The following is a 52,815-nucleotide window of genomic DNA, read 5'->3' on the forward strand; positions in this document are numbered from 1 at the left end:
TTAAGCTATCCCCGTGGACTGGCCCCGCTTCGGCCGCGTGGTCCTCAAGCCCTTTTCCGCGGGGCTTTCCGAAGCGGAGTGGAAGGCCCTCTACGAGACCTTCCGCGACCCCGAGGTGGCGGAGTGGAACGGCTCAAGCCCTCTCCGCTCCCCCTTTTGGCTCTTCAAGCGCCTGGTTCTGGCGGAGGCCCGGAGAAAGGACCGCCAGGCCTTCGTCATCCTGGACGAGCGGGGGGAGTACCTCGGCACCCTGGAGCTTTACGACCTCACCCCGGAGGAGGCCACCTTGGGCATCCTCATCGGGAGGAAGGAGCGCTGGGGGCGGGGCTACGGCACCGAGGCGGTGCGGGCGGCCTTGGACTACGCCTTTCGCGTCCTGGGCCTGAGGCGGGTGAAGCTCAGGACCTTCGCCCACAACCTCCGCGCCAGGCGGGCCTTCCAGAAGGCGGGCTTCCGCGAGGTGGGCGTGGTCCCGGGCCCCAGGGGGAGGGAGGACGTGCACATGGAGGTGCGCCGTGAGGATCTTGGCCCCGAGGCTTAGGGAGGAGGTCTTCGCCCTCCTGCCCGAGGGGGTGGAGGTGCGCTTTCTGGACGAGCCCTGGCCCAAGGCGGCGGACCTCTTCATTCCCCCTTACGGCCAGGAGGAGGTGGTGCGGAAGGTGTTGGCGGAGGTGGAGGTCAAGGTGGTCCAGACCCTCTCCGCCGGGGTGGACTGGATCCTTCCCCTCGTTCCCGAGGGGGTGGTCCTCTGCGACGGCTCCGGCATCCACGACACCCCCGTGGCCGAGTGGGTGGTCCTGGCCCTCCTCGCCCTCCTCAAGGACCTCCCCGGTTTCCTCGAGGCCCAAAGGGAAGGGCGCTGGGCCCCGAGGCGGCTTTCCGACCTGGAGGGGAAGAGGGTCCTCCTTTTGGGCTTTGGGTCCATCGGGAAGGCGGTGGCGGAGCGGCTTAGGCCTTTTGGGGTGGAGCTTCTTCCCGTGGCCCGCCGCCCCCGCCCCGGGGTCTACGCCCGGGAGGACCTGCCCCACCTCCTCCCCCAGGCGGACGCCGTGGTCCTCCTCCTCCCCCTCACCCCCGAGACCCGAAGGCTCGTGGACCGGGACTTCCTCGCCCGGATGAAGGAGGGGGCCCTCCTGGTGAACGCGGGAAGAGGCGCTCTTGTGGACACGGAAGCCCTCCTGGAGGCCCTGGAGGCGGGGCGGGTGCGGGCCTTCTTGGACGTCACCGACCCCGAGCCCCTTCCCCAGGGCCACCCCCTCTGGCGGGCCCAGGGGGCGGTGATCACCCCCCACGTGGCCGGGCTTTCCGAGGGGTTTTCCCGCCGGGCGGCCCGCTTCCTCTCCGAGCAGGTGGGGCGGTACCTCCGGGGGGAGCCCCTCCTCAACGTGGTGCGGGAGGGGTATTAGGGTGGAAGTCATCCTTCACGGCGACCTCCGCCGCTTCGGCGAGCGGTTCCAGGTGGAGGCCAGGACCCCGAGGGAGGCCCTAAAGAAGCTGGGGATCCCCCTGGAGGAGGCCTGGCTCCTCGCCGTGGGGGACAAGGCGGTGGGCCTGGACGAGGAGGTGGAGGGCCCCCTCGAGGTCTACCCCCCCATCGCCGGGGGGTGGTATACTTGAGGTCCTGCCGCAAGGGGCAGGGGGCGCCAAAGGGGGGGAGCCGCCCAACGCCCACCCCGCGTGGAAAGGAGAAGCGTGCAGAAGAAGGACCTCCTCTCTACGCCCGTGGAGCCCATAGACATCAAGGCCTTTGACGCCGGGCCCATCCTCGAGGCCATGGGCAAGACGGCCTTCCAGGCCAGGAACCTCCACCGGGCGGCGGAGATCTACCTGGAGATGCTCCAGGACGACTGCGCCGTCATCCTCACCCTGGCGGGGAGCCTGGTCTCCGCGGGCCAGGGCCTGATCGTCCACGACCTCATCCGGAAGGGCCTGGTGGACGTCGTCGTGGCCACCGGGGCCAACATCGTGGACCAGGACTTCTTTGAGGCCTTGGGCCACCGCCACTACCAGGGGGACCCGAAGGCCGACGACGAGGCCCTAAGGCGGCTTTGGATTGACCGCATTTACGACACCTACATTGACGAGGAGGAGCTGAGGCACACCGACTACACCGTGGCCGAGATCGCCGAGGGCCTAAAGCCCCGCCCCTACTCCAGCCGGGAGTTCCTCTGGCACATGGGCCGCTACCTGGCGGAGCGGGGCCTGGGGGAGAGGAGCATCGTGCGGGCGGCCTACGAGGAGGGGGTGCCCATCTTCGTCCCCGCCTTCTCCGACTCCTCCGCGGGCTTTGGCCTCGTCTACCACCAGGTGAAGCGCCCCGAGGCCCACGTGACCATAGACTCCGTGGCCGACTTCCGCGAGCTCACCGAGATCAAGCTGAAGGCCGGGACCACGGGGCTCGTGATGCTCGGGGGCGGGGTGCCCAAGAACTTCGCCCAGGACATCGTGGTGGCCGCCGAGGTCTTGGGCCACCGGGTGGAGATGCACAAGTACGCCATCCAGATCACCGTGGCCGACGAGCGGGACGGGGGGCTTTCCGGCTCCACCCTCTCCGAGGCGCAAAGCTGGGGCAAGGTGGACGCCCGCCTCTCCCAGATGGTCTTCGCCGAGGCCACCCTGGCCTTCCCCCTCCTTGCCTCCTACATTTGGCACCGCGCCCCCGCGCGGGCCAAGCGCCGCTACGCCGATCTCTTCCTGAGGGAGGTTCCGGCTTAGGCCATCGGGCGGGCGGGGGGCGCTTTACCGCCCCCCGCCTTTTTGGTAGACTCCCGGCAAATGCCCGAGGAGCTCAGGCTTTTCCTGAAGGAGCGCTTCGGCGTCCAGGGGCCCCTTCCCCCCGGGCGCTTTGAGGCCGAGCTCGCCAAGCAGCTGGGAAGCCCGGCCAAGCGGGCCCCCCTCCTCAAGGCCTGGCGGGCCTACCTGGGGGGTGGGGGGCGGGAGGCGGTGCGAAGTTTCTACCGGGAGGTCCTCAAGGTCCCCAAGGGGGAGGCCCTGGTCTACGGGATGCACCTCCCCTTCCTGGAGTTCTACGCCAAGGAGGTGCCCTCCCGGGTGGAGGGGCGGGTCCTGGAGGTGGGGCCTTTCACCGGGGCCCTGGTGGGCTTCCTGCAAAGGCAGCGCCCCGACCTGGAGTGGCACGCCCTGGAGGGGGTGGAGGAGGCGGTGGAGGTGGGCAGGAAGAGGGTGCCGGAGGTGGCCTGGCACCTGGGCTGGGCGGAGGAGGCCGAGCTTCCCCCCTTTGACACCCTGCTTCTCCTCTCGGTCTTTCCCGAGGGGCTCGTGGACCAGGACCTGGAAGGCCGCCTGGCTCCGGAGGCCTTCTGGAAGCGCTTCGCCTTCTTTGAGCGCCTGCCCCTCTTCCTCCGCCTCCTCCGCCCGGGGGGGCTTCTCGTCTACGGCCACGGGCCCTTTTTGGGCAAGAGCCCGGAAGGGGTGGAGGAGGGGCTCAGGCGCCTAGGTTTCGCCGAGGTGGAGCGGGTGGGGGAGGGGGAGTACTTCCTCGTCCTCGCCCGGAGGCCCGAGGCCCTGGCGGAGGCCTTCGTGGGGGAGGCCTTGGAGGAGCCTTGGGAGGAGCCCGAGCCCGTTTTGGCGCGGGGGGTGGACCTCGAGGAGGTGCGGACCCTTTTGGAGGCGGGCAACCACAAGGAGGTCCTGGCCCGCCTGCCCGAGGAGGCGGCGGGGGAGGCGGCCTACCTCCGGGGCCGGGCCCTCTTGGCCCTCTCCCGCTACGCCGAGGCGGAGGAGGCCTTAAGGCGGGCCCTCTCCGAGGAGGCGGAGGACCTTAGGGCCTTGGTCCTCGTGGAGCTCGGGGAGTACGAGAGGGCGAGGAGCCGCCTCGAGGCCCTGGCGGTGCGGGGCGGGCGGTACCGCCTGGCCCTGGGCCGGGTCTACCTGGCCCAGGGGCGGTACGCCGACGCCCTCCGGCAGTTCGTGGAGTCGGGGCTCCTCGAGGCCGAGGTCTACATCCAAGAGGCCCTGGAGCGCATCACCGACAGGATGCGCCGCTACGCCCGGGAGGGGGAGTGGACCGAGGTGAGCCGTCGGGCGGAGTTCGTGGAGGACCTCTCCCCGGGCCTCCTCACCCGGGAGATGCTTCGGCTTGGCCTAAGAGCGGCCCTTTTCCAAGGGCTCTTCGCCCGTGCCGAGCGCTACGCCAGGAGGCTCGCCGATTGGGACGAGGCCGAGGGGTTCTTGGGATTGGCCCTGAGCGCCCTCCGCCTCCGCACCCCCCTGGACTACCGGGGAGAGGACCTGAAGGCCGTGGAGCCCTACCTCACCGAGACCCTGAGCCGGGCGGAGATCCCCGAGGCCTCCTTGCTCCTCGGCATCCTCCGTCAGCGGGAAGGGCGCATGGCCGAGGGCCTTTACCTTCTGGAGCAGGCGGCCCGCCACGGGGAAGGGGAGGTGGCGGGGATGGCCTTCCACCACCTGGCCGAGGTAAAGCGGGCCCTAGGTCGCCCTCTTCGGGAGGTCCTTGGAGACCACAAGCGGGCCCACGCCCTAAGGGCCTACCCCGCCCCCTACCTCTTCCGCCTGGCCCGGGAGGCCCTGGAGGGGGGGGAGGAGGTGCTCGCCCGGGAGCTCCTTTCCCGGGCCCGGGACGCCGGGCTCGAGGCCGTGGCCGAGGAGGACCTCCTGGGACTCCTGCACCTTCTGGAGAGGCTGGAGGGGCCTTGGGCCGCCTTCAGCGTCCTCTACCAGGCCCTAAGCCACACGCCGCAGCCGCCCCTGGAGCTTCTGGCCTTGGCCTACCGGCTCTCCCGGGCCTTCCGGGAAAGCCCCGAGGCCGAGACGGCGCGGGGGCAGTACCTGGCCGCCCTCTACGGGGCGGGGAGGGCGGAGGAAGCGGAGGCCCTTCTCCTTTCCGAGCTCAAGGAGCACCCCCAGGCCCTGGAGGTCCTCTTTGACCTGGCCGAGCACCACGAGGCCCAGGGGGACTGGCGCCGGGCGGCGGAGTACTGGCAGAAGGCCCTGGAGGTGGCCCTTTACCGGGAGAAGGACCTGGCCCTGGCCCGGGAGATCCTTAGGAACCTCCTCTTCCTCAAGCCCCACGACGAGAGCCTGGCCCTCTACCTGGAGGAGCTTAAGGCGGTGGGGAAGGGCTTGAAGGCCCTGGGAGAGGAGGCGCCCCCCTTGCCCGAATCGCCCGGAAAACTCCTGGAGGAGGACCTCCCGAGGTTCCACGGGGAGCACCTCCTGGTGGTGGGGGGGCACACCCAGCTCCGTAGCCGCCTCGTTCCCTTTTTGGAGGCCCGGGGCCTCAAGGTGGACTGGTACGACGCCGACAGCGCCGGGGTGGGAAAGGAGGCCCTGAGGCGCATCCTGAGCCGCCTGGAGAAGGCCCACGGCCTCATGATCGTCTCCAGCTACGTGGGCCACGACCTCTCCGAGCCCGTGCGCCTCGAGGCCGAGCGCCTGGGGGTGCCGGTGCACGTCATCCCGGGCCGGGCCCGGGGGGCCACGGGGTTCTTGAGGGCCCTCAAGGCCTTCGCCCCGGAGGTCTTCAAGAAGGCCCTCAAAGGGGTACAGTAGGGGCTATGGAGGCCTTGGCCCTTGGCTACTCTCCCTGCCCCAACGACACCTTCATCTTCTACGCCCTGGCCCACGGCCGGGTGGAAAGCCCCGTTCCCTTGGAGCCCGTCCTGGAGGACGTGGAGACCCTGAACCGCTGGGCCCTGGAGGGGAGGCTTCCCCTCACCAAGCTCTCCTACGCCGCCTACGGCCGGGTGCGGGACCGGTACGTGGCCCTAAGGAGCGGGGGGGCCTTGGGGAGGGGGGTGGGGCCCCTCCTCGTGGCCAGGCGCCCCCTCCCCCGCCTCGAGGGGGCCCGGGTGGCCATTCCGGGGCGGAACACCACCGCCTTCTTGCTCCTCTCCCTCTACGCCCAGGGCTTCCACCCCGTGGAGGTGCGCTACGACCAGATTCTCCCCCTGGTGGCCCAGGGAGAGGTGGAGGCGGGCCTCATCATCCACGAAAGCCGCTTCACCTATCCAAAGTACGGCCTCGCCAAAGTGGTGGACCTGGGGGAGTGGTGGGAGGAAGAGACCGGCCTACCCCTGCCCCTCGGGGCCATCCTGGCCCGGCGGGACCTGGGGGAGGGGCTCATCCTTGAGCTGGACCGGGCGGTGCGCCGGAGCCTGGAGTACGCCCTGGCCCACCCCGAGGAGGCCCTGGACTACATGAAGGCCCACGCGAAGGAGCTTTCCGAGGAGGTCATCTGGGCCCACGTGCGCACCTACGTGAACGGCTTCAGCCTGGACGTGGGAGAGGAGGGGGAGCGGGCCGTGGCGCGCCTCTTCGCCGAGGCCGAGGCCCGGGGGCTCGTTCCCCCTTCGGCCGCCCCCCTTTTTCTGTAGACCATGCTCCAGGGGCTACCTCCCGAGGCGCGCAAGGAGGCCGCCGGGGTCTTCCAGCCCCTCAGGGTGCGCCGGGGGGCCCTTCTCTACGCCGAGGGGGACCGGGCCGATGGCCTCTACCTGGTGCGGGAAGGCCTCCTGTTGCTGGAGCGCTTGGGCCCCGCCGAGGAGCCCGCCACCTTGGGGGTGGTGGGCCCGGGGGAGCTTTTGGGGGAGGAGGCCCTGGTGGGGGAGGACAGGCGGCGCGCCGGGGCCGTGGCCCTCACCTACGGCGAGCTCCTCTTCGCCCCCAAGGACCGGCTTGACCCCCTTTTGGCCCGCTTTCCCCAGGTGGGGGCCTGGCTCCTCGAGGCCCTCTACCGCCGCCTGCGAGCGGCGGAGGAGAGGCTTTGGGAGGTGCGCCACCTCTCCGTGGCCCAGCGCCTGGCCCGGTTCCTCCTCCGCCTGGGGCGGGAGGGGGAGGTGGTCCTCTCCCACCAGGACCTGGCCCGCATGGTGGGGGCCACCCGGGAAACCGTGACCAAGCTCCTGGGGGAGTGGGCCCTGGAGGGCTGGGTGGAGCTGGGCTACCGCCGGGTGGAGGTCCTGGACCCCAAGGCCCTTGCCCGCCTGGCGGAGGCGCTTTAGGCTCTAAAGCATGGAGCCCGCCCTGCTGGCCCGCCTTTTGAACCTGCCCCAAGGGGAGGAGGCCCTAAGGTCCCGCCTGGGCCGAAAGGGCCACCCCAGGCTTGGGGAGGCCCTTGGGGCCTACCTTGAGCGCCTTCAGGCCCCGGAGGAAGCCTTCAGGGCCCTGAAGCGCCTCGAGGCGGGGGCGGTGGTCACCGGCCAGCAGGCGGGGCTTCTCGGGGGGCCCGCCCTCACCTTCTACAAGGCCCACACCGCCTTGGGCCTGGCGGAGCGGGTAGGGGCGGCCGGGGTCTTTTGGGTGGCCTCCCAGGACCACGACGTGGAGGAGGTGCGCCACCTCCACCTCCTCGTGGACGGGGAGGTGCGCACCCTCTCCCTTCCCTTCCCCCCCCTGCCCGCGGGGCGCCTTTCCCTGGAGCCTCACCGCAAGGCCATCGCCGACTTCCTCGGCCCTTGGGCGAAGGACCCCCGCCTGGTCTACGCCCTGGAGGCGGGAACGCTTTCCGAGTTCTTCGCCCGGGTCCTCCTGGCCTTTTTTGGGGAGCGGGGGCTCCTCCCTTTTGACCCCATGGCCGAGGAGCTCGCCCCCCTCTTCCAGGAGGCCCTGGAGCGGGAGCTGGAGGACCCCTTGGGGAGCGCCGAGGCCATCAACCGGGAGGCGGAAAGGGTCCGGGGCCTTGGGGGGAAGGCCCCTCTTCGGCGCAAGCCCGGGGCCGCCAACCTCTTCCTGGAAACAGACCAAAGACGCCTCCTCTTCTACGAGGGCGGGGCCTTCACCGACGGGGTGCGGCGCTACACCCAGAGGGAGCTCCGGGAGATCGCCCGCGCCGACCCCTCCCGCCTCACCCCGGCGGCGGGTCTGAGGCCCGTGTTTCAGGACCTGGTCCTCCCCACGGCGGGCTTCGTGGTGGGGCCCAACGAGTTCCGCTACGTGGCGGAGCTTTCCGGGGTCTACGCCCTCTACGGCCTTACCATGCCCGCCCTCTTCCTGAGGGTGCAGGGGGTGGTGCTGGAGCCCCCCATCCTTCGCATCCTAAAGCGGTACCGCCTGGACCCCTGGGCCTTCGTGGAGCGGGGAGAGGGGGCCTTCCTCGAGGCCCTCCGGGAGGACCTGGAGGGCTTCCGGCAGGTGGAGGAGGGGCTCGCCCGGCTCCTGGAAGAGGCCCAGGCCCTGGCGGAGCGGGCCCGGGCCCTGGAGCCCACCCTGGAGCGCCCCTTCCGCCGCTTCCGGGCGAGGCTTCAGGGGGAGGGGGAGCGGCTTCTTCGGAAGGTGCTCCGCGCCCGGCTTTCCCGGGATGCGGTGTTTTTCCACCACCTGGAGCGCTTAAGGCGCCACCTCCTTCCCCTGGGGCTTCCCCAGGAGCGCGTTTTCCCCTACGCCATGTACGCCTTGCGCCACCAAGACGCTTTGCGGAGCCTGGAAGAGGCGCCCTTAGAGGGGCGGGCGGTGCTGGTCCTGGGGTAGGATGGAAGGCCGATGCGCGGCTTTTTCCGGCTTTTCCTCCTTCTCCTCGCCCTCTTTTCCGGGCGGGGCCAGGGGCAGGACCTATGGCTTCGGGTCCTCCTCCGGGAGGCGCCCTTGGGCCAGGAGGTGGTCCTCAGGCTCCCCGAGGGGAAGGTGCGGGCCTGGGCCACGCCCCAGGGGGTGGCGGTGGAGGGAAGGGTCTACCCCTTCCTTGACCTTCCCGCCCCCTATTTCGTCCTGGGAGGCCGGGTCTACCGGGGCGGGGTGCGCCTCCTCGCCCGGGGGAGGAAGCTTCTCGTGGTGAACCTCGTTTCCCTGGAGGACTACCTCCTCGGGGTCCTGCCGGGGGAGATGCCCGAGGGCTTTCCCCTGGAGGCCCTGAAGGCCCAGGCGGTGGTGGCCCGCACCTTCGCCGTAAGCCGCCTGAACCCCAAGGCCCCTTACGACCTCTGCGCGGACGAGCGCTGCCAGGTCTACCTGGGCTTTTCCGCCGAAAAGGAACGGTACCGGGCGGCGGTGGCGGCCACCCGGGGCCAGGTCCTGAGCTACGGGGGAAGGGCCATCTCCGCCCTCTATCACGCCGACTCCGGGGGGATGACGGCGGGAAACGAGGAGGTCTTCGGCCAGGCCCTGCCCTACCTCCGCCCCCGCCCCGACCCCTACGCCAAGGGCCCCAAAAGCCTTTGGCGGATGCGGGTGGAAAAGGCCCGAGCGGCCAAGGTGCTCCGGGCTCTGGGGTTCCGTCCGGCGGGGGAAGACCCTCCCCGGGTTCTGGAGCGAAGCCCCTCGGGCCGGGTGTGGCGGGTGCGGCTTCTGGGGGTGGAGCTTCGGGGCCTCGAGGCGGGCCGCTTCCTGCGCCTTCTGGGGCTTCCCTCTACCCTGGTGGAGTTCCAAGGCTTTGAGGCGTTGGGCCGGGGGCTGGGGCACGGGGTGGGACTTTCCCAGTGGGGGGCCAAGGGCATGGCCGAGGCGGGGTACGGCCACCGGGAGATCCTGGGACACTACTTCCCCGGCACCTTTCTTTCGGACCTTCTCCTAGGGGGGCTTCCGGGTCCGGCCTTGGCCCTTCGCTAGGCCATGTGGATCCCCACGCCCCTAGGGCCCCTCTGGCTGGAGGTTTCCCCCTTTGGGGTGCGGCGCTTGGAGCCCGTCCTTTTTCTCCGGGGAGAGGAGGCAAGGGGCTCCCTAGCCCGTGCCGTGCGGGAGAGGGTGGAGGCCTACTTCGCCGGGGAGCGCCTGAACTTTTTGGACCTGCCCCTGGACTACGCCGGCTTCTCCCCGGCCCGGGTAGCGGTCTACGAGCGGGTGCGGCGCATTCCCTACGGAAAGACGGAAAGCTACGGGCGCCTGGCCCGGGAGCTCGGCCTTGCTCCCCGGGCCGTGGGGGCGGCCCTTAGGGCCTGCCCCTTTTTCCTCCTGGTACCCGCCCACCGGGTGATCCACGCCGATGGTCGGCTTGGGGGGTTTCAGGGCCAGGAGGGGCTGAAGCGCTGGCTCCTCGCCTTTGAAGGGGCCTTAGACCTCCACCCAGACCGCTAGGGAAAAGGGGGGAAGCTCGGGGCCACAGAGGCGCCCCCCCATGGGGGTACAGGCCTTCCCCGAGAGGAGGTCCACCGCCTGGGCTCCCCGGGGCAGGGCCCCGTGCAGGGGGAAGTCCTGGCGGAAGGGGTGGGGGGTGGCGTTCGCCACCACCAGGTAGGGCCCGCGGGTGAAGGCCAGGTGGCCGTCCTGGGCGTAGACGCGCCGGTAGGGGGCGGTGCGCAGGAGGGGGTGGTCCTTGCGTAGCCTCGCCAACCGCCGCACCGCCTCCCAAAGCTCCCTCCGCCAGCGGGCTTCCTCCCAGACCATCCCGCCCCGGTTATCCGGGTCGTGGCCCCCTTCCATGCCCACCTCTTCCCCGTAGTAGACCGTGGGGTTTCCGGGCAGGAGGAAGAGGAGGGAAAGGGCGAGCCTCGCCCGCTCCACGCTTCCCCGCATCAGGCTGAGGAGGCGAGGGGTGTCGTGGGAGGTGAGGAGGTTCATCTGGGCCCGGACCACCTCGGGGCGGTAGCGGCCAAAGAGGTCCTCCAGCCGATGGCTGAAGGCCAGGGCCTGGAGGGGTTCAACGGGCCCAAGCCCCGAGCGGGCGGCGAGCTCCCGGTCCAGGGCCTCCCCCCCCACGAAGCCCAGGAGGGCCCGGGCGAGGGGGTAGTTCATCACCGCGTCAAACATGTCCCCCTGGAGCCAGAAATCCGCCTCCTCCCAGATCTCCCCCACCAGGTAGGTCTCGGGGTTCGCCCCCTTGACCCTGCGCCGGAACTCCCGCCAGAACTCGGGGTCTGGGATCTCGTTCGGCACGTCCAGGCGCCAGCCGTCTACGCCGAAGCGAATCCAGTGCTCGGCCACGGAAAGCAGGTATTCCCGCACCGCCGGGGTCTCCACCTTGAGCTTGGGGAGCTCGGGGTTGCCCCACCAGGCCTCGTAGTTGGGCTCGAGGCCGTAGGCGTTGAGGGGGAAGCCCTTCACGTGGTACCAGTCCCGGTAGGGGCTCGCCTCCCCGTTTTCCAGAAGGTGCTGGAAGGCGAAAAAGCCCCTTCCCGTGTGGTTGAAGACCCCGTCCAGGATGACCCGGACCCCGTGGGCGTGGGCCACCTCCAAGAGGTGGCGCAGGGCCTCGTTGCCCCCGAGGAGGGGGTCCACCTGGAAGTAGTCCACGGTGTGGTAGCGGTGGTTGGCGGTGGAGGCGAAGACGGGGTTGAGGTAGAGGGCCTCCACCCCCAGGTCCAGGAGGTAGGGAATCTTCTCCGCCACGCCCCAAAGCGTTCCCCCCTTGAAGCCCCTTAGGGTGGGGGGGGCTTCCCAGGGCTCAAAGGGTCCCGTAGGGGCGGGCCTGCCCGGGGGGCCTGCCCGGAAGAAGCGGTCGGGGAAGATTTGGTAAAAGAAGGCGCCCTGGTACCAGGCCATGGGGGAGAGTGTACCACGGGGAGAAGGTGCCCAGATCACAAAAATCCTTGCCGGGGCCGGGGGCTTTTGGTATCCTCCCGGGGTGAGGGGTATGCGGGGCCAGCTCTTCGTCATGACCGGGGCCAGCGGGGTGGGGAAGGGCACGGTGCGGGCCAAGGTCCTGGAGCGCACCCGCCTTTTCTACTCCATCTCCATGACCACCCGTCCCCCCCGCCCGGGGGAGCGGCACGGGGTGGACTACTACTTCGTGGACCGGCCCACCTTTGAGGCCCTCCTCGCCCAAGGGGGGTTTCTGGAGCACGCCGAGTACGTGGGGCACCTCTACGGCACCCCCAAGGCCCCGGTGGAGCGGGCCTTGAGCCGGGGGGAGGACGTGCTCTTGGAGATCGAGGTCCAGGGGGCCCTCCAGGTGAAGGAGAGGATGCCCGAGGCCGTGCTCATCTTTCTGGTGCCCCCTTCCCTTTCCGAGCTCAAGCGCCGCCTGGTCTACCGGGGCACGGACGACCCCGAGAGGATTCGGAGGCGCCTGGAGCAGGCGGAGTGGGAGATCAGGAACGCCCACCGCTTTGACTACGTGGTGGTGAACGACGTGCTGGAGGAGGCGGTGCGGGACTTCCTCGCCATCCTCACCGCCGAGCGCCGCCGCACCGAGCGCATGGGGGAGGCCCTGAGCCGGGCCCTCGCCCGGGACGCGTCCTTGGAGGAGGAGCTGGAGGAGATCCTGAGGAGGAGCCATGGCGGAACCGGGGATTGACAAGCTCTTTGGCATGGTGGATTCCAAGTACCGGCTCACGGTGGTGGTGGCCAAAAGGGCCCAGCAGCTTCTGCGCCACCGCTTCAAGAACACCGTCTTGGAGCCGGAGGAGAGGCCCAAGATGCGCACCCTCGAGGGCCTCTTTGACGACCCCAACGCCGTGACCTGGGCCATGAAGGAACTCTTCACGGGCAGGCTCGTCTTCGGGGAGAACCTGGTCCCCGAGGACCGCCTGCAGAAGGAGATGGAGAGGCTCTACCCGGTGGCGGAAGAGGAGGGTTAGTGGCCCGGGTCCTGGTGGCGGTGGCGGGGGGGGCGGCGGCCCTGAAGGCCCCCCACCTCCTCCGCCTCCTCCGGGCGAGGGGGCACGAGGTCCGGGTCCTGGCCACGCCGAGGGCCCTGGAGTTCATCACCCCCCTTTCCCTGGCGGTGGCCGCGGGGGGCGAGGTGGCCACGGAGGAAGCCTGGTTCCGCCCCGATGGCCGGGCCCTCCACATAGAGCTCGCCCGGTGGGCCGAGGCCGTCCTGGTGGCCCCGGCCACCGCCGACGCCATGGCCAAGGCCGCCCTTGGCCTCGCCGACGACCTCCTCTCCGCCACCCTCCTCGCCGGGGCGAAGAGGGTGGCCTGGGCTCCCGCCATGAACGAGGCCATGTGGCTTTCCCCCCAGACCCAGGCCCACGCCGAGCGGCTTAAGGCCCTGGGCCACGCCCTCTTCGGCCCCGCCTACGGCCCTTTGGCGGCGGCGGGGGAGGGAGAGGGGTGGGGGCGGATGCTGGAGCCCGAGGAACTGGTGGAGCGCCTCGAGGCCCTCCTCGCCCCTAAAGATCTAAAGGGCCTTCGCCTTCTGGTCTCCGCCGGGCCCACCCGGGAGTACCTGGACCCCGTGCGCTTCCTCTCCAACCCCTCCTCGGGCCGGATGGGCTACGCCGTGGCCGAGGCCGCCCGGGACCGGGGGGCGGAGGTGGTCCTGGTTTCGGGCCCCACTGCCCTCCCCGACCCCTGGGGAATGGAGGTGGTGCAGGTGGAAAGCGCCCTGGAGATGCGGCAGGCCATCCTGGACCGCTACCCCTGGGCCGAGGCGGTGGTGATGGCGGCGGCGGTGGCCGACTACCGGCCCGCCGAGACCCTCAAGGAGAAGGAGCCCAAGGTGGAGGCCGAGCGCCTCCTCCGCCTGGTGCCCAACCCCGACATCCTCAAGGAGCTCGGGGAGAGGAAGGAGGGCCGGATTCTGGTGGGCTTCGCCATGGAGACCGGGGAGGGCCTGGAACGGGCCAGGGAGAAGCTAAGGCGCAAGAACCTGGACCTTATCGCCCTCAACTGGGTCAACCGGGAGGGGGTGGGCTTTGGGAGCCTGGAGAACCAGGTGGTCCTCCTCCTTAGGGACGGGCGGGTCCTGGAGCTTCCCCGCATGAGGAAGCGGGAAGTGGCCGAGCGTATACTGGATTTGGTCAAGGAGCTTAGGGGTTAAGGGATGGGTATGCGCAGCAAGGCGGAGCGGCACCGCGCCATCCAGGAGATCGTGCGCAAGGAGGAGATCGGCACCCAGAAGGAGTTGGTGGAGCGCCTGCGCCAGCTCGGGTTTGAGGTGACCCAGGCCACGGTGAGCCGCGACATCGCCGAGCTCCGCCTGGCCCGGGTGGCCCTGGGCAAGGGGCGGCACAAGTACGCCCTCCCCTCCACGGAGCTTCCCGAGGACGTGTACGAGGAGCTCAGGCGGCAGGTGGGCCTCTTCGTGAAGGACGTGGACCGGGGCGGCAACCTCTTGGTGCTCAAGACCGCCGAGGGGCACGCCTCCGGCATCGCCCTCCTCATAGACCGCCTCAGGCGGGACGAGATCGTGGGCACCCTGGCGGGGGAGGACACCATTTTGGTGGTGGCCCGCACGGAGGAGGACGCCAGGGCCTTGGAGGAGGAGTTCGGCGGGCTTCTCCTTTCGGGGAAGGCCCTGGGGAGGCCCGCCCCCTCCTAAAGCCGTGCCCGAGTTTTTCCTGAAGTCCTTCCTCACCCTTTTCGTGGTCATGGACCCGGTGGGCCTGGTGCCGGTGTTTTTGGCCCTGGCCGGGGACCGCTCCCCCAAGGAGCAGGCGCGCATCGCCCGCAAGGCGGTCCTGGTGGCGGGAGGGCTTCTCACCTTCTTTTTCTTCTTCGGCCGGGGGCTTCTGGGCTACCTGGGCATCAGCCTGGACGCCCTGCGGGTGGCCGGGGGTATCCTCCTTTTCCGCATCGCCACGGAGATGGTCTTTGCCCATCACGAGCGGGAGACGGAAGAGGAGGCCAGAGAGGCCTTGGAGCGGGCGGACATCTCCGTCTTCCCCCTGGCCATCCCCCTGATTGCGGGCCCGGGGGCCTTGGCCAGCGTGCTGGTCCTGGGAGCGGAGGCCACGCGGGTGCCCTTGGGGGTGGGGATGGTCCTCCTCACGGCCTTTCTGGTCCTGGCCCTGGCCTACCTCTTCCTGCGGGCGGCCATCCGGGTGCGCCGGGCCTTGGGGCGCACGGGGGTCAACGTGGTGACCCGGGTCCTGGGCATTCTCCTCGCCGCCTTGGCGGTGCAGTACGTGGCCCAGGGGGTCAAGGGCCTTCTTTAAACTTCTCGCGATGCGTCCGGCTTTAATACCACCCCATGCTGGCTTGCATGGGGGCCCCGGGAAAGAAGGCCCACGGCTTAGGCGAAGGATTCACAGGGGGTTTTCTAGGGTTCCTTCCCCCGCCTCGATCCCTCCTGCGCCTACCCCGTAGACGGGGGTAAGGGGCAGGGGAGGGGTTCCGCTCCACCCCTTCATCCGGGGCTTCGGGGAGGCTCAACCTTGGACCTCGGGGCGCTCTAGGAGGAGCCGGGCGTGGGAGAGGGCGGCCTCGGTGTACTGGCCGGAGAGGAGGCGGGCGAGCTCCCGCACCCTGGCCTCTCCCTCCAGGACCTCCACCCGCACCTCCTCCCCCGCCTTCACCACCTTCAGGTGGCGGTGGGCCCGGGCGGCGATCTGGGGCAGGTGGGTGACCACCAGGACCTGCCGGGTCTCGCTCAGGCGGGCCAGGCGCTCGGCCACCTTCCAGGCGGTCTCCCCGCCGAGGCCCGCGTCCACCTCGTCAAAGACCACGGTGGGGGCCTCGGCCCCCGTGAGGAGGGCGAGGGCCAGGGCCACCCGGGAGAGCTCCCCGCCGCTTGCCGCCCCCAGGGGGGCGGGGGGAAGGTGGGGGTTGGCGGAGAAGCGGAAGGCCACCTCCTCGAGGCCGAAAGGCCCCGGCTCCGGGAGGGGCTTGAGGTCCACCTGGAAGCGGGCCCTGGGAAAGCCGAGCTCGGAAAGCTCCCGCTCCATGCCCCGGGCGAGGCGCTCCGCCGCCTGCCTGCGGGCCTCGCCCAGGGCCTCGCCCGCCAGGAGGAGGGCCGCTTCCGCCTCCTCTAGGGCCCGCGCCACCTCCTCTAGCCGAGCCTCCCCTCCCTCCAGGGTGGAGAGCTCCGCCCTCGCCCGCTCCGCGTGGGCCAGCACGTCCTCCAGGGTGGGCCCGTACTTGCGCTTCAGGCGCTCCAAGAGGGCGAGGCGGGCCTCGAGGGCCGAAAGCCGCTCCGGATCCCCCTCCAGGCCCTCCAGGTAGTCCGCAAGCTCCCGGGCCACGGCCTGGGCCCCGTGGAGGGCGGCCTCCAGGTCCTCCGCCAGGGCCTCCAGGGCCCGGTCAAACCGCCCCCCCGCCTTAAGCTCCCTCAAGGCGGCCTCCAGAGGCCCCAGGGCCTCCTCCTCCAGGAGGCCGTAGGCCCTTCCTGCCCGCTCCCTCAGGGCCTCGAGGTGGCGGAGCTTCCGGGCCTCCTCCGAAAGCTCCTCGTCCTCCCCCGGGCGGGGCTTGGCTTCGGCGATCTCCTTTAGCTGGAAGCGAAGGAGGTCCTCCCGCTCGGCTTTGGCCCTGAGGGCTTCTTCTAGGGCTTCCTTTTCGCCCTTTAGGGCCTGGTGGCGGGCGTAGGCCTCCTGGTAGCGGGCGAGAAGCTTTGGGTCCAGGAGGGCGTCCAGAAGCTCCCGCTGGCGCCTCGGGGAGAGGAGGGCGAGGGCCGCGTGCTGGGCGTGGAGGGAAAGCCACCTCTCCGCCTCCTCCTGGAGCTCCTTCAGGCTCACCACCTCCCCGTCAATGCGGGGCGTGGAGCGGCTTCCCACCCTCCGGGAGAGGACCCGCTCCTCCTTCCCCTGGAAGAAGGCGGTGACGAGAAGGCTATCCCCAAAGGGCCCCACCCTCCCCTCGGGCTTTTCCCCGAGGAGGAGGGCCAGGGCGTCCACCAGGAGGCTCTTTCCCGCCCCGGTTTCCCCGGTGAGGACGTTGAGGCCGGGGGCGAGCTCCAGGGCGGCCTCCCGGATGACGGCGAGGTTTTGCACCTCGAGGCGCCGGAGCATCCCCTTCCATTGTAGGGGCCCCGCTAGGGCATGGGGTGGGCCAGGGCGAGCCTTCGGACCTCCTCCCTTAGGGCCTCCGAGGGGCCCTCCAGGAGGGCCCGGTCTATGAGCTCGGCCACGAGGGGCATCTCCTCGGGGGTGAAGCCCCGGGTGGTGATGGCCGGGGTGCCGATGCGGATCCCCGAGGTGACCCTGGGCGGCTTGGGGTCAAAGGGGATGGCGTTCTTGTTCACCGTGATCCCCACGGCGTCCAGCCTCTCCTCCGCCTCCTTCCCGGTGAGGCCCTTGGGGCGGAGGTCCACGAGGAAGAGGTGGTTGTCGGTGCCCCCGGTGACGATGCGGTAGCCCCTCTTGCCGAGCTCCTCCGCCAGCCGCTTGGCGTTTTCCACCACCAGGCGGCTATACTCCTTGAACTCGGGCTGCAGGGCCTCAAAGAAGGCCACGGCCTTTCCGGCGATGACGTGCTCCAAAGGCCCTCCCTGGATCCCGGGGAAGATGAGCTTGTCTATTTTCTTTCCGAGCTCCGGGTCCTGGGAGAGGATGAGCCCGCCCCTTGGGCCCCTCAGGGTCTTGTGGGTGGTGCTGGTGACCACGTGGGCGAAGGGAAGGGGGTTCGGGTGGAGGCCCGCGGCCACGAGCCCGGCGAAGTGGGCCATGTCCACCACCAAATAGGCCCCCACCTCGTCGGCGATCTCCCGGAAGGCCTTGAAGTCCCAGAAGCGGGGGTAGGCGCTGGCCCCGGCCACGATGACCTTGGGGCGGTGCTCCAGGGCGAGGCGGCGGACCTCCTCGAGGTCTATGCGCTCCGTGTCGGGGCGGACCCCGTAGGAGACCACCTTGTAGAGCTTCCCGGAAAAGTTCACCCGGGAGCCGTGGGTGAGGTGGCCGCCCGCGGCGAGGTCCATGCCCATGAGGGTGTCCCCCGGCTCCATCAGGGCCATGTAGACGGCCATGTTGGCCTGGGAGCCCGAGTGGGGCTGAACGTTGGCCCAGGCCGCCCCGAAGAGGGCCTTGGCCCGCTCTATGGCCAAGGACTCCACCCGGTCAATGACCTCGCACCCCCCGTAGTACCGGGCCCCGGGGTAGCCCTCGGCGTACTTGTTGGTGAGGACGCTCCCCACCGCCTCCCGCACCTGCTTGGAGACGAAGTTCTCGCTGGCGATGAGCTCCAGGCCCTCCCGCTGGCGCTTCTCCTCCAGGGCGATGAGGGCAAAAAGGGCCTCGTCCCTTAGGCTCGTGCCGACCATGGTCCGATTATAGGCCCTGGACCCGGGAGGGCTGGTAAGCTTAGGCCATGAAGGGGAATCCCTGGACCTTTCTCAAGTGGACCGCCCTCGTTATCCTCTTGGTCCTCCTCTTGGCCATCCTCCTCGTCAACTTCACCACGAGCCGCAACCTCCCCGAGCTGGTGCGGGTCCAGGTGGAGCGGTACGCCGTGTGCAGCTACTGGTTCTTCGGCTGGCACCTGGCCTCCACCGGGACCTTCGCCTTCGCCTTCTTGCTCCTGGGCTTCCTGGGAGGGCTTTTGCTGGGCCTCTTCCTGAGGCGAAGGGCCTAAAGCTCCAGGGCGAGCTTCTCCCCTTCCAGGGGCACCCCCGCCGGGTAGCGCCCGTTGAAGCAGGCGAGGCAGATGGGCCCCCCGATGGCCCGCCTCACCCCCTCCTCCGAGAGGAAGGCCAGGGAGTCGGCCCCGATGTAGGCCCGGATCTCCTCCACGCTCTTCTGTGCGGCGATGAGCTCCTTGCGGGCGGCGGTGTCTATGCCGTAGTAGCAGGGGAAGCGGATGGGGGGGCTACTCACCCGGAAGTGGACCTCGAGGGCCCCGGCTTCCTTGAGCATCTGCACGATCCGCTTGCTGGTGGTGCCCCGCACGATGGAGTCGTCTATGAGGACCACCCGCCTGCCCTTCACCGCCCCCGTGGGGGAGAGCTTGAGCCTCGTCTTCAGGTCGCGGAGCTCCTGGGTGGGCTGGATGAAGGTGCGCCCGGCGTAGGGGTTCTTGTAGAGGCCGAACTCCAAGGGAAGCCCGCTCGCCTTGGCGTAGCCCACGGCGGCCCCGATGCCCGAGTCCGGCACGGGGACCACGAGGTCGGCCTCCGCGGGGGCCTCTCGGAAGAGCTCCATCCCCATCCGCACCCGGGCCTCGTAGGCCTCGGTGCCGTCCAGGAGACTGTCGGGCCGGGCGAAGTAGATCCACTCAAAGGCGCACGGGGCGGGCTCCGGGGGGAGGGCCTGGAGGCTATGGAGCTCGCCCTCCTCCACCCAGACCACCTCCCCGGGGCGCACGTCCCGCACGTACTCCGTCCCCATGAGGAGGAGGGCCGGGGGCTCGGAGGCGAAGGCGTAGCCCCAAGGGGCCTCCCCCAGGACCAAAGGCCGCACCCCGTGGGGCTCGCGGAGGGCGAGGAGGGTCTTCGGGCTCATGAGCAGGATGGAGTACCCCCCTTCCAGCTGCCGCATGGCCTGGGCGGCGGCCTCGGGCAGGGGAAGGTGGCCCAGGCGGGCGAGGAGGAGGAGCATCACCTCGGTGTCCGAGGTGCTCTGGAAGGTGGCCCCCTCCCGGAGGAGCCGGTCGCGGAGGGGCTTGGCGTTGGTGAAGTTGCCGTTGTGGGCGATGGCCAAGACCCCGTGGGCGGTCCTTGCGGTGAGGGGCTGGGCGTTGATGCGCAGGTTGGAGCCCGTGGTGGAGTAGCGGGTGTGGGCGATTCCCAGGCGGGCCTCCGGAAGGCGGAGCTTTCCCAGGCGCTCCTCGGTGAAGACCTGGTTCACGAGGCCCAGGTCCTTTTCCACCCAAAACGCCTTGCCGTCCGTGACCGCCATCCCCGCCGCCTCCTGGCCCCGGTGCTGCAGGGCGAGGAGGCCGAGGTGGAGAAGCCCCGCCACGTCCACGGGGCCTTCGCTCCAAAGCCCGAGGACGCCGCACTCCTCCTGGGGCTTATCCATCCAGCACCTCCCGCAAGGGGGCCTTCCAGGCCGTGAGGAGCTCCTCCACGCCCCACTCTAGCACCCCGTCTGGGGTGAGGACCGTGAGGCTTGGCCCGCCCGTCTCCCCCAGGACCCGGTAGGGGAGGCCCCTTTCCTCCAGGAAGAGGGTGGCCTCCTGGAGGCGGGCTTTCTCCACGGTGAAGAGGATGCGGCTTGGGGCCTCGCCGAAGAGGGCCTCGAGGCCCTGGGAGCGCACCTCCACCGTGGCCCCCACCCCGTGGGGGAAGGTCATCTCGGCGAGGGCCACCAGAAGCCCCCCCTCCGCCACGTCGTGGGCGGTCCGGGTGAGGCCCCTCCCGATGAGCTCCCGGATGGCCTCCTGCACCGCCTTCTCCCGCCCGAGGTCAAGCCTCGGGGGGTGGCCGAACTCCCTCCCCGTGAGGAGGTAGAGGACCTCGCTCGCCCCAAGCTCCCCCCTTTCCTCCCCAATGAGGAGGAGGACCTCCCCCGGGCGCCTAAAGCCCATCTCCGCCCGCTTGTCCACCTCCAGAACCCCCACCACCCCCACCATGGCCGTGGGGGGGATGCGCCGCCCCCCGCTTTCGTTGTAGAGGGAGACGTTCCCGGAGACCACGGGGACGCCTAAGGCCTCGCTCGCCTCCTTGAGCCCGGCGAGGGTCTCGGCGAGCTCGTGGTAGCCCTCGGGGGTCTCGGGGCTTCCCAGGTTGAGGCCGTCGGTGTAGGCGAGGGGCCTCGCCCCCACCACGGAGACGTTCCGGCAGGCCTCCGCCAGGGCGTGCATGGCCCCAAGCCGGGGGGAAAGGCGGCTATACCGGGGGTTCTGGTCCACCTTGGCGGCCACGCCGAGGCGGGTCCCCTGGATCCATAAGACGGCGGCGTCCCCCCGGCCAGGGAGGAGGGCGGTGCGGGTCCCCACCTGGTGGTCGTACCGCTCGTAGACCGCCTCCCGGCTCGCCAGGTTGGGGGAGGCGAGGAGCCTCTTTAAGACCTCCTGGGGGTCGGCCTCCAGGGGGGGGATGGGGGTTTCCCGGAGCCTCCTTATCTCCGGGTCCTCCCGCCCCACCCTCACGTAGGTGGGGGCCTCGGCCAGGGCCTCCGTGGGCACCTCGGCCACCACCTGGCCCCTAAAGAGGACCCGGAAGACCCGCTCCGGGATGGTCCTGGCCACGGGGACGCAGTCTAGGCCCCACCTCCGGAAGACCTCCTCCAAGGCCCCTTCCTTCCCCTCCTTGGGCACCAGGACCATGCGCTCCTGGCTTTCCGAGAGGAGGAGCTCCTCTGGGGTCATCCCCGCCTCCCGGGTGGGGACGAGGTCCAGGTGGAGCTCCACCCCGAGGCCCGACTTGTGGGCGAGCTCCGAGAGGCTACTGGTGAGCCCCGCCGCCCCCATGTCCTGGACGCCTTCCACCAGGTCAAGCTCTATGGCCTCGAGGGTGGCCTCCATGAGGAGCTTGCCGAGGAAAGGGTCCCCCACCTGGACCGCGGGCCGGTCCTCGGCCTTCTCCTCCTTGAGCTCGCGGCTCGCGAAGGCCGCCCCGCCGATCCCGTCCCGGCCTGTTTTGGCCCCGGCGTAGTAGATGGGGCGGCCCAAAGAGGCCCGGCTTCGCTTCAGGCGCTCCTCCCTCAGGAGGCCTATCCCCATGGCGTTCACCAGGGGGTTTTCCCGGTAGCCCTCGTGGAAGTAGAGGTCCCCCCCCACCGTGGGCACCCCGATGGCGTTGCCGTAGAAGCCGATCCCCGAGACCACCCCCTTGAGGAGGTAGCGGCTTCTAGGCTCCTCGGGCGGCCCGAAGCGGAGGGAGTCCAGGAGGGCGATGGGGCGAGCCCCCATGCTCAGGATGTCCCGGAGGATCCCCCCCACCCCCGTGGCCGCCCCCTGGAAGGGCTCCACCGCCGAGGGGTGGTTGTGGCTTTCTATCTTGAAGGCCACGGCCCAGCCCTCGCCCACCCGCACCACGCCGGCGTTCTCCCCGGGGCCCTGGAGGACGGCTCCTCCCTCCCTGGGAAGCTCCTTGAGGAGGGGGCGGGAGTTCTTGTAGGCGCAGTGCTCGCTCCACATCACCTTGAAGAGGAGGAGCTCCACCCGGTTGGGCTCCCGCCCGAGCCTGCGGACGATCTCCCGGTACTCCCCTTCCGGGATCCCGATCTCCTTGGCCAGGGCTTCCATCACGTGAGGAGGGCGAGGAGCTCCCGGTGGTCCTTCACCTTGGCCGTGGGCTTCACCTCCCCGTTCACCTCCCTCAGGCCCACGTACTGGACCGCCCAGGGGTAGCCCGCCCCGAAGGCCCCCTTGATGCCCGTCTGGGGCAGGTCCCCCACGTGGAGGGCCTCCTCCGGGGCGATGCCTAAGGCCTCGAGGGCCACCCGGAAGGCCTCGGGCCTGGGCTTCACGAAGCCCGTCTCGTCGGAGAAGCTATAGGCCTGGAAGACGTCTAGGCCCTGCCGCTTGAGGTGCTCCCGGAGGAGGCGGCCCGGGGTCATGCCGGTGTCGGAGACCAGGGCCAGGGGGTACCGCTTGGCGAGCTCCTTCAAGACCGCTACGCCGGGAAGGGGCTCGAGGTCGGCGAGGAGGGCGCTTTCCTCCAGGCGCCTTGCGGTGAGGGCGATGAGGCCGGGGTCGTGGGGGGCGCCGAGGAGGGCGAAGATGCGGGCCACCCGCTCGTAGGTGGGCATGTGCTCCCCCGCCTTCCAGGCCTCCTCAAAGGCCAAGGCCGCCTGGCGGTAGGCCTCCCGCACCTCGGCCTCCTCCGCGGGGTGCCCCGCCTCGGAGAGGGCGTCCAGGAGGATCTCGTACCGGGCGGGCATGACCTTTTCCAAAAACGCCTCCCCCTCGGTGAAGAGGGTGCCCCAGAAGTCAAAGGTGATGGCTTTGGGTTTCATCGCGCCACCTCTTCCACGAGCCCCAGGAAGAAGGGGAGCCCGTCGGTGTTGCCCAAGACCTCGTCCACGGCCCTTTCGGGGTGGGGCATCATGCCGAGGACGTTCCCCCTTTCGCTCACGATGCCCGCGATGTCGTGGAGGCTCCCGTTGGGGTTGTAATCGGCCTCCCCCTTGAGAGGCGCGTAGCGGAAGACCACGAGGCCCTCCCCCTCGAGGCGCGCCAAGGTCTCCGGGTCGGCGTAGTAGCGGCCCTCGCCGTGGGCGATGGGAAGCCTGAGGACCTGGCCCTTCCCGTAGAGCCGGGTGAAGGGGAGGTCGTTTCGCTCCACCCGCACCCCCACCTCCTTGCAGGTGAAGTGGAGGTTGAGGTTGGCAAGGAGCGCCCCCGGCAGAAGCCCCGCCTCGGTGAGGATCTGGAAGCCGTTGCAGACCCCCACCACGTACCGCCCCTCCCGGGCGAAGCGGCGCACCGCCTCCATCACCGGGCTCTTGGCGGCGAGGGCCCCCGCCCTCAGGTAGTCCCCGTAGCTGAAGCCTCCGGGGAGGAAGACCCCGTCAAAGCCCTTGAGGTCCCTCTCCGTGTGCCAGAAGAACTCCGCCCGGACCCCCGCCTTCGTTAGGGCGAAGCGGGCGTCCTCGTCGCAGTTTGCGCCGGGAAAGCGGACGATGGCCCACCTCATGGGAGTTCCTTCAGGGCCTCCAGGGCGTAGACCTCCATCACCGGGTTGGCGAGGGTTTTGCCGAACTCCAAGGCCTTCCGCTCCGCCTCCAGGAGGGTTTCCGCCGGGAAGACGATCTCCAGCACCTTCCCCACCCGCACGCTTTCCACCGGGTGGCCGAGGTCCTTTAAGACCCCCTCCACCGCCCGGCCCTGGGGGTCTAGGATGCCCTCTTTGAGCTCAATGAGCAGGGTGGCCCGGTAGCGCGGCATATGGCCCAAGTCTACCCCAGGACGCGCCTCAGCACTTCTTGGTAGGCCTCCTCCACGCCGCCCAGGTCCTTGCGGAAGCGGTCCTTGTCCAAGGGCTCCCCCTTCTCGTCCCAAAGGCGCATGGTGTCGGGGCTGATCTCGTCCGCGAGGAGGACCTCCCCATTCGCCTTCCCGAACTCCAGCTTGAAGTCCACGAGCTCCAGGCCCCGCTCGGCGAAGAAGCCCTTGAGGAGCTCCCCCACCCGGAAGGTGGTGGCCTTCACCGCCTCAAGCTCTGCCTCTTCCGCAAGCCCCAGGGCGAGGACGGCGTTCTCGCAGATCAGGGGGTCTCCCAGGGCGTCGTTTTTCAGGGAGAACTCCAGAAGGGGCGTCTTGAGCGGGGTCCCCTCCTCCAGGCCGTAGCGCTGGGCGAAGCTCCCTGCGGCCCTATAGCGGAGGATCACCTCCAGGGGAAGGATCGCCACCCTTCTCACCCGCATCTCCCGATCGGAGACCTCCTCCAGGAAGTGGGTTTTCACCCCGTGGGCCTCGAGGTAGCGGAAGAGGGCCGAGGAGACCTTGTTGTTCACCACGCCCTTTCCGGGGATCACTCCCCGCTTCTTTGCGTTGAAGGCGGTGGCCTCGTCCTTGAAGTAGACCCTTAGGGTGTCCGGGCCTTCCCGGTAGAGCACCTTGGCCTTGCCCTCGTAGAGCTTCTCCATGCCTCTCCTCAAAAGGGGCACGGGGCCCTTTGCCCTCATTGTAGCGGCAGGAGGCGAAGCCGCGTCTTTTCGGGGCCGATCACCGCTAGGGCTCCCCGCTGCAAAGCCTCGGAGAAGCGACTCAAGACTTCCAGCACCTGCGGTAGGGCCTCAGGGGGTTCTGTGTAGGGGAGGCGGAGGAGGATCACGCTAGGTCCGTCCTCTCCCGTGAGGGAGAGGAGGTGGCCGAAGTCCAGATCGGCAGTGAGGACCGTATAGCCCCGCTCCCTGGCCCAAGCGAAGAGAACCTCGTCGGGGGCGTTTTCCGGGCCCACGTCGCGCCACCAAACGGCTTCGTACCCCGAGGCCTGGAGGGTTTCCCGCCAGCGCGGCGAGAGGTTCATGTCCACCAGGATCTTCACGGGCTCAAAGCGTGCTCTTCTTCCTCCAGCCTCCAAGCGGCGTAGGCCAAGGCTTCCCGGATGTCCTCGAGGGTAAGCTCCGGGTAGTCCCGGAGGAGGTCCTCGGGACGTTCTCCGTGGGCCAGCCGCCGGAGCAGGGCTGCCACCGTGAGGCGCATCCCCCGGATGGTGGCCTTACCGCCGAAGAGGCGGGGATCGTGGGTGATCCGGCTAAACAGGGGCATGCCCCCATTCTAAAGCCCGAACCGGGCGTAGATGGCGTCCACGTGCCGGAGGAAGGGCTTTGGGTCAAAGAGGGCCCTTAGCTCCTCCCCCTTGAGGGGGTTTTCGGGGTCGGCCTCCAAAAGTTCCAGGAAGCTTTTCCTCTCTTCCCAGCTCCTCAGGGCGTTCCGCTGGACGAGGGCGTAGGCCCTTTCCCGGGAGAGGCCCCGGGCGATGAGGGCGTTCAGGACCCGCTGGGAGTAGATGAGGCCCCGGGTGAGGTCCAGGTTCCGCTTTAGGTTCTCCTCGTGGACCACGAGGCCCTTCAGGATTTCCTTGAGGCGCCTCAAGGCGTAGTGGGCCAGGGTGGTGGCGTCGGGGAAGATGACCCTTTCCACCGAGGAGTGGGAGATGTCCCGCTCGTGCCAGAGGGCGATGTCCTCCAGGGCAGGGGAGAGGTAGCCCCTTAAAAGCCTCGCCACCCCGGTGAGGTTCTCCAGGCCCACGGGGTTTTTCTTGTGGGGCATGGAGGAGCTTCCCGTCTGGCCCTCGTGGAAGGGCTCCTGGGCCTCGAGGACCTCCGTGCGCTGGAGGTGCCTTAGCTCCACCACCACCCGCTCCAAGTTGCCGCCCAGGAGGGCGAGGGCCGCCATGACCTCGGCGTGCCGGTCCCGGGGGACCACCTGGGTGGAGACGAGCTCGGGAAGAAGGCCCAGGCGCTGGGCCACGTGGGCCTCCACCTCGGGGGGGACGTGGGCGTAGTTCCCCGCCGAGCCCGAGAGCATGGCCACCCCGATGGCCTCCCTCGCCCGCTTGAGCCTTTCCTCGTCCCTTTGGAAGGCGGCGAGGAAGGAAAGGAAGCGGAGGCCGAAGCTCGTGGGCTCGGCGTGGACCCCGTGGGTGCGGGCGACGGCGGGGGTGCGCTTGTAGCGGAGGGCGAGGGCTCTAAGGCCCTCCTCCACCCCCTTTAGCTCCTCCAGGACGAGGTCCAGGGCCTCTACCAAAAGGGCGTTTTGCGCCGTGTCCACCACGTCCGAGCTGGTGAGGCCGAGGTGGAGGTAGCGGCCCACCTCCTCGTCTTCCGTCCACTCGGTGAGGGCCCGGGTGAAGGCCACGAGGTCGTGCCGGGTCTCGGCCTCTAGCTCGGCTACCCTCCGGGCGAAGGCCCCATCTAGGGGCCTTGCCTCAAGCTTGGCGAGAAGCCTCGCCGCAAGGCCCCTAGGCACCTCCCCCAGGGCCTCCCAGGCCTCGAGGGCGTAGGCCTCCACCCAAGCCCACATCCGGTAGCGGTTTTCCTCCGACCAGAGGCGGGCCATCTCCGGCGTCTGGTAGCGGGCGATCATGCCCTTTAGGGTACCAGGGAACGGGCGAGCAAGCTGGAGGGGAGCGTATACCAACGGTTGTGGCCCCTCTAGGGGGTCGCAGACCATGAAGACCCTGGGCGAGATCCGGCGCATCTTGGCCCAACAAGCCGGAGCTTCGGGCGCGCTTCGGCGTGCGGGAGCTGGCCATTTTCGGTTCCCACGCCCGGGGAGAGACCACCCCTTTGAGCGAAGACCTTGGGGTGGGAGATCCGCGGATTTGCAGGATCGCCTGGAAGCTTATGGGGCCTTCCCAGGGGGCCTTGCGGTAAAGGGTATAGACTGGGCCCATGGTCCGGGCCCTGACCTTTGACGTGGGGAACACCCTGATCCTGGCGAGCCCCCGCTTCTGGCTCCTGCCCTTCTTGGAAGAGAGGGGGCTTAGGCCACGCAGGGATCCCAAAGCGGCGGCCTTGGCCGCCTTCCGCTTCTACGAGGACCACCACCTCCTGGCCCGGGACCTGGAGACCGCCTTAGGCCTCTGGCGGGAGTTCCACCGGAGGCTTCTTGCGGGGATGGGCCTCGAGGACCACGCCGAGGCCCTTTCCCAAGAGCTCGTGGCCCGCTGGAAGGACCCCGCCCTCTGGCCCCTCGCACCGGGGGCGGAGGAGACCCTAAGGGCCCTGAAGGCCGAGGGCTACCCCCTGGCCGTGGTCTCCAACTGGGACGCCACCCTCCCCGAGATCCTGGAGGTGGTGGGCCTAAAGCGCTACTTTGACCACCTCGCGGTGAGCGCCTTCTCCGGCTACGCCAAGCCGGACCCCCGCCTCTTCCAGGAGGCCCTCCAAGCCTTAGGGGTAGCCCCGGAGGAGGCGGTGCACGTGGGGGACTCCGAGGCGGACCTCCTGGGGGCGGAGGCCGTGGGGATGCGGGCCCTCCTCTTTGACCCCCTGGGGGAAAACCCCAAGGCCCTTTCCCGGCTTCAGGCGGTGCTAGACTACCTCCCATGAGCGTCCGGGAGGCCCTCTGGGGGGAGAAACGGGAGGCCATTGAGGAGGCCCTGAAGGAGGCAGACGAGGACCTCTTCCGCTACATCCGGGACTTCGCCTACGAGGAGGTGTTGGCCAGGCCGGGTCTGGACCTGAAGACCCGGGAGCTTCTCGCCATCACCGCCCTCATCGCCTTAGGAAGCCCCAAGGAGCTCGCCACCCACCTGGAGGGGGCCCTGAGGGTGGGGGCCACGGAAAGGGAGGTGCGGGAGACCATCCTTCAGGCGGCCCTCTTCTTGGGCTTTCCCCGGGCCCTGGCCGCCATGAAGCTTTTCCAGAAGGTGCTCAAGGGCCGTGGTGCTCCTCACGAGGGGGAAGGATAGGGCGCTTCTCGCCAGGCTCGCCGCCCTCGGGATAGAGGCGGCGGAGGTGGCCCTCTTGGAGCAGGTGGACCTCCCCGCCCTCGCCCGCCTGCCCCAAAGGCTTAAGGAGGGGTGGGACTACGTGGCCGTGACCTCCAAGGAGGGGGCGAAGCGCCTCCTTCGGGCCTGGGAGGAGGCGGGCCGCCCCTTCCTCAGGGTGGCGGCGGTGGGGGAGGGCACGGGGAAGGTCTTGGCGGAAGGGGGGCTTTTCCCCGCCTTCGTGCCGGAAAGGGCCACGGCCCGGGACCTGGCCCAGGGCTTCCCCGAGGCGAGGCGGGTCCTCTTCGTGGCCGGGGATCTGGCGGGGCGGGACCTGGAGGAGGGGCTTAGGGCGAGGGGGGTCCTGGCGGAGCGCGAGGAGGTCTACGCCACCCGGGAAAGGGACCTCGCCCCCGAGGAGGTGGCCCTTTTGGAGCGGGCGGAGGTGGTGGCCTTCTTCAGCCCAAGCGGGGCCAGGGCCTTCGCCCGCTGGACGGGAAGGCGCCCCCAAGCCGCCGCCATCGGCCCAAGCACCGGGGAGGAAGCGAGGCGGTTCGGCTTTCCCGTGGTGGAGGCGGAAAGCCCGGGCCTCGAGGGCCTCTTCCGGGCCATCCTCCGGGTCCTCGGGCGGTAGGGGCTTCCGTCCCTACGCCCTTGGCGTATACTCTCGGGGAGGAATATGGCCCTGCCCCTCTACCTGGTGGGCCTCTCCCACAAGACCGCTCCCGTGGAGGTGCGGGAGCGGGCCTCTTTGGACCCCGTGGTGGGCCTGCCCGCCGCCCTTTCCGCCCTGGGCAAGGGGGTGGTCCTCTCCACCTGCAACCGCACGGAGCTCTACGGGGTGGGGAGCCCCGAGAGGGCCAAGGCCCTCCTCCTAAAAAGGGGGGTGGCTCCCCGGCACCTCTACGTGAAGGAGGGCCAGGAGGCCCTGCGCCACCTCTTCCGGGTGGCGGCGGGGCTGGACTCGCTGGTGGTGGGGGAGGCCCAGATCCTGGGCCAGGTGCGGGAGGCGCTCTTCTTGGCGAGAAAGTACGGGGCCACGGAGAGCCTCCTGGAGAAGGCCTTCCAATCCGCCATCGCCCTGGGGAAAAGGGCCCGGAGCGAAACGGGCATTGGGGCAGGGGCGGTGAGCGTGGCCTACGCCGCCTTGGACCTGGCCCTCGCCGTCTATGGGGACCTCTCCGGGCTCTCCGTGGCCGTGCTGGGGGCGGGGGAGATGGCGGAGCTCTTCCTCACCCACCTCAAGGCCCACGGGGTGGGGCGGGTGCTGGTGGTGAACCGCACCGAGGAAAGGGCGAGGGCCCTGGCGGAGCGCTTTGGCGGGGAGGCCTTCGGCCTTCCCGCCCTTCCCCAGGTCCTCCGCCAGGCGGACCTGGTGGTGGCCTCGGCGGCGGCTCCCCACTACCTGGTGGGGCCCGAGGACCTGCCTAAAAGGGCCAAGCCCCTCTTCCTCATAGACATCGCCCTGCCCCGGAACATAGACCCGCGGGTGGGCCGCCTCCCCCACGCCTACCTCTACAACCTGGACGACCTGGAGCGGGTGGTGGAGAGGAACCTTAGGGCCAGGGAGGGGGAGGTGCCCAAGGTGGAGGCCCTGGTGGAGAAGGCCCTCGCCGACTACCTGGAGTGGTACGCGGGCCACCGGGTGCGGGAGGCCATTCGCGCTCTGGAGGAGCGTCTTTTTCAGGAGGTGGCCCGGGAGCTGCCCGGGGCCGACCCCCTCACCTGGCGCAAGGAGGCGGGCCGCCGGGCCCACCCCCTGATCCTGGCCCTCAAGGCCCAGGCCCGGCCATGACCCCGGCGAGCCCCCTGGCCCTCCTCGGGGTGGTGCTCCTGGCGCTAGGGCTTTTCTGGCCCCGGGGAATGGGGTGGGGGGCCCTTGTTTACCTGGGGGCGGCCCTGGCCGATGCCCTCTTCAAGGGGCCTTTTTCCGGCCCTGCCCAACCTGCCCTCCTCCTTGGGGGGCTTCTCGCCCTAAGGGGGGCCACCCTTTTGGAGAGGCCCTGGCTCGCCCCTCTCGGGCGCTATCTGGCCCTCCTCTCCCTCCTCCTGGGGCTTTTCGCCCTCAAGGCCCTGCCCCACCCGGGGGAGGGCCTCTCCCCCTTCCTCTCCCTCCTCCACGGGGGGGCCTTTCTCGTGGCCTACCTCGCCTTGAGCGTGGGGGTGGGGGCGGGGGCGATGTGCGCCCTGCAGGACCTGCGCCTGCGCCGGGCCCCCGAGCGGGCGGTGGGGAGCGCTCCCCTCTGGAGCCTGAGGCGCCTGGAGCAGGGGTACCTGCGGGTGGGGTACGTGGCGGCCACCCTGGGGCTCGCGAGCGGCATGGCCTGGGCCTTCGGCTACTTCGGAAGCCCATTGAGCCCGGACCCCAAGGAGGTCCCCGCTCTCTTGGGCTGGCTCCTCCTCACCCTTTACTTCCTCCTGGAGGAGAGGCTTCGGGGTCTTTCGCGGGCCGGGGTTCTTCTCCTCGCCTACGGCCTTCTCCTCTTCGCCTTCCTGGGGGCGCCCTTTTTAGGCTCCCGGCACCCCTCGAGGCTTCCTTTTTGAAAAGGTAGAGGGAACCTCAAGGAGGTGGAGCGCATCCTGGGGGTGTCCTACCCCACGGTGCGGGCCCGGCTGGACGCCCTCCTCAAGGCCCTGGGGTACGAGGAGGAAGACAGGGAGGAGGACCGCCTACAGGTCCTGGAGGCCCTGAGGCGGGGGGAGATCAGCCTGGAGGAGGCGGTGGCCCGCTTGCGGGAAGGGAAAAGCTGAAAGCCGTCCCCTTGCCCACCTGGCTCTCCACCCAGACCTCCCCCCCGTGGGCCTCGAGGATGGCCTTCACGATGGCGAGGCCGAGGCCCGAGCCGCCCCTTTCCCGGTCCCGGGCCTTGTCCACTCGGTAGAAGCGTTCAAAGAGGTGGGGAAGGTGCTCCTCGGGGATCCCTTCCCCGTCGTCCTCCACCCGCACCACCGCCTTGTCCCCCAGGTCGAAGGCCCGAAGCCAGACCCGCCTCGCCCCTGCCTTGAGGGCGTTAGAGACCAGGTTGGCCATGACCTGGTGGAGCCGGTCGGGGTCCCCCAGGACGTAAAGCTCCTCGGGGGCCTCCACCCGGATCTCCCCCTCAAAGCTCTTGGCGAACTCCTCCCGCACCTCTTCCAGGAGGTCTAAGACCCGCACGGGCACGGGGCGGATCCTCCAAGTGCCGCTTTGGGAGAGGTCCAGGAGGTCGGAGACCAGCTTGCCCATGCGCTCCGCCTCCCGCTTCACCACCTCGAGGCTCTCCCGCTGGGCCTCGGTGAGGGGGGTGCGGCGGAGGAGGTAGCCCACGTGCCCCAGGATGGCGGTGACGGGGGTTCTGAGCTCGTGGGAGGCGTCCTGGAGGAAGCGGGTCTGGGCCTCAAAGGCCTCCTGCATCCGGGAGAGCATCCCGTTCAGGGCCTTGACCAAGGCGGCCACCTCGTCCTCGGTCTCCGGCTCGGGCAGGGGCTCGGGGCGGGCGCTCATGGCCTCGGCCTTGCGGGCCGCCCACTCCAGGGGCTCCAGGGCCCGGGCCACGAGCCTTCGGGCCAGGAACAGGACCAGGAGGAGGACGAGGAGGGCGGTCCCGGCGTAGATGCGGGCGAACTGGCTGAGGGTGGCCTCGAGGTCCTCCGTGGGCTTGCCCACCAAAAGGGCCCCCTTCCACACCGCCCCGGAGAGGTTCACCTCCACCCGGCGGGCGTAGACCAAAAGGCGCAAGGGGCTTCCCTCCCGGGGAAGGGCCACCTGGGCCCAGACCTCGCCCTTTTCCAGGAGGGCGCGGTACTGGGCCTCGCCCAGGAGAAGCCTTCCCTGCCCCAGGGCGGGGCTTTTCTGCAGGCTGATGCCCCCTTCCTTGGCCAAAAGGGCGGGGTTTTCCTCGGGGAGGAGCTGGACCTCGGCGTAGAGGCTCGGCGGGAGGCCCGCCTCCAGGAGGGCCTGCCCCCCGAGGTTGAGAAGGCGCACCACCTGGTTGCTGGCCTCTAGGAGCTCCCCCCGGAGGTTCCGGTAGAGGAAGCTCCTGAGAAGGCCTTCCAGGGCGAAGCCCAAGACCAGGAGGGCCACGAGGAGAAGCCCCGCCGTGAGGAGGGTGATCCGGGTCCTGAGGGTCATGCCGGGGGGTTGGGCGGGCCTGGGCTCAGTCCTCCCTGAGGACGTACCCCACCCCCCGCACCGTGTGGATGAGGCGGCGCTCCCCCCCGGCCTCCAGCTTCTTGCGCAGGTAGCCGATGTAGACGTCCACCACGTTGCTTCCCCCTTGGTAGCCCGGCCAGACCTTCTCCTCAATCTCGTAGCGGCTGAAGACCTTGCCGGGGTTCTTGGCGAGGAGCTCCAGGAGCTCAAACTCCTTGTTGGAGAGCTCCACCCGCCGCCCGCCCCGGAAGACCTCCCGGCCCTCGAGGTTGATGATGAGGTCCGCCACCCGGATCTCCCCGGTGATGGCCGGGGTGACCCGGCGGAGGTGGGCCCGCACCCGGGCGAGGAGCTCCTCTATGGAAAAGGGCTTCACCAGGTAGTCGTCGGCCCCGGCGTCCAGGCCCGCCACCTTGTCCTCCACGCGGTCCTTGGCGGTGAGGATGAGGATGGGCACGTTGGAGGTCTTGCGGATGCGCTTGGCCACCTCAATCCCGTCCATGACGGGAAGCATCAGGTCCAGGATCACCAGGTTGGGGTTCACCTCCCGGAACTTGGAAAGCCCGGTGATGCCGTCGTGGGCCACCTCGGTGCGGTAGCCCTCCGCCTGGAGCTCTAGCTCAATGAAGCGGGCGATGTCCTTCTCGTCTTCCACGATGAGGATCAGAGGGGGTTCCATGCCCCCATGGTACTCACTTTCTCATGAGAAAGCCAGGTGCGGGGCCCGGTTCACGAAAAAGGGCGGGGGTGCTCGCAGGCTGGCCAAGCTATCCGATTCCGAGCCTCGTTTCCACCTCCGCCACCTCCCGCACCGTGCGCAAGAGGGCGTCCGGGTTGAGGCTTAGGGAGTCTATGCCCCTTTCCACCAAAAAGGCGGCGAACTCGGGGTAGTCCGAGGGGGCCTGGCCGCAGATGCCCACAGGCCTCCCCTTGGCGTGGGCCTTCTCAATGAGCATGGCCGCGAGGCGCTTCACCGTCTCCCGCCTTTCGTCAAAGAGGTGGGCCACCCGTTCGGAGTCCCGGTCCAGGCCCAGGGCGAGCTGGGTGAGGTCGTTGGAGCCGATGGAGAAGCCGTCAAAGAGCTCGGCGAAGGCCTCGGCCTCGAGGACGTTGGCGGGAATCTCCGCCATCACGTAGACCTGAAGCCCGCCCTCCCCCCGCCTGAGGCCCCCCTCCGCCATGACCTCCAAGACCTTCTCCCCCTCCTCCGGGGTGCGGCAGAAGGGGACCATCACGTGAAGGTTCCTTAAGCCCATCTCCTCCCGCACCCGCTTCACCGCGGCCACCTCCAGGAGGAAGCCCTCCTTGTAGTCCGGGTGGTAGTAGCGGCTCGCCCCCCGCCACCCCAGCATGGGGTTCTCCTCCTTGGGCTCAAAGAGGTGCCCCCCGAGGAGGCGGGCGTACTCGTTGGTCTTGAAGTCGGAGAAGCGGAGGAGAACGGGCCTCGGGTAGAAGGCGGCGGCGATGAGGCCGATCCCCTCGCTCAGGCGCTCCACGAAGTAGGCCCGCTTGTCGGGGTAGGCCTCGGTGGCCTCCTCCACCTGGCGGCGGACCTCCTTGGGGAGGGTTTCAAACCGGGTGAGGGCCAGGGGGTGGACGCGCACGTGGCTCGCGAAGACGAACTCCATCCGGAGAAGGCCCACCCCCTCGGTGGGGAGGAGGCTCGCCCTTAGGGCCTCCTCCGGGGTGCCCACGTTCACCAGGATCTTGGTCCGGGTCTTGGGCAGGGTCTCGGGGCGGATCTCCTCCACCTCAAAGGGGAGCCTCCCCCGGTAGACCCGCCCCACCTCCCCCTCGGCGCAGGAGACCGTGACCTCCTCCCCTTCGGGGACCAGCCGGGTGGCCCCCACCGCCCCCACCACCGCGGGCACCCCCAGCTCCCGGGCCACGATGGCCGCGTGGGAGGTGCGCCCGCCCCTTTCGGTGACGATGGCCGCCGCCTTCTTCATGATGGGCTCCCAGTCGGGGTTGGTGGTCTCCGTGACCAGGACCTCCCCCTCCTGGAAGCGGTCCATCTCCTTGGGGTCCTTGAGGACGCGGGCCCGGCCCGTGGCGATGGCCTCGCCCACGGCGAGCCCCTCCGCCAGGACCTCGCCCTTCTTTAGGAGGCGGAAGACGCGGAGGACCGGGGCCTTTTGCGAGTGGACGGTCTCGGGCCGGGCCTGGAGGACGAAGAGCTCCCCCGTGGGGCCGTCCTTGGCCCACTCAATGTCCATGGGGGTGGGGCTTCCCCGCTTCTTGGAGTAGTGGTCCTCAATCTTCAGCGCCCAGTCGGCGAGGAGGAGGACCTCCTCGTCCTTTAGGGCGAAGCGGTTCCGCAGGTAGGGGGGCGTGGGGCGGTTCTTGAGCCTCCCTTCCCTGGGGTCAAAGGCCAGGGTGAACTCCTTGGCGCCGAGCCGCTTATAGACCACGGCCCGGAAGCCCTCCCGGAAGGTCTCCTTGTGCACGTAGTAGCCGTCCGGGACCACCCGGCCCTGGACGATGTTCTCGCCGAGGCCGTAGATGGCCGTGAGGTAGACCAAGCCCCGGTGGCCGGTGTCGGGGTCCAGGGTGAAGATGACCCCGCTTGCGGCGGCATCGGCCCGCACCATGCGCTGGACCCCCACGCTTAGGGCCACCTTGAGGTGGTCAAAGCCCATGTGGGACCGGTAGCTGATGGCCCGCGCCGTGAAGAGGCTCGCCATGGCCCGCTTCACGTGGAGGAGGAGGCCCTCTTCCCCTTGGACGTAGAGAAAGCTTTCCTGCTGCCCGGCGAAGCTCGCCGTGGGGAGGTCCTCGGCGGTGGCGCTGGAGCGCACCGCCACGGGGATCTCCTCCTCCCCCGCCTCCTGGGAGAGCTTGCGGTAGGCCTCGAGGATCTCCTCCCGGAGGTCTTGGGGGTATTCGCCCTTGAGGATGAGGTTCCGTAGGCGGCGGCCCGCCCTCTCCAGGGCCTTGGGGTCCTCCGGGTCCAGCCCCTTGAGTTCCTTGGCGATGGCCTCCTCGAGGCCGTTGTGCCGGAGGAAATGCCGGTAGGCCTCGCTGGTGGTGGCGAAGCCTTCCGGCACCTTCACCCCTAAGGGGGAAAGCTCCCGGATCATCTCCCCCAGGGAGGCGTTCTTGCCCCCCACCAGGGGGACGTCCTCCAGGCCCACCTCGTGGAAAAACCGCACCCATCTCATGGGATCCCTCCCTTCTTTAAGGCCTCCTCCAGTACCCTCTCGGCCCTTTCCCCCTCGTAAAGGGCCTCCTCCGTGAGGAAGAGGCGGTGGGGGAGGGCGAGGAAGGCGGCGTCTCTGAGCTCCTTCCAGTCCACGAAGGGCTTCTTCCGCAGGTAGGCGAGGGCCTTGGCCAGGGCCAGCCAGGCCTTGGCCCCCCTGGGGGAAAGCCCCATGCGGAGGCGCCGGTCCTCCTCTGTGAGGAAGGCCACGTGGGTGATGGCCAAAAGGGCCTCCTTGGCCACCCGCACCTCCCCCGCCTCCTCCTGGGCCTTGAGGAGGTCCACCTCCACCGGCTCCGGGGTCTTGGGCTCCTCGGTGAGGATCCTAAGCCACACCTCCCGCCTCGGGGGGCGGAAGGGGATCTTGGCGGTGAAGCGGTCCAGCTGGGCCTCGGGCAGGGGGTAGGTGCCCTCCAGCTCCAGGGGGTTTTGCGTGGCGAGGACGAAGAAGGGCTCGGGCAAGGGGTGGCGCGCGCCCCCTGCGGTCACCGCCCTTTCCTGCATGGCCTCCAGAAGAGCCGACTGCACCTTGGGGGGCGCCCGGTTGATCTCGTCCGCCAGGACCACCTGGGCGAAGAGGGGGCCCTTCACGAACTCAAAGCGGCCTTCCCGGAAGACCTCGCTCCCCGTGAGGTCCTGGGGGAGGAGGTCCGGGGTGAACTGGATGCGCTTGTAGGCGAGGCCGCTCGCCCGGGCCAGGCTTTCCGCGAGGAGGGTCTTGCCCAGGCCCGGCATCCCCTCCAAAAGGGCGTGCCCCCGGGCGAGGAGGACGGCGAGGAGGGCCTCTATGACCTCCTCCTGGCCGAAGAGGGCCTCCCCCAGGGCTTCCCGAAGCCGCTCCAAGGCCACCTAGCCCTCCTGGGCCCGCTCCTGGACGATCCTCTGGGCGAGGTGCGGGGGGACCTCGGCGTAGTGGCTGAACTCCAGGGTGTAGGCCCCCGCCCCCCCGGTGAGGCCGGGGAGGGCCTTGTAGTACTCCAGGACCTCGGCGAGGGGCACCTCGGCGTGGACCACGCTCAAGGCCCCCTCCTGCTCCATGCCCAGGATCCTTCCCCGCCGGGCCTGGAGGTCGGAGAGGACGTCCCCCACCCGCTCCTGGGGGGCGAGGACCTTGAGGCGGTAGATGGGCTCCAAGAGCACGGGGTTCGCCTCGGCCATTACCTTCTTGAAGGCGAGGCTCGCGGCGATCTGGAAGGCGAGGTCCGAGGAGTCCACCTCGTGGTAGGAGCCGTTGTAGACGATGGCCTTGAAGCCCATCACGGGAAAGCCCGCCAGCACTCCCTTCTTGGCCGCCTCCTTGATCCCCTCCTCTATGGCCTCCTGGTACTTGCTGGGGATGACCCCGCCGGTGATGCGCCACTCAAAGGCGTACTCGGGGGCGGGCTCAAGCCTCAGCCACACGTCCCCGTACTGGCCGTGGCCCCCGGTCTGCTTCTTGTACTTGCCCTGGCCCTCGGCCACCCTTCTTATGGTCTCCCGGTAGGGCACCTTGGGGAGGGAGTACTCCACCTCCACCCCGTAGTCCGAGAGGCGCTCCTTGGCCGTGGTGAGGTGAAGCTCCCCGTGGCCCCAAAGGAGGAGCTCCCCCGTCTCCTCCTGGCGCTCTATCTTCAGGCTCGGGTCCTCCTCGAGGAGCTTCCTCAGGGCCTCCCCCAGCCGGGCCTCGTCCGTGCGCCCCTTGGGGTGGAGGGCCACGGGCACGTTGGGCTCGGGGAGGCGGGCGAAGGGCACCTCCTCGCTTTCCGGCTTAGGCCCTTGCCAGAGCACCATGCCCCGGTGGAGGCCCTCCGCTTTGGGAAGGCCCAGGATGTAGCCCGCCTCCGCCTCCTCCACCTCCAGGAGGTCCTTCCCCATGGGCACGTAGAGGTGGGGGAGGCGCACCTGCCCCGCCTCGCTTTGGAGGCTGTCCCCGGGCCTGAGCCTTCCCCGGTAGAGGCGCACGTAGGCCACCTGGCCCATGAAGGGGTCCACCTGGACCTTAAAGACCTTGGCCAAGGGGGGGCCATCCCCGAAGCGCTCCGTGGGGGAGGGGAGGGCCTCCAGGACGAGATCCAGAAGGGGAAGCACCCCGATCCCCGCCTCCCCCGAGGCCAGGGCCACGGGGTAGAGGAGGCCTCTCCGCACCGCCTCGTGGAAGGCCTTCTCCAGGACCTCCCCCGTGACCTCCTCCCCCTCCAGGTACTTCTCCAGGAGGCCCTCGTCGGTTTCCACGATGGCCTCGAGGACCTCCTGGCGGAAGCGCTCCGCCCTTTCCCTTTCCTCTTGGGGGACCGCCACCTCCACTTCCCGCCCCTCCTGGTAGCGGTAGGCCTTCCCGTGGAAGACGTCAATGAGCCCCACCCACTGCCCCCCCTCGTAGAGGGGGAGGTCTATGGGGAGGATGGGGCCCAGGGTGCTCCTCAGGTCCTGGAGGAGGGCGTAGTAGTCCCCGCCCTTGTCCAGCTTGGTGACCACCACCATGCGGGGAAGGCCGAGCCGCTCGGCCACGGTCCAGGCCCGTTCCGTGCCCACCTGCACCCCGCCCTCCGCCGAGACCGCCACCAAGGCGGCGTCCGCGGCCTCCAGGGCCCCCCGGATCTCCCCCACGAAGTCCCCGTAGCCCGGGGCGTCCAGGAGGAAGACCCGGTGGCCCCGGTAGCGGAGGGGGGCGACCCCGGTGCGCACCGTGGTGCGGTGGAGCCTGGCCTCGGGGGTGTAGTCCGTGGTGGTGGTGCCTTCTTCCACCCGGCCCCTGCGTTCCTTGGCCCCCGTGTGGAAAAGCAGGGCCTCGGTGAGGGTGGTTTTGCCGCTGCCTGCGTGCCCTACCAGGGCCACGGTTCGGATCATGGCGCCTCCTTCTTGGTGCCCATAGTATAGGGCCAAGGAGGGGGCGATTGTCCCAGGTGCTTTACCTGCCGCGAAGGCTCCTTCGGGAAACGGAGGCCTACCTTAAGGGCGAGGCCCCCAGGGAGGGGGTGGGGCTTTGGGCGGGGAGGCGCGAGGTGGAGCGGGTCATCCCCCTGCCCAACGTCCACCCTAGCCCCCTCACGGGCTACCTGGCCGAGCCCCTGGCCCTCCTAAAGGCCCTGAAGGCCCTGGAGCGGGAGGGGCTTGCCCTCCTCGCCATCTACCACTCCCACCCCAAGGGCCCCGCCCTCCCGAGCCCCACCGACCTCAAAGAGGCCCGCTGGCGGGTGCCCTACGTGATCTTCGGCACCGACGGCTTCCGGGCCTTCCTCCTCCCCGAGGGGCGGGAGGTGGAGGTGGTCCTCCTCTAGCCCCCGTAGAACCAGCCCGTGTCCCACATGACGAGGGGCCTGGCCTCGTAGCGCACCCCGGCCTCCACCACCTCGGCCAGCACCAGGCTGTGGTCCCCGCCCGGGTAGAGGTGGCGCACCTCGGCCTCGAGCCAGTAGGGGAGCTCGGTGAGGAGGGGGAGGCCGAAGGTGGGGGAGGGGGCGAAGGGGTGGCCGTTCAGGCGGTCCCCTTCCCGCACCGTGGGCTTGAAGAAGTCCTGGGCGATGGCCTTCTGGTCCTGGGCCAGGGTCATGAGGGCGAGCTTGCCCGTGCGCTCTATGAGGGCGTGGAGGTGGCTGTCCCGCTTGACCCCCAGGGCCACGAGGGGAGGGGCGAAGGAGGCCTGGGTGACCCAGTTCACCGTCCCGGCGGCCATCTCCTCGCCGTCCCTCGCCGTGAGGACGTAGAGCCCGTAGGTGAAGCTCCGGAGGACCTTTTTCTTGGCCTCGAGGTCCATGGCCCTATTCTACCTCGGTGAGGAGGGCCTTTAGGAGGGCTTCGTGAATCCGGCCGTTGGTGGCCACGATGTACCGGTTTCCCAGGGTGTAGGGCTTTCCCGTAAGGTCCGTGACCCTGCCCCCCGCCTCCTCCACCAAAAGCCAGCCCGCGGCCACGTCCCAGGGGTTCAGCTTCACCTCCCAGAAGCCCTCCAGCCGCCCCGCGGCCACGTAGGCCAGGTCCAGGGCGGCGGCCCCCGGGCGCCTTACCAAAAGCCCCCGCCTCAGGGCCCGGGCGAAGTAGGTGAGGTTCTCCGGGTCCTGGGCCACGTCGTAGGGGAAGCCCGTGGCGAGAAGGCTTCCAAGGAGCCTGTCCCTCCCGGTGACCCGGATGGGCCTCCCGTCCAGGTAGGCCCCCTCGCCCCTAAGGGCGTAGAAGGTCTCCCCCCGGGCGGTGTCCATGACCACTCCCGCCTGGATGACCCCATCGGCCTCGAGGGCCAGGGAGACCCCGTAGAAGGGGAAGCCGTGGGCGTAGTTCACCGTGCCGTCCAGGGGGTCCACGATGAAGCGCAAGGCGGCGTTCCCCTCGCTTCCCCCTTCCTCGCCCAGGAAGCCCGCCTCGGGAAAGCGCTCTAGGAGAAGGGTCTTGATGGCCTCCTCCGCCTCCCGGTCCGCCTGGGTGACGAGGTCGGTGGGGCCCGACTTGGTCCCGTGGGTGAAGCCTTTTTCCAGGTAATAGTGGTGGATGCCCCAGGCTAGCCGGGCCGCCTCCAGCATGGTTTCAAGATGGGGAAAGAAGGGATGACCCTTGCCGATCACCCTTCTATCATAGGCCCCGGAGCCTCTGGAAAAGAGCCCTGAGCTTGGCCTCGCTCTTCACCCCCGGGGCCTCCTCCACCCCGCTCGCCAGGTCTATGGCGTAGGGCTTTAGGGCCAGGGCCTCCCCCAGGTTTTCCGGGGTCAGGCCCCCGGCCAGGATGACCCTCAGGCCCCTTTCCAGGAGGGGCCTGGCCCACTCCCGGGGGTAGGCCTGGCCGCTTCCCGGGGCGGGGCTGTCCAGGAGGAGGGCTTCCGCGGGGTAGTCCGCCCACTCGGGCCGCGCCGGGCCCTTGAGGGAAAAGGCCTTGATGACGGGGAAAAAGCGCCCGACGGCCTCGGCCCACTCCGGGGGCTCCTCCCCGTGGAGCTGGACCACCTGGAGGCGGGCCTCCTCCATCGCCCTAAGGACCTCCTCGGGGGGCTGGTCCCGGAAGACCCCCACCCGCACCACGAAGGGCCCGAGGGCCCGGGAGATGGCGCGGGCGGCCCCGGGCTCCACCCGCCTCCTGGAGCCCGGGGCGAGGACGAAGCCCAGGGCGAAGGCCCCGAGCTCCTCGGCCAGGAGGGCGTCTTGAAGGCGGGTGAGGCCGCAGATCTTGACCCGCACGGGGCCAGTATAAAGGCCCTCAGCCGCACTTAGAGTAGCCGCAGACCTGGCACTTCCAGCACCCCTCCTCCCGCACCAGGGCCTTCTCCCCGCAAGCGGGGCACTTCTCGGCCCCGGGGAGGACAAGCCCCCCGCCGGAGAGGACGGGGAGGGGCTCCTTTAGGGAGGGCGCGGGGGCGCTTCCCTTCAGGGCCTCGGGGATGGTCTCCAGGGCCACGGCGATGAGGTCCGCCTTGCTGGAGACGAGCCGCCCCTGGTAGGTGCCGTAAAGCCCCCCGTTGATGCCCCGGAGGGTGCGGATGAGGGCTTCGGGGGGCACCCCGTACTGCAGGGCGATGGAGACCACCCGGCCCAGGGCCTCGGAGTCGGCGTTGGCCTCGTCCCCTGCCTTCCCCGAAGTGAGGATGACCTCTATGGGCTTCCCCTCCAACACGTTCACCGTCACCAGGAAGCTCCGCTTCTGCCCCTCGGGGGTCATGAGCTTCACCATGTCCGTGAAGCCCATGAGGCGGCCCGGACGTTCGTAGACGGGCTCCCCTGCCTGGGGTTGCCTGGGGGGTTCGTGGGCTTGGAAGGGGATGTCCCGCGCTTTTTCCTCCCCTTCTGTATGCGCCTCGGCCTTCTTCTCCTCCTTCTTCACCGTGAGCACCTGAAACTCCCGGGAGCCGTCCCGGTAGACGGTGATCCCCTTGCACCCCGTGCGGTGGGCCTCGAGGTAGGCGGCCTCCACGTCCTCCACCGAGGCGTGGTTTGGAAGGTTGATGGTCTTGGAGAGGGAGTTCCCGGCGTACCCCTCGGCGTCAAAGGCCCGCTGCACCGCCCCCTGCATGCGCACGTGGTCCAAGGGGTGGATGTCGTGGGCGCACTGGAAGACCCGCCGGATGGGCTCGGGGACGAAGGGGAGATTTTGCACGGAACCGTGGCCGTCCTTCTGGATCTCCTCCACGATCTTCTCCCAGTCCCACTTCCCGTCCTTGGCGAAGCCAGGGGCGGGCGGGTAGGCCTCCATGAGCTCCACGAAGAGAGGGTGGAGGAGGGGCTTGTACTCCCCGCCGATCCTGCGCCAGACGAAGGGGCTGAAGACGGGCTCAATCCCCGAGGAGACCCCCATGAGCATGCTGGTGGTCCCCGTGGGGGCCACGGTGAGGAGGGCCACGTTGCGCCGTGGGCGGACGCCTAAGGCCTGGAAGTACTCCCGGTGTTCCTCGTAGAGGGGGAAGACGCCCCTTTCCTCGGCCAGGGCCTCGGAGGCCCGGATGGCCTCCTCCCTTTGAGCGGACATGATCTCGTAGACCTTCTCCCGGGCCTCCTCCGAGGCGTAGGGGAGGCCCATCTTGATGAGGGCGTCCGCCAGGCCCATGACCCCTAGGCCAAGCCGCCTGAGCCGCCTCGCCGCCTCCTCGTTGTCGGGGAGGGCGAACCTGTTCACGTCCAGGACGTTGTCCAGGAAGCGGACGGCGGTGTGGACGTCCTTGCGGAACTCCTCCATCTGGAAGGCCCCGTCCTTCACGTAGGCGGCGAGGTTCAGGGCCCCCAGGTCGCAGGGCTCGCCCATGGTGAGCGGGATCTCACCGCAGGGATTGGTGGAGCGAATCCAATAACGGGGCCCCAAGCCCTTCAGGGCCGAGAACTCGTTGACCCGGTCCACGAAGATGAGGCCCGGTTCCCCCGTGGCCCAGGCGTGCCAGGCGATCTCGTGCCAGAGCCACCGGGCGGGGACCTTCCCCCCATAGAGGGGGATGGGCTTGGCGCCATCGGCCCGCTCGGGAAGCTCGGGGAGCCTGCCCGTGTAGGGGCCCTCCAGGGGGTAGGGGTAGTACTTCCCCGGCACCTCCACGGGGGTCACGGGCCAGAGGGTGTCCTCCTCCAGGGCCTTCATGAAGGCCTCGGTGACCAGGACGGAGATGTTGAAGGTGGAGATGTCCCCCTCGGCCTTCTCCCGGTCCAGGTCCTTGGCGGTGAGGAAGTCCAGGAGGTCGGGGTGGTCAATGGAGAGGGTGGCCATCCCCGCGCCCCTTCGCGTGCCCCCTTGGCGCACCACCCGGAGGACCGGGGCGTACACGTAGCGCAGGGTGGCCACGGGGCCCGCCCCTTCCGCTCCCAGGGCGGCCCACTCCAGGAAGTTGTCAAAGAGCTCAAAGAGAAAGCTCACCGGCCCCGAGCTCGTCCCCCCGCTTCCCCGGATGGGGGCTCCTTCCGGGCGGAGGAGGGAGAAGTCCACGTGGGGGGTGAGGCCCCTCCGGGCCAGGTCCGCGGCCTCGCGGGCGGCCTCCACGATGCCCCCCATGTCGTCGGGGACCAGGATGCGCTCCTTGGGGGGTTCCTCCACCACCCCCACCCCCCGCTCTTCCGCCAGGGCCATGAGCTCGGGGGAGAGCTTTCCGTAGACCACCCGGGCGAAGTTCTTGAGCCGGATCTCCTCCTTGGGCCCATCGGGGTTGGTGGGGGGGCGCATGAGGCCCCGGAGGAAGTCCTCGAGGTCCGGGTGCTCCGCCGAGAGGTAGGCCACCCCCCGCACCTCCCGGCGCCTGCCCGCCCCCTTGGAGCGGTAGGGGTCCAGGTTCACCCCGTTTCCGCCCCCCACCTTGGTGACCAGGGCGAGCTTCTTGGCCACCTCCATGATGCCCGCGAAGCTCTCGGGGGGGTTCTCCGTGGCCCCCTGGACGAAGCAGTTGAGGAGGTTGCCGTGGGCGGTGCCCGCCCCGGCGAGGATCCGGCCCCCCGGGGAGAAGCGCTTGGTGCTCATGAGCTCGTAGAACTTCTCCTCCCAGTAGGCCCTTTCCTCGGGCTTCTCGGGCTTGGCGATCTCCCGGGCCACCCGGCGGAACATCCCCAGGATGTCCCCGTCCCCGGGCTGGAGGTACTGGCGCTTGGCGATGGCCTGGGCGTGCTCGTCAAAGAAGGGTCGCTCCATAGGTCCTCCCTAATAACCCCCAGATCTTGGGGTTAGGTGGCAGGATGCTACTACTCCTTGGGTTTTCACGGCAAGTGGGGGGGACCACACTCTGGCCCGGGCGGTTGACGGGGCTTCTAAAGGTTACCAGAATGGAAAGGATGCGCGCCGCCTTTCGCACCCTGGGGTGCAAGGTGAACCAGGTGGAGACCGAGGCCCTTTTGGGCTTTCTCAAGGCGCTGGAGCCCGAGGTGGTCCCCGTGGAGGCCGGGGGGGCGGACCTCGTGGTCATCAACTCCTGCGCCGTCACCACCACGGCGGAGGCGGACACCCGCAAGGAGGTGCGCCGGGCCAGGCGGTACAACCCCGAGGCCTTCATCGTGGTCACGGGGTGCTACGCCGAGCTCGCCCCCGAGGTCCTAAAGGAGCTCGGGGCGGACGCGGTGGTGCCCAACGCCCGCAAGGCCGAGCTTCCCCGGGTGATCCTGGAGCGCTTTGGCCTCCCCTCCGACCCCATCACCACCCCGCCCAACGAGTTCTGGGGGGCGGGGGAAAGGGGGCTTTTAAACAGCCGGGTGCGGGCCTTCCTGAAGGTGCAGGACGGGTGCCAGGCGGGCTGCGCCTACTGCATCATCCCGAGGCTTAGGGGCAAGGAGCGCCACCGGGACTACCGGGAGGCCTTGGCCGAGGCCGAGGCCCTTCTCCGCATGGGGATCCGGGAGATCGTCCTCACCGGGGTGCGCCTCGGGAGCTACCGGGGGCACCCCCGGGGCCTCGCGGGCCTCGTGGAGGACCTTTACCACCTGGGGGCCAAGGTGCGGCTTTCCTCCATAGAACCCGAGGACACGGGGGAGGACCTCCTGAGGACCATTGGCCGCTACGCTCCCGAGGTCAGGCCCCACCTTCACCTCTCCTTGCAGACGGGCTCGGACCGGCTCCTCAAGCTCATGGGCCGCCGCTACGATAAGGCCTACTACCGGGACCTGGTGCGGCGGGCCTACGAGCTCATCCCCGGCTTCGCCCTCACCACCGACGTCATCGCGGGCCTCCCCACGGAGACCGAGGAGGAGCACCGGGAGACCCTGGCCTTCCTGGAGGAGCTCAGGCCCACCCGGGTCCACGCCTTCACCTACACGCCGAGGCCCAAGACCCGGGCGGCCTCCATGCCCCAGGTGCCCCCGGAGGTGAGGAGGCGCCGCACCAAGGAGCTCATCGCCCTGGCCCAGCGCCTGGCGGAGGAGCGGGTCCGCCCCAAGCTCGGGGAGCGGGTGGAGGTCCTGGTGGAAAGGGTCCAGGGGGGCGAGGCCTTAGGCCACACCCCCGACTACTACGAGGCCCGGCTTTCCGGGGAGGCCCGCCCCGGGGAGACGGTCTGGGCCCGGGTCCTGGGGGTGGAGGGGTACGTCCTTTTGGGCCGGGTGGAGGGGGTCAAGGGGCCCCTGGAGCTTCCCGTGCGGTAGGATGCCTTCCATGGGGTGCGTGTTCTGCCGCATCATCGCCGGGGAGCTCCCCTCCAAGAAGGTCTACGAGGACGAGGCCTTCGTGGCCTTCCACGATATAAGGCCCAAGGCCCCGGTGCACGTCCTGGTGGTGCCCAAGGAGCACGTGGAGAAGCTCTCCGACTACCCCGACACCGAGGAGGGGGAGGGGAAGCTCGGGGCCCTTTTCCGCACCGTGGGCCGGGTGGCGCGGCACCTGGGCCTCGAGGGCTACCGCGTCCAGGTGAACGTGGGGGAAAAGGGGGGGCAGGAGGTCTTCCACGTGCACGTGCACGTCATGGGGGGCTGGGGATGAGGAAGCGGTCCAAGACCCTCCCCGCGGGGTCCAGGGCGTAGCCCAAAAGGCCCTCCCGCCCCACCTCCAGGAAGAGGGCGTGGTGGGCCACGGCCAGGGCCCGGCTCCAGGGGAGGGGCGGCCGGGTGGGGTAGAGCCCCGCGCCCCCGCCCCCCACCACCAAGTGGGTGGTGGGGCCCACCTCCAGGCGCTCGTAGTGGTGGTCGTGGCCCGCGAGGACCAGGGCCACCCCGTGCCGCCGGAGGAGGGGCTCCAGGAGGCTCCTTAAGGCGGGGCTTCCCCCGTGGAGCCCCGAGGAGTAGAGGGGGCGGTGGAGGAGGAGGGCTTTCAGGGGAGCGGTGGAGCTTTGGAGGGCCTCCTCCAGCCAGGCCCGCTGGGCCTTGAGGTCGCCTTCCGTGTAGAGGACGAAGGCCTCGAGGCCCCCGAACCGGACCCGGTAGTAGGGCCTCTCCAGCCCGAAGCGCTTGAGCTGCGCCCTAAGGCTTGGGGCGTCGTGGTTGCCGAAGGCGGGGTAGAGGGGAACGGGGGGAAGCTCCTTCAGGAAGGCCTCCACCACGGCGCCCCTAGGGTAGAAGTTGTCCCCGGCGGTGAGGAGGGCCGTGAGGGGGCTATGGGCGTGCTCCCTTTGGAGGAGGGCCGCCACCTGGGCCCGCCCCCAGGTGTTCGCCCCCCAGTCTCCCAGGACCGCAAGCCGCTGGCCCAGGGCCAGGGAGAAGAGGAGGAGAAAGGGGAGAAACCGGCGCAAGGTCTAGGCTTCCGCGGCCCCGTGGGGCTTGAGGCTCGCCTCCTCTACCCCCGCCTTCTCCACCACCTCCTCCGCCACCAGGATGGGCGCCCCCGCCCTTAAGGCCAGGGCCATGGCGTCGGAGGGGCGGGCGTCCACCTCCAGCTCAATCCCCCGGTGCTCCAGGATGAGGCGGGCGTAGAAGGTGCCGTCCCGGAGGTCTATGATCTCCACCCGCTTCAGCTTCGCCTGGAGCATCTCCATCACCGAGAGGAGAAGGTCCGGCGTGAGGGGCCTTGGGGGCTTTTCCCCTTGCAGGGCCACCACGATGTGGTGGGCCTCGAGGGGACCGATGACGATGGGTAAAAGCTTATCGTTCTCCGTCCTGAGCAGGACCACCACGCTGCCGTTTTGGGGGTCCACGCCCAGGGTTTCAATCTTGGCGCTCAGCATGCCTTCAGTATAGACTGGGCCCGTGAGGACCTACCCTGTGGAGATCGCTGGGGTCAAGCGGGAGCTTCCCATTGTCCAGGTGGGGCCGGATGTGGCCGTGGCCCTTTTGAACCTCTTGGGCGACACCGAGCTCACCGAGGCGGCGGCGGAGGAGCTAGCCAAACGCTTGCCCCCGGAGGCGGAAACCCTGGTCACCCCGGAGGTCAAGGCCGTGCCCCTGGCCCACGCCCTTTCCCGCATCACGGGCAAGCCCTACGTGGTGGCCCGCAAGACGGAGAAGCCCTACATGATCAACCCCGTAAGCCGCCAGGTGCTCTCCATCACCACGGGGAAGCCCCAGCTCTTGGTGCTGGACGGGGCGGACGTTTCCCTCATCCGGGGTAAAAAGGTGGCCATCGTGGACGACGTGGTCTCCACGGGCTCCACCCTGGCGGGCCTCAGGGAACTCATCGAGAGCGTGGGGGGAGAGGTGGTGGCGGTGCTCGCCGTCTTCACCGAGGGTACCCCTCGCCAGGACGTCATCGCCCTGGGCCATCTTCCCCTTTTCAAGCCGGAATAGGAGGAGGCTATGGAAACCTACCCCATCGCCATCGGCGGCATCACCCGGCACGTGCCCCTGATTGAGCCCTTACCGGGAAGGCGCATTCCCTTGGTGGAGTTCCTAGGGGACCCAGAGCTCACCCGGGCCGCCGCTTTGGCCTTGAAGCCCCTGGTGCCTTCGGATACCGAGATCCTCTTCACCACCGAGACGAGCCCCATTCCCCTCACCCACGTGCTGGCGGAGGCGTTGGGCCTGCCCTACGTGGTGGCCAGGAGGCGCCGCCGTCCCTACATGGAAGACCCCATCATCCAGGAGGTCCAGACCCTGACCCTGGGGGTGGGAGAGGTGCTCTGGCTGGACCGCCGCTTCGCCGAGAAGCTCCTCAACCAGAAGGTGACCCTGGTTTCCGATGTGGTGGCGAGCGGGGAGACCATGAAGGCCATGGAGAGGATGGTGGTCCGGGCGGGAGGGCACGTGGTGGGGCGGATCGCCGCCTTTAGGCAGGGAAACCCCTCCTTGGAAGTGGCTACCGTGGCCGAGCTCCCGGTGCTTTAGAAACGTTGTGGGGGTGTGCTGGGGGCTGGATGCTTTCCGGCCCCCAGGGGTATTTTGGGGAAGGGGGTTGCATGAAAGGCATCGGGTTGTTGGCCTTTTCGGTTTTGGGCGGTCTGGCTTGGGCTGCCTTCTCCGATGTGCCCCAAGGCCCTCTCACGGAGCAGGTGGAGGCGGTGGTGCGGGCCGGGTGGATTCAGGGGTATCCCGACGGAACCTTTCGCGGGCATGAGGTCTTGAACCGCTACCAGCTGGGGACTGTTTTGGGGCGGGTGCTGAAGGATCTCGGGGTGGAGGGCAAGCCGGTGGCCTTTAAGGACGTGCCCCCCGGGCATTGGGCCCTGGAGCCCCTATCCTTGGCCGTGGCCTGGGGGCTTGTTACCGGTTACCCCGACGGGACCTTTCGGGGGCAGGAGCCCTTGAACCGGGCTGCCTTGGCCGCGGTGCTTGCGCGCATCTTGGAGCGGCTGGGGGTGGCCAGGGAAGCCCTGTTGCCCTGGGACGTGTCCGAGGTTCACTGGGCAGCCCCGGCGGTGCGCCGGGTGGTGGGGGCGGGGCTTATGGACCTGAACCCGGACGGCTCTTTTGGCCTCGAGGCCCCGGTCAACCGCTACCAGATGGCCCGGGTCCTGGCTGCCTTGAGGTCCTTGCTGGAGGGGTTGGGCAAGCTTGGACCTAAGACCCAGGAAGCCCAGCCTTCCCCTCCCTCGCCACCCAGGCAGTCCCCGGGCACCCTTGCCCCAGCGGTGGCCAAGGAGCCCTTGGACCTGCCCGCCAGCTGGGTGGGTATGGCCCGGGGGCAGGTTTGGGTGGTGGGTGAGAAGGCCTGGCTGTGGGCCGCAGGTGAGGCCAAGGAGGCGGGGCCCGCGGGGGCCGGGGTGGCGTTGCCTCCCTGGCGTTTGCAAGGGGGTGTCCTGGAGGACGGCAAGAACCGGTATGTTCCCCTAGGGGCGGGCGGGGGCAAAGAGGTCCTTCCTCCGGTGCTCCGCCGAATGGGTGAGGGGCATTTGGCCCTGGACCCCTCGGGCAACTACCTCTTGCTGGTGAATGCCCGGCCTCTTTGCGATTGCCCAAGCCGGGTGGTGCGCCTGGTGCTTCTTCTGAGCAACCCCGTGGGCCTGTACGCAGAGTACGCTTACCTTTTGGACGGTCCTGAGGCCGAGGTGGCGGGGGTGGCCTGGCCCGATCCCAAGAACCTGCTGGTCCTCGAGGCCCAACCGGGAAGTGCCCGCCTGTACCGGGTCGACCTCAACGCCGGGGAGGACATCGCTTTCAGCGCTTGGGACGAAGGGGGTTTGGAGGAGCGGAACCCCATCCCGGTCCGCCCGGTGGACAAGGTGCTCTTGGCGGAACTCCCCTTGAGCCGACCCAAGGGCTTGGCCCTGGAGGACAAAGATCGCCTCCTGACGGTGATGGAGGACAAGCTGCAGCGGATTCACCTCCCAAGTGCCCTTTGGTAAAGGGCATAAACTCCCGGTCCAGGAGAGCACCCCGCATGGAGGGAGTTTAGCACCCCTCGGATCCCGGGCCCTGGGCATCCGACCGCCGTACCCCCCTTTCCGTGGCCAGGAAGGCCACGGGAATATCCCAGGGGTCCCGGGGAAGGCGAGGCAGGAGGAGGGCCTCGGGCACCACCCCCAGGGAGAGGGCCCTCACTCCAAAGAGGAAGCGGTCGTAGTACCCCTTGCCGTGGCCCAGCCGGAAGCCTTCCCGGTCAAAGGCGAGGCCCGGGACCACGATGAGCTCCAAGACCCCAGGGTCCACGGCCTCGGTGGTGGGCTCCTTAAGGCCGAAGGGCCCTGGCGCCAAGGGGCCCCAGGGGTGGACGCTTAGGCCCTCCCCGGCCACCTTGGGGAGGTAGTAGCGGACGGGGTAGGCCTCCACCAGGGGGGTGAGGTCCAGCTCGTGGGGGAGGGGGTGGTAGAGGAGGATGTGACGGAAGCCCCGTTCCCGAAGCCAGGGGAGGAGGGCCGAGAGGACTTGGCGGGAGAGGGTTTCCCGGTCCAGGGTGCGCCAGACCCGCAGGGCGAGGCGGCGCAGGGCAGGCTTGTCCACGGGGGGAGGGTACTACGTCCCCGCCTTGACACTCAAGCTATTGGAGTGTCAAAATGGGTCTAGGAGGGTAGGGTATGCCGGTCTACGTCTACAAGGGCTTGCAGACGGGCAACTACTACGAGTTTGAGCAGGGCTTCCACGACGAGCCCCTTGCGGCCCATCCCGAGACGGGAGAGCCCCTTAAAAGGGTCATCACCCCGCCCGCCATCATCTTCAAGGGGTCGGGCTGGCACGTGAAGGATTACGCCAAGAAGGACGGCGAGGGCAAGTCCGGGGGCGAGGAGAGCAAGGAGTAATACCACCCCATGCTGGCGCAAGCCGGCATGGAAACCCGGAAAAGGGGTCCCAAAGGGCTCTAAGGCTTCACGCCAAAAGGGTATAAGGCCACTTCAGGCCGGCGCAAGCCGACCTAGGGCCAGCGCACCCGGTCCCCAGGGGCGAAGGTAAGGAGCCCCTCCCGCACTTCCAAGGCTCCCCGGTAGGCGGTGCCGGGGGCGTAGGTTTCCCCCGGCCTCAGGTGGGCCACCCGGAGCACCCGGCCTTCCCCGTCCAGGAAGGCCACCACCACCCCGAAGCGGTACCCCTGGGTGGTGAAGGGGGCGTCGGTGGCCTCGGGGAAGAGGTAGAGGAGGGCCTCGAGGGGCTCTTGCCGTAGGCCGAGCCCCCGAGCCCAGGCCTCGGGGGTGCGGGCCAGGCGGCCCTTCAGGACCTTGGTGCCTTCCGGGGTCTCCACCCGGATGGGGGTGGTGGGGGGAGGGGGCGGGAGCCTGCGGAAGGCCAGGAGGTAGCCGAGAAGGGAGAAGACCGAGAGGAGGATAAGGAGGAGGAAGGCGGCGAGGGGGAAGAGGGGGTTTCGCTCCACTCCACTACCTGGGCCAGAGCCTCAGGGCCTCGCCCCCCACCCGGGCGCCCTCGCTGAGGCCGCGCCTCCGGAACCAGCCCTGGTTCACCTCGAGGGCCCCCTGGTAGACCACCCCGGGGTAGTAGACGGGACAGGGGTCGGCCCTGCAGGGGGCCATGTCCAGGATGCGGAGGACGATCCCTTCTCGGTTGAAGAAGGCGATGGAAAGGGGGATGAGGGTGTTCTTCATCCAAAACCCTCCCGCGGTGGGGGTGGGGAAGAGGAAGACCATGCCCTCGTCCTCTCCTAGGCTTTTCCGGAACATGAGGCCCTGGGCCTGGCGCTCAGGGGTGTCCGCCACCTCCACCTTGAGGGGGTAGCGCTTGCCGTTTCCCTCCACGTAGAGGGTGCTCCGGGGGAAGGTGAGCCCCTGGGCCAGGGCGAGAAGGCCAAGGAGGGCGAGGAGGACAAGGAGGCGCATAGGCCCATTATGGCAGGAGGGCCCTCAGGCGGGCTTGGATTTCCCCCTGCACCGCCTCGAGGCTCCTCGTGGCGTCCAGGACTACGAAACGCTCGGGCTCGGACCGGGCGAGGGCGAGGTAGCCCTCCCGCACCCTCCGGAAGAAGGCCAGCCCCTCCTCCTCAAAGCGGTCCTTGGCCCTTCCCTCCAGGCGCCTCAGGGCCTCCTCCGGGGGAAGGTCCAGGAGGAAGGTGAGGCGGGGCTTTAGGCCCAGGGTGGCCCGCTCGGCCACCTCTTTCAGCCAGGAAAGGGGAAGCCCGCGCCCGAAGCCCTGGTAGGCGAGGCTGGAGTCCAGGTAGCGGTCCGAGACCACCCAGGCCCCCTCCTCCAGGGCGGGGAGGATCGCTTTGCGCACGTGTTCGGCCCGGTCGGCGCTGAGGAGGAGGTACTCGGCCTCGGGGGAAAGGTCCTGGGCGAGGAGGGTCCGGACCTCCCCTATGCCCCCTCCGGGCTCGTGGGTGAGGCGGACCCGGAGGCCCCTTGCCTTCAGGAAGCGGGCGAGGAGGCGGGCTTGGGTGGACTTGCCGCTCCCGTCCAGGCCCTCGAGGGTGAGGAAGACCCCCTTCATCAAAGCCCCGTGGGGTGGTCCAGGAAGACCCAGGGGAGGCCGAAGCGGGCCTCGAGGTGGGCGGCGAGGGCCTTCACCCCGAAGGTCTCCGTGTCGTAGTGGCCGGCGTAGATGACGTTGAGCCCCCGCTCAAAGGTCTCGTGGAAGACGCTGTGCTTGGGCTCCCCGGTGATGAAGAGGTCGGCGTCCACCTTGGGGAGGAGGCTTACCCCCGCCCCCGAGACCAGGATGACGGTCTCCACGTGGTCCGGGCCTCCCTGGTGCACCAGGGGCTGCATCCCCGTGAGCTGGCCCAGGCGGTCCGCCACCTGGAGGAGGGGGGTGGGGATGGGAAAGCGCCCTTTCACCCCCACGTCCCAGGGCTCGAGGTCCACCAGGCCCAGGTCCCGGGCCAGGACGAAGTTGTTCCCCACCTCCTCGTGGGCGTCCAGGGGGAGGTGGGCGGCGTAAAGGTTGATGCCCCCCTGGAAGAGGAGGTCCAGGCGGCGCTTGTGGTGGCCCACGAGGGGAAAGGGCTTCCCCCAGAAGAGGCCGTGGTGCACCAGGAGGAAGTCCACCCCCTCCTCCAGGGCCCTCCGGAAGATGGCCTCCCCGGCGTCCACCGCCGCCCCCACCTTGCGCACCGCCCGCCTCCCCTCCACCTGGAGGCCGTTTAGGGAGGGGTCCTCTGGGAAGGCCTGGAGCCTAAGGTAGGCGTCCAGATACCGCACCAGCTCGTCCCGGTCCATGGGACAAGCTTACCCCAGGGCCCCGGCGCCCCGGTGCGCGAATGACCGGTCAGTATCATGGGGGCATGGAGCCCGAGGTCTTGCTGAAGCTCCGCTTCCTTTCGGATCTCGTCCCCGGCCCCGAGGGCTTCCCCCTTTTCCTCCTCACCGAGATCCAGGAGGGGGACCCTCCCCGCTACCGTTCCCGCCTGGCCCTTTTTGACGGGAGCCTGCGCTTCCTCACCCAGGAGGGGGCGAGAAGGCCCCGCTACGCCCACCCGTACGTTTACTTCCTGCGCAAGGTGGGGGAGGGAGAAGAGCTTTTCCGCCTGGACCTTCGGGGGGGCGAGGCGGAAAGGCTCACGGAGACGGCCGGGGTGCTGGACTACGCCCTGGGCCCGGGGGGCGAGGTGGTCTTCCTGGCGCTGAAGGAGGCCCCAAGGCCCGGGGCGCCCCGCGTCTTTGAGGGCTGGCCTTTCAAGTTTGACGGGCGAGGCCTCCTCCCCGAGGGAAACGTGGCCCTTTACGCCTTGGAGAAGGGGAGGCCCCGTCTCCTCCTGGACCGCTACCCCGCCCCCAAGGAAATGGTTTACGCCCCCGAGGGCCTTTATTTGGTGATGCCCGAGGACCTCGAGGCCCAGATGGAGGGTCGGGATGCCCTCTACCTCCTCCGGGAGGGGCGCTTGGAGAGGGTCTACGGGGGTGTGGGCCCCATCTTCGGCCTGGAGTGGAGCCCAGAGGGCCTCTTCTTCCTGGGGCACGCCTTTGAGCGGGGCGGGGGGACGGAGGCGAGGCTTTACCACCTCAAGGGGGGCGAGGCCCGGGTGCTCCTGGAGGGGAGCCTAGGGAACTCCCTGAACTCCGACCTCCGCTTTGGCCAGCACGCCCAAGGCCCCAAGTGGGGCGGGGACGGGGTCTACGTGGTGCGCACCGAGGCCGGGAGGGCGAGGCTTTACCGGGTGGACCTGGAGGGGAGGGTGGAGGCCCTCACCGAGGAGGGAAGCGTTCTCGCCTTCGCCCTCACGGAGCGGGGGCTCTTCCTCCTCAAGGAGGGCCTCACCCGCCCGGCCCGCCTCGAGGGCCCCTTGGGCACCTTTGACCCCAACGCCGGGGTCTTGGACCTGGCCGAGCCCCTCTACACCGAGTGGACAAGCCCCGAGGGGCACGAGGTCCCGGGGTGGGTCCTTCTGCCCGAGGGGGAGGGGCCCCACCCGGTGATCCTCTACATCCACGGGGGGCCCCACACCGCCTTCGGCGAGGCCCCCATGCTGGAGTTCCAGCTCTTCCTCCGGGCGGGCTACGCCGTGGCCTTCTCCAACCCCCGGGGCTCCACGGGCTACGGCCAGGACTTCGCCCTCCTGGAGGGAGAGTGGGGGGAGCGGGACGAGCGGGACCTCCTGGGCTTCCTGGACCACGTGCTCGC

56 protein-coding genes and 2 pseudogenes (1 of these 58 only partly in view) are annotated in these 52,815 nt (G+C 69.4%); 30 read left to right on the forward strand and 28 right to left on the reverse strand.

What is annotated here, in order from left to right:
• Window positions 1-13 precede the first annotated feature (13 nt).
• The 10 genes and pseudogenes from ABJK26_RS07680 to ABJK26_RS07725 all read left to right on the forward strand — a co-directional run bounded on the left by ABJK26_RS07680 (window position 14) and on the right by ABJK26_RS07725 (window position 9,987).
• Window positions 14-541: a GNAT family N-acetyltransferase gene (locus tag ABJK26_RS07680; RefSeq protein WP_347241694.1), complete on the forward strand. Its 528-nt coding sequence runs from the start codon at window positions 14-16 to the stop codon at window positions 539-541.
• Entirely contained in the window at window positions 516-1,406 is an 891-nt protein-coding gene (locus ABJK26_RS07685) for a 2-hydroxyacid dehydrogenase (RefSeq protein WP_347241695.1), read from the forward strand. The genes ABJK26_RS07680 and ABJK26_RS07685 overlap by 26 nt, the downstream gene beginning before the upstream one ends.
• Window position 1,407: 1 nt before the next feature.
• Window positions 1,408-1,627: pseudogene (locus tag ABJK26_RS07690) on the forward strand (hypothetical protein); the annotation flags it as partial.
• Between the two features lie 65 nt (window positions 1,628-1,692).
• Complete coding sequence (locus ABJK26_RS07695; RefSeq protein ID WP_347241696.1) at window positions 1,693-2,715, forward strand: deoxyhypusine synthase; 1,023 nt, start codon at window positions 1,693-1,695, stop codon at window positions 2,713-2,715.
• Window positions 2,716-2,775: 60 nt separating this feature from the next.
• Entirely contained in the window at window positions 2,776-5,532 is a 2,757-nt protein-coding gene (locus tag ABJK26_RS07700; protein ID WP_347241697.1) for a tetratricopeptide repeat protein, read from the forward strand.
• A gap of 5 nt (window positions 5,533-5,537) precedes the next feature.
• Window positions 5,538-6,356 carry a 1,4-dihydroxy-6-naphthoate synthase gene (locus ABJK26_RS07705; protein WP_347241698.1) on the forward strand — a complete coding sequence of 273 codons (819 nt, stop codon included), beginning with the start codon at window positions 5,538-5,540 and terminating at the stop codon, window positions 6,354-6,356.
• A 3-nt stretch (window positions 6,357-6,359) separates the two neighbouring features.
• Window positions 6,360-6,983, forward strand: coding sequence for a Crp/Fnr family transcriptional regulator (locus tag ABJK26_RS07710; protein ID WP_347241699.1), 624 nt, complete (start codon window positions 6,360-6,362; stop codon window positions 6,981-6,983).
• A gap of 10 nt (window positions 6,984-6,993) precedes the next feature.
• On the forward strand, window positions 6,994-8,448 hold the full coding sequence (bshC, locus tag ABJK26_RS07715) for a bacillithiol biosynthesis cysteine-adding enzyme BshC (protein WP_347241700.1): 1,455 nt from the start codon (window positions 6,994-6,996) through the stop codon (window positions 8,446-8,448).
• Window positions 8,449-8,460: 12 nt separating this feature from the next.
• A complete protein-coding gene (locus tag ABJK26_RS07720) occupies window positions 8,461-9,522 on the forward strand; it encodes a SpoIID/LytB domain-containing protein (protein WP_347241701.1) in 1,062 nt (353 codons plus the stop codon).
• Between the two features lie 3 nt (window positions 9,523-9,525).
• Window positions 9,526-9,987, forward strand: a complete 462-nt coding sequence (locus ABJK26_RS07725; RefSeq protein WP_347241702.1) for a methylated-DNA--[protein]-cysteine S-methyltransferase — start codon at window positions 9,526-9,528, stop codon at window positions 9,985-9,987.
• On the opposite strand, the gene ABJK26_RS07730 is transcribed toward ABJK26_RS07725, so the two are convergent.
• Window positions 9,964-11,391 (reverse strand): glycoside hydrolase family 13 protein, encoded by a 1,428-nt coding sequence (locus ABJK26_RS07730; protein ID WP_347241703.1) that lies wholly within the window; start codon window positions 11,389-11,391, stop codon window positions 9,964-9,966. The two genes, ABJK26_RS07725 and ABJK26_RS07730, sit on opposite strands and share 24 nt — an antisense overlap.
• A 91-nt stretch (window positions 11,392-11,482) precedes the next feature.
• Here ABJK26_RS07730 and gmk point away from each other — a divergent pair, with 91 nt between their 5' ends.
• From gmk to ABJK26_RS07755, 5 genes are read left to right on the forward strand one after another with little or no spacing between them, the layout of a single operon-like run.
• A complete protein-coding gene (gene gmk, locus ABJK26_RS07735) occupies window positions 11,483-12,145 on the forward strand; it encodes a guanylate kinase (RefSeq protein ID WP_347241773.1) in 663 nt (220 codons plus the stop codon).
• Window positions 12,126-12,428 carry a DNA-directed RNA polymerase subunit omega gene (gene rpoZ / locus ABJK26_RS07740; protein ID WP_347241704.1) on the forward strand — a complete coding sequence of 101 codons (303 nt, stop codon included), beginning with the start codon at window positions 12,126-12,128 and terminating at the stop codon, window positions 12,426-12,428. The genes gmk and rpoZ overlap by 20 nt, the downstream gene beginning before the upstream one ends.
• Window positions 12,428-13,615, forward strand: coding sequence for a bifunctional phosphopantothenoylcysteine decarboxylase/phosphopantothenate--cysteine ligase CoaBC (gene coaBC / locus ABJK26_RS07745; RefSeq protein ID WP_347241705.1), 1,188 nt, complete (start codon window positions 12,428-12,430; stop codon window positions 13,613-13,615). The genes rpoZ and coaBC overlap by 1 nt, the downstream gene beginning before the upstream one ends.
• Before the next feature lie 9 nt (window positions 13,616-13,624).
• Window positions 13,625-14,116 (forward strand): arginine repressor, encoded by a 492-nt coding sequence (gene argR / locus ABJK26_RS07750; RefSeq protein ID WP_347241706.1) that lies wholly within the window; start codon window positions 13,625-13,627, stop codon window positions 14,114-14,116.
• Between the two features lie 4 nt (window positions 14,117-14,120).
• Window positions 14,121-14,732: a MarC family protein gene (locus ABJK26_RS07755; RefSeq protein ID WP_347241707.1), complete on the forward strand. Its 612-nt coding sequence runs from the start codon at window positions 14,121-14,123 to the stop codon at window positions 14,730-14,732.
• 213 nt (window positions 14,733-14,945) lie between these two features.
• On the opposite strand, the gene ABJK26_RS07760 is transcribed toward ABJK26_RS07755, so the two are convergent.
• Both ABJK26_RS07760 and glyA read right to left on the reverse strand, forming a co-directional pair.
• Window positions 14,946-16,520 carry an AAA family ATPase gene (locus tag ABJK26_RS07760; RefSeq protein ID WP_347241708.1) on the reverse strand — a complete coding sequence of 525 codons (1,575 nt, stop codon included), beginning with the start codon at window positions 16,518-16,520 and terminating at the stop codon, window positions 14,946-14,948.
• Window positions 16,521-16,543: 23 nt separating this feature from the next.
• Window positions 16,544-17,767 (reverse strand): serine hydroxymethyltransferase, encoded by a 1,224-nt coding sequence (gene glyA / locus ABJK26_RS07765; RefSeq protein ID WP_347241709.1) that lies wholly within the window; start codon window positions 17,765-17,767, stop codon window positions 16,544-16,546.
• A gap of 47 nt (window positions 17,768-17,814) precedes the next feature.
• Here glyA and ABJK26_RS07770 point away from each other — a divergent pair, with 47 nt between their 5' ends.
• Window positions 17,815-18,078 (forward strand): hypothetical protein, encoded by a 264-nt coding sequence (locus ABJK26_RS07770; protein WP_347241710.1) that lies wholly within the window; start codon window positions 17,815-17,817, stop codon window positions 18,076-18,078.
• Here the strand turns inward: ABJK26_RS07770 and purF are convergent.
• From purF to purB, 9 genes are read right to left on the reverse strand one after another with little or no spacing between them, the layout of a single operon-like run.
• Window positions 18,075-19,463 (reverse strand): amidophosphoribosyltransferase, encoded by a 1,389-nt coding sequence (purF, locus tag ABJK26_RS07775; protein WP_347241711.1) that lies wholly within the window; start codon window positions 19,461-19,463, stop codon window positions 18,075-18,077. The two genes, ABJK26_RS07770 and purF, sit on opposite strands and share 4 nt — an antisense overlap.
• Window positions 19,456-21,633, reverse strand: a complete 2,178-nt coding sequence (purL, locus tag ABJK26_RS07780) for a phosphoribosylformylglycinamidine synthase subunit PurL (protein WP_347241712.1) — start codon at window positions 21,631-21,633, stop codon at window positions 19,456-19,458. The genes purF and purL overlap by 8 nt, the downstream gene beginning before the upstream one ends.
• A complete protein-coding gene (locus ABJK26_RS07785; RefSeq protein ID WP_347241713.1) occupies window positions 21,633-22,346 on the reverse strand; it encodes an HAD family hydrolase in 714 nt (237 codons plus the stop codon). The genes purL and ABJK26_RS07785 overlap by 1 nt, the downstream gene beginning before the upstream one ends.
• On the reverse strand, window positions 22,343-23,026 hold the full coding sequence (purQ, locus tag ABJK26_RS07790; RefSeq protein ID WP_347241714.1) for a phosphoribosylformylglycinamidine synthase subunit PurQ: 684 nt from the start codon (window positions 23,024-23,026) through the stop codon (window positions 22,343-22,345). Before purQ ends, ABJK26_RS07785 begins: the two co-directional genes overlap by 4 nt.
• On the reverse strand, window positions 23,023-23,277 hold the full coding sequence (gene purS, locus ABJK26_RS07795) for a phosphoribosylformylglycinamidine synthase subunit PurS (protein WP_347241715.1): 255 nt from the start codon (window positions 23,275-23,277) through the stop codon (window positions 23,023-23,025). Before purS ends, purQ begins: the two co-directional genes overlap by 4 nt.
• A gap of 11 nt (window positions 23,278-23,288) precedes the next feature.
• Window positions 23,289-23,978 (reverse strand): phosphoribosylaminoimidazolesuccinocarboxamide synthase, encoded by a 690-nt coding sequence (gene purC / locus ABJK26_RS07800; RefSeq protein ID WP_347241716.1) that lies wholly within the window; start codon window positions 23,976-23,978, stop codon window positions 23,289-23,291.
• 35 nt (window positions 23,979-24,013) lie between these two features.
• Complete coding sequence (locus tag ABJK26_RS07805) at window positions 24,014-24,379, reverse strand: DUF5615 family PIN-like protein (RefSeq protein ID WP_347241717.1); 366 nt, start codon at window positions 24,377-24,379, stop codon at window positions 24,014-24,016.
• The gene (locus tag ABJK26_RS07810; RefSeq protein WP_347241718.1) at window positions 24,376-24,603 is read right to left on the reverse strand and encodes a DUF433 domain-containing protein; all 228 of its coding nucleotides are present in this window, start codon (window positions 24,601-24,603) and stop codon (window positions 24,376-24,378) included. The genes ABJK26_RS07805 and ABJK26_RS07810 overlap by 4 nt, the downstream gene beginning before the upstream one ends.
• 9 nt (window positions 24,604-24,612) lie before the next feature.
• Window positions 24,613-25,923 carry an adenylosuccinate lyase gene (gene purB / locus ABJK26_RS07815; RefSeq protein WP_347241719.1) on the reverse strand — a complete coding sequence of 437 codons (1,311 nt, stop codon included), beginning with the start codon at window positions 25,921-25,923 and terminating at the stop codon, window positions 24,613-24,615.
• 308 nt (window positions 25,924-26,231) lie between these two features.
• On the opposite strand from purB, the gene ABJK26_RS07820 reads away from it, so the two are divergent.
• From ABJK26_RS07820 to ABJK26_RS07845, 6 genes and pseudogenes are all read left to right on the forward strand, one after another.
• Window positions 26,232-26,891: an HAD-IA family hydrolase gene (locus ABJK26_RS07820; protein ID WP_347241720.1), complete on the forward strand. Its 660-nt coding sequence runs from the start codon at window positions 26,232-26,234 to the stop codon at window positions 26,889-26,891.
• A complete protein-coding gene (locus ABJK26_RS07825; protein ID WP_347241721.1) occupies window positions 26,888-27,253 on the forward strand; it encodes a carboxymuconolactone decarboxylase family protein in 366 nt (121 codons plus the stop codon). The genes ABJK26_RS07820 and ABJK26_RS07825 overlap by 4 nt, the downstream gene beginning before the upstream one ends.
• Window positions 27,225-27,905 carry a uroporphyrinogen-III synthase gene (locus ABJK26_RS07830; RefSeq protein WP_347241722.1) on the forward strand — a complete coding sequence of 227 codons (681 nt, stop codon included), beginning with the start codon at window positions 27,225-27,227 and terminating at the stop codon, window positions 27,903-27,905. Before ABJK26_RS07825 ends, ABJK26_RS07830 begins: the two co-directional genes overlap by 29 nt.
• A 45-nt stretch (window positions 27,906-27,950) precedes the next feature.
• On the forward strand, window positions 27,951-29,066 hold the full coding sequence (gene hemA / locus ABJK26_RS07835) for a glutamyl-tRNA reductase (RefSeq protein WP_347241723.1): 1,116 nt from the start codon (window positions 27,951-27,953) through the stop codon (window positions 29,064-29,066).
• Window positions 29,063-29,815, forward strand: a complete 753-nt coding sequence (gene ccsA, locus ABJK26_RS07840) for a cytochrome c biogenesis protein CcsA (RefSeq protein WP_347241724.1) — start codon at window positions 29,063-29,065, stop codon at window positions 29,813-29,815. The genes hemA and ccsA overlap by 4 nt, the downstream gene beginning before the upstream one ends.
• A 6-nt stretch (window positions 29,816-29,821) precedes the next feature.
• A pseudogene (locus ABJK26_RS07845) lies at window positions 29,822-30,022 on the forward strand (DUF2089 family protein); the annotation flags it as partial.
• Here ABJK26_RS07845 and ABJK26_RS07850 read toward each other — a convergent pair.
• The 5 genes from ABJK26_RS07850 to ABJK26_RS07870 form a co-directional block, all read right to left on the reverse strand.
• Window positions 29,976-31,382 carry a HAMP domain-containing sensor histidine kinase gene (locus ABJK26_RS07850; RefSeq protein WP_347241725.1) on the reverse strand — a complete coding sequence of 469 codons (1,407 nt, stop codon included), beginning with the start codon at window positions 31,380-31,382 and terminating at the stop codon, window positions 29,976-29,978. The pseudogene ABJK26_RS07845 and the gene ABJK26_RS07850 overlap by 47 nt on opposite strands.
• Window positions 31,383-31,407: 25 nt before the next feature.
• The gene (locus tag ABJK26_RS07855; RefSeq protein ID WP_347241726.1) at window positions 31,408-32,082 is read right to left on the reverse strand and encodes a response regulator transcription factor; all 675 of its coding nucleotides are present in this window, start codon (window positions 32,080-32,082) and stop codon (window positions 31,408-31,410) included.
• An 88-nt stretch (window positions 32,083-32,170) separates the two neighbouring features.
• Complete coding sequence (gene ppsA / locus ABJK26_RS07860) at window positions 32,171-34,564, reverse strand: phosphoenolpyruvate synthase (protein WP_347241727.1); 2,394 nt, start codon at window positions 34,562-34,564, stop codon at window positions 32,171-32,173.
• Window positions 34,561-35,451, reverse strand: a complete 891-nt coding sequence (locus ABJK26_RS07865; RefSeq protein WP_347241728.1) for an AAA family ATPase — start codon at window positions 35,449-35,451, stop codon at window positions 34,561-34,563. The genes ppsA and ABJK26_RS07865 overlap by 4 nt, the downstream gene beginning before the upstream one ends.
• Window positions 35,452-37,428 carry an elongation factor G gene (locus tag ABJK26_RS07870; RefSeq protein WP_347241729.1) on the reverse strand — a complete coding sequence of 659 codons (1,977 nt, stop codon included), beginning with the start codon at window positions 37,426-37,428 and terminating at the stop codon, window positions 35,452-35,454.
• 47 nt (window positions 37,429-37,475) lie between these two features.
• Between ABJK26_RS07870 and ABJK26_RS07875 the strand changes: the two genes are divergently transcribed.
• Window positions 37,476-37,859 (forward strand): M67 family metallopeptidase, encoded by a 384-nt coding sequence (locus tag ABJK26_RS07875; RefSeq protein WP_347241730.1) that lies wholly within the window; start codon window positions 37,476-37,478, stop codon window positions 37,857-37,859.
• On the opposite strand, the gene ABJK26_RS07880 is transcribed toward ABJK26_RS07875, so the two are convergent.
• Genes ABJK26_RS07880 through ABJK26_RS07895 form a run of 4 tightly spaced genes read right to left on the reverse strand, consistent with a single transcriptional unit; the run spans window position 37,856 to window position 42,658 of the window.
• A complete protein-coding gene (locus tag ABJK26_RS07880) occupies window positions 37,856-38,335 on the reverse strand; it encodes a flavin reductase family protein (RefSeq protein ID WP_347241731.1) in 480 nt (159 codons plus the stop codon). The genes ABJK26_RS07875 and ABJK26_RS07880 overlap by 4 nt on opposite strands.
• A gap of 4 nt (window positions 38,336-38,339) precedes the next feature.
• Window positions 38,340-39,137 (reverse strand): inositol monophosphatase family protein, encoded by a 798-nt coding sequence (locus tag ABJK26_RS07885; RefSeq protein ID WP_347241732.1) that lies wholly within the window; start codon window positions 39,135-39,137, stop codon window positions 38,340-38,342.
• A 7-nt stretch (window positions 39,138-39,144) separates the two neighbouring features.
• Window positions 39,145-39,744 (reverse strand): phosphoribosylanthranilate isomerase, encoded by a 600-nt coding sequence (locus ABJK26_RS07890; RefSeq protein ID WP_347241733.1) that lies wholly within the window; start codon window positions 39,742-39,744, stop codon window positions 39,145-39,147.
• Window positions 39,745-39,763: 19 nt separating this feature from the next.
• The gene (locus ABJK26_RS07895; RefSeq protein ID WP_347241734.1) at window positions 39,764-42,658 is read right to left on the reverse strand and encodes an adenosylcobalamin-dependent ribonucleoside-diphosphate reductase; all 2,895 of its coding nucleotides are present in this window, start codon (window positions 42,656-42,658) and stop codon (window positions 39,764-39,766) included.
• Between the two features lie 140 nt (window positions 42,659-42,798).
• Here ABJK26_RS07895 and ABJK26_RS07900 point away from each other — a divergent pair, with 140 nt between their 5' ends.
• Both ABJK26_RS07900 and ABJK26_RS07905 read left to right on the forward strand, forming a co-directional pair.
• Window positions 42,799-44,097: a MiaB/RimO family radical SAM methylthiotransferase gene (locus ABJK26_RS07900; protein ID WP_347241735.1), complete on the forward strand. Its 1,299-nt coding sequence runs from the start codon at window positions 42,799-42,801 to the stop codon at window positions 44,095-44,097.
• Window positions 44,098-44,107: 10 nt separating this feature from the next.
• Window positions 44,108-44,431: a histidine triad nucleotide-binding protein gene (locus ABJK26_RS07905; protein ID WP_347241736.1), complete on the forward strand. Its 324-nt coding sequence runs from the start codon at window positions 44,108-44,110 to the stop codon at window positions 44,429-44,431.
• On the opposite strand, the gene ABJK26_RS07910 is transcribed toward ABJK26_RS07905, so the two are convergent.
• The gene (locus tag ABJK26_RS07910) at window positions 44,412-45,176 is read right to left on the reverse strand and encodes a metallophosphoesterase (protein ID WP_347241737.1); all 765 of its coding nucleotides are present in this window, start codon (window positions 45,174-45,176) and stop codon (window positions 44,412-44,414) included. The genes ABJK26_RS07905 and ABJK26_RS07910 overlap by 20 nt on opposite strands.
• Before the next feature lie 3 nt (window positions 45,177-45,179).
• The gene (locus tag ABJK26_RS07915) at window positions 45,180-45,608 is read right to left on the reverse strand and encodes a bifunctional nuclease family protein (RefSeq protein ID WP_347241738.1); all 429 of its coding nucleotides are present in this window, start codon (window positions 45,606-45,608) and stop codon (window positions 45,180-45,182) included.
• A 22-nt stretch (window positions 45,609-45,630) separates the two neighbouring features.
• Between ABJK26_RS07915 and ABJK26_RS07920 the strand changes: the two genes are divergently transcribed.
• The 3 genes from ABJK26_RS07920 (at window position 45,631) to ABJK26_RS07930 (ending at window position 48,161) form a co-directional block, all read left to right on the forward strand.
• Window positions 45,631-46,167 carry a phosphoribosyltransferase family protein gene (locus tag ABJK26_RS07920; protein ID WP_347241739.1) on the forward strand — a complete coding sequence of 179 codons (537 nt, stop codon included), beginning with the start codon at window positions 45,631-45,633 and terminating at the stop codon, window positions 46,165-46,167.
• 9 nt (window positions 46,168-46,176) lie between these two features.
• A complete protein-coding gene (locus ABJK26_RS07925) occupies window positions 46,177-46,704 on the forward strand; it encodes an adenine phosphoribosyltransferase (protein WP_347241740.1) in 528 nt (175 codons plus the stop codon).
• A gap of 71 nt (window positions 46,705-46,775) precedes the next feature.
• Window positions 46,776-48,161, forward strand: a complete 1,386-nt coding sequence (locus ABJK26_RS07930) for an S-layer homology domain-containing protein (RefSeq protein WP_347241741.1) — start codon at window positions 46,776-46,778, stop codon at window positions 48,159-48,161.
• A 46-nt stretch (window positions 48,162-48,207) separates the two neighbouring features.
• Here the strand turns inward: ABJK26_RS07930 and ABJK26_RS07935 are convergent, their stop codons facing one another.
• A complete protein-coding gene (locus tag ABJK26_RS07935) occupies window positions 48,208-48,756 on the reverse strand; it encodes a 5-formyltetrahydrofolate cyclo-ligase (protein WP_347241742.1) in 549 nt (182 codons plus the stop codon).
• 74 nt (window positions 48,757-48,830) lie between these two features.
• Here ABJK26_RS07935 and ABJK26_RS07940 point away from each other — a divergent pair, with 74 nt between their 5' ends.
• Entirely contained in the window at window positions 48,831-49,052 is a 222-nt protein-coding gene (locus tag ABJK26_RS07940) for an FmdB family transcriptional regulator (protein ID WP_347241743.1), read from the forward strand.
• A 113-nt stretch (window positions 49,053-49,165) separates the two neighbouring features.
• On the opposite strand, the gene ABJK26_RS07945 is transcribed toward ABJK26_RS07940, so the two are convergent.
• The 4 genes from ABJK26_RS07945 to ABJK26_RS07960 are packed head-to-tail and all read right to left on the reverse strand — an operon-like array spanning window position 49,166 to window position 51,413.
• The gene (locus ABJK26_RS07945) at window positions 49,166-49,618 is read right to left on the reverse strand and encodes a DUF192 domain-containing protein (RefSeq protein WP_347241744.1); all 453 of its coding nucleotides are present in this window, start codon (window positions 49,616-49,618) and stop codon (window positions 49,166-49,168) included.
• Between the two features lie 4 nt (window positions 49,619-49,622).
• Entirely contained in the window at window positions 49,623-50,078 is a 456-nt protein-coding gene (locus tag ABJK26_RS07950) for a DUF192 domain-containing protein (protein WP_347241745.1), read from the reverse strand.
• A gap of 7 nt (window positions 50,079-50,085) precedes the next feature.
• Window positions 50,086-50,685, reverse strand: a complete 600-nt coding sequence (tmk, locus tag ABJK26_RS07955) for a dTMP kinase (RefSeq protein ID WP_347241746.1) — start codon at window positions 50,683-50,685, stop codon at window positions 50,086-50,088.
• Window positions 50,685-51,413, reverse strand: coding sequence for a Nif3-like dinuclear metal center hexameric protein (locus ABJK26_RS07960; RefSeq protein ID WP_347241747.1), 729 nt, complete (start codon window positions 51,411-51,413; stop codon window positions 50,685-50,687). The genes tmk and ABJK26_RS07960 overlap by 1 nt, the downstream gene beginning before the upstream one ends.
• Window positions 51,414-51,478: 65 nt before the next feature.
• Here ABJK26_RS07960 and ABJK26_RS07965 point away from each other — a divergent pair, with 65 nt between their 5' ends.
• A protein-coding gene (locus tag ABJK26_RS07965) for a S9 family peptidase (protein ID WP_347241748.1) crosses the window boundary here: on the forward strand, window positions 51,479-52,815 show its 5' portion. 469 nt of this gene lie beyond the right edge of the window; the window shows 1,337 of its 1,806 coding nt (coding positions 1-1,337); the start codon lies at window positions 51,479-51,481; its stop codon lies beyond the right edge, outside the window.

The organism is Thermus sp., assembly GCF_039793865.1.
Classification (GTDB): Bacteria; Deinococcota; Deinococci; order Deinococcales; family Thermaceae; genus Thermus.

What these genes read in the sequence shown, in the direction of transcription:
- ABJK26_RS07700 (WP_347241697.1), top strand. Translation starts at nt 2,776, where the DNA reads ATGCCCGAGGAGCTCAGGCTTTTCCTGAAGGAGCGCTTCGGCGTCCAG.
- ABJK26_RS07705 (WP_347241698.1), top strand. Translation starts at nt 5,538, where the DNA reads ATGGAGGCCTTGGCCCTTGGCTACTCTCCCTGCCCCAACGACACCTTC.
- ABJK26_RS07710 (WP_347241699.1), top strand. Translation starts at nt 6,360, where the DNA reads ATGCTCCAGGGGCTACCTCCCGAGGCGCGCAAGGAGGCCGCCGGGGTC.
- bshC (WP_347241700.1), top strand. Translation starts at nt 6,994, where the DNA reads ATGGAGCCCGCCCTGCTGGCCCGCCTTTTGAACCTGCCCCAAGGGGAG.
- ABJK26_RS07720 (WP_347241701.1), top strand. Translation starts at nt 8,461, where the DNA reads ATGCGCGGCTTTTTCCGGCTTTTCCTCCTTCTCCTCGCCCTCTTTTCC.
- ABJK26_RS07725 (WP_347241702.1), top strand. Translation starts at nt 9,526, where the DNA reads ATGTGGATCCCCACGCCCCTAGGGCCCCTCTGGCTGGAGGTTTCCCCC.
- ABJK26_RS07730 (WP_347241703.1), bottom strand. Translation starts at nt 11,391, where the DNA reads ATGGCCTGGTACCAGGGCGCCTTCTTTTACCAAATCTTCCCCGACCGC.
- gmk (WP_347241773.1), top strand. Translation starts at nt 11,483, where the DNA reads ATGCGGGGCCAGCTCTTCGTCATGACCGGGGCCAGCGGGGTGGGGAAG.
- rpoZ (WP_347241704.1), top strand. Translation starts at nt 12,126, where the DNA reads ATGGCGGAACCGGGGATTGACAAGCTCTTTGGCATGGTGGATTCCAAG.
- argR (WP_347241706.1), top strand. Translation starts at nt 13,625, where the DNA reads ATGCGCAGCAAGGCGGAGCGGCACCGCGCCATCCAGGAGATCGTGCGC.
- ABJK26_RS07760 (WP_347241708.1), bottom strand. Translation starts at nt 16,520, where the DNA reads ATGCTCCGGCGCCTCGAGGTGCAAAACCTCGCCGTCATCCGGGAGGCC.
- glyA (WP_347241709.1), bottom strand. Translation starts at nt 17,767, where the DNA reads ATGGTCGGCACGAGCCTAAGGGACGAGGCCCTTTTTGCCCTCATCGCC.
- ABJK26_RS07770 (WP_347241710.1), top strand. Translation starts at nt 17,815, where the DNA reads ATGAAGGGGAATCCCTGGACCTTTCTCAAGTGGACCGCCCTCGTTATC.
- purF (WP_347241711.1), bottom strand. Translation starts at nt 19,463, where the DNA reads ATGGATAAGCCCCAGGAGGAGTGCGGCGTCCTCGGGCTTTGGAGCGAA.
- purL (WP_347241712.1), bottom strand. Translation starts at nt 21,633, where the DNA reads ATGGAAGCCCTGGCCAAGGAGATCGGGATCCCGGAAGGGGAGTACCGG.
- ABJK26_RS07785 (WP_347241713.1), bottom strand. Translation starts at nt 22,346, where the DNA reads ATGAAACCCAAAGCCATCACCTTTGACTTCTGGGGCACCCTCTTCACC.
- purQ (WP_347241714.1), bottom strand. Translation starts at nt 23,026, where the DNA reads ATGAGGTGGGCCATCGTCCGCTTTCCCGGCGCAAACTGCGACGAGGAC.
- purS (WP_347241715.1), bottom strand. Translation starts at nt 23,277, where the DNA reads ATGCCGCGCTACCGGGCCACCCTGCTCATTGAGCTCAAAGAGGGCATC.
- purC (WP_347241716.1), bottom strand. Translation starts at nt 23,978, where the DNA reads ATGGAGAAGCTCTACGAGGGCAAGGCCAAGGTGCTCTACCGGGAAGGC.
- ABJK26_RS07810 (WP_347241718.1), bottom strand. Translation starts at nt 24,603, where the DNA reads ATGCCCCTGTTTAGCCGGATCACCCACGATCCCCGCCTCTTCGGCGGT.
- purB (WP_347241719.1), bottom strand. Translation starts at nt 25,923, where the DNA reads ATGATCGCCCGCTACCAGACGCCGGAGATGGCCCGCCTCTGGTCGGAG.
- ABJK26_RS07820 (WP_347241720.1), top strand. Translation starts at nt 26,232, where the DNA reads ATGGTCCGGGCCCTGACCTTTGACGTGGGGAACACCCTGATCCTGGCG.
- ABJK26_RS07825 (WP_347241721.1), top strand. Translation starts at nt 26,888, where the DNA reads ATGAGCGTCCGGGAGGCCCTCTGGGGGGAGAAACGGGAGGCCATTGAG.
- hemA (WP_347241723.1), top strand. Translation starts at nt 27,951, where the DNA reads ATGGCCCTGCCCCTCTACCTGGTGGGCCTCTCCCACAAGACCGCTCCC.
- ccsA (WP_347241724.1), top strand. Translation starts at nt 29,063, where the DNA reads ATGACCCCGGCGAGCCCCCTGGCCCTCCTCGGGGTGGTGCTCCTGGCG.
- ABJK26_RS07850 (WP_347241725.1), bottom strand. Translation starts at nt 31,382, where the DNA reads ATGACCCTCAGGACCCGGATCACCCTCCTCACGGCGGGGCTTCTCCTC.
- ABJK26_RS07855 (WP_347241726.1), bottom strand. Translation starts at nt 32,082, where the DNA reads ATGGAACCCCCTCTGATCCTCATCGTGGAAGACGAGAAGGACATCGCC.
- ppsA (WP_347241727.1), bottom strand. Translation starts at nt 34,564, where the DNA reads ATGAGATGGGTGCGGTTTTTCCACGAGGTGGGCCTGGAGGACGTCCCC.
- ABJK26_RS07870 (WP_347241729.1), bottom strand. Translation starts at nt 37,428, where the DNA reads ATGATCCGAACCGTGGCCCTGGTAGGGCACGCAGGCAGCGGCAAAACC.
- ABJK26_RS07880 (WP_347241731.1), bottom strand. Translation starts at nt 38,335, where the DNA reads ATGGACCTCGAGGCCAAGAAAAAGGTCCTCCGGAGCTTCACCTACGGG.
- ABJK26_RS07895 (WP_347241734.1), bottom strand. Translation starts at nt 42,658, where the DNA reads ATGGAGCGACCCTTCTTTGACGAGCACGCCCAGGCCATCGCCAAGCGC.
- ABJK26_RS07900 (WP_347241735.1), top strand. Translation starts at nt 42,799, where the DNA reads ATGCGCGCCGCCTTTCGCACCCTGGGGTGCAAGGTGAACCAGGTGGAG.
- ABJK26_RS07905 (WP_347241736.1), top strand. Translation starts at nt 44,108, where the DNA reads ATGGGGTGCGTGTTCTGCCGCATCATCGCCGGGGAGCTCCCCTCCAAG.
- ABJK26_RS07915 (WP_347241738.1), bottom strand. Translation starts at nt 45,608, where the DNA reads ATGCTGAGCGCCAAGATTGAAACCCTGGGCGTGGACCCCCAAAACGGC.
- ABJK26_RS07925 (WP_347241740.1), top strand. Translation starts at nt 46,177, where the DNA reads ATGGAAACCTACCCCATCGCCATCGGCGGCATCACCCGGCACGTGCCC.
- ABJK26_RS07930 (WP_347241741.1), top strand. Translation starts at nt 46,776, where the DNA reads ATGAAAGGCATCGGGTTGTTGGCCTTTTCGGTTTTGGGCGGTCTGGCT.
- ABJK26_RS07940 (WP_347241743.1), top strand. Translation starts at nt 48,831, where the DNA reads ATGCCGGTCTACGTCTACAAGGGCTTGCAGACGGGCAACTACTACGAG.
- ABJK26_RS07950 (WP_347241745.1), bottom strand. Translation starts at nt 50,078, where the DNA reads ATGCGCCTCCTTGTCCTCCTCGCCCTCCTTGGCCTTCTCGCCCTGGCC.
- tmk (WP_347241746.1), bottom strand. Translation starts at nt 50,685, where the DNA reads ATGAAGGGGGTCTTCCTCACCCTCGAGGGCCTGGACGGGAGCGGCAAG.
- ABJK26_RS07960 (WP_347241747.1), bottom strand. Translation starts at nt 51,413, where the DNA reads ATGGACCGGGACGAGCTGGTGCGGTATCTGGACGCCTACCTTAGGCTC.